At 69.4% G+C, this 56,367-nt stretch carries 52 protein-coding genes (1 of these 52 only partly in view); 26 read left to right on the forward strand and 26 right to left on the reverse strand.

The window, feature by feature from the left end; genetic code table 11:
* From FV218_RS04570 to FV218_RS04585, 4 genes are all read right to left on the reverse strand, one after another.
* Positions 1–1,114, reverse strand: a 1,114-nt coding sequence (locus FV218_RS04570) for a DUF2336 domain-containing protein (protein ID WP_147708865.1), incomplete at its 3' end; no start/stop codon positions are given.
* 158 nt (positions 1,115–1,272) lie between these two features.
* Positions 1,273–2,835, reverse strand: coding sequence for a heme biosynthesis HemY N-terminal domain-containing protein (locus FV218_RS04575; RefSeq protein WP_147708866.1), 1,563 nt, complete (start codon positions 2,833–2,835; stop codon positions 1,273–1,275).
* Between the two features lie 168 nt (positions 2,836–3,003).
* The gene (locus FV218_RS04580) at positions 3,004–4,980 is read right to left on the reverse strand and encodes a hypothetical protein (protein WP_147708867.1); all 1,977 of its coding nucleotides are present in this window, start codon (positions 4,978–4,980) and stop codon (positions 3,004–3,006) included.
* A 313-nt stretch (positions 4,981–5,293) separates the two neighbouring features.
* Entirely contained in the window at positions 5,294–6,010 is a 717-nt protein-coding gene (locus FV218_RS04585; protein WP_147708868.1) for a uroporphyrinogen-III synthase, read from the reverse strand.
* 173 nt (positions 6,011–6,183) lie between these two features.
* On the opposite strand from FV218_RS04585, the gene tsaD reads away from it, so the two are divergent.
* The 4 genes from tsaD to FV218_RS04605 are packed head-to-tail and all read left to right on the forward strand — an operon-like array spanning position 6,184 to position 9,159.
* Positions 6,184–7,227 (forward strand): tRNA (adenosine(37)-N6)-threonylcarbamoyltransferase complex transferase subunit TsaD, encoded by a 1,044-nt coding sequence (gene tsaD, locus FV218_RS04590; protein WP_147708869.1) that lies wholly within the window; start codon positions 6,184–6,186, stop codon positions 7,225–7,227.
* 11 nt (positions 7,228–7,238) lie between these two features.
* Positions 7,239–8,231 (forward strand): NAD(P)H-dependent glycerol-3-phosphate dehydrogenase, encoded by a 993-nt coding sequence (locus FV218_RS04595; RefSeq protein ID WP_147708870.1) that lies wholly within the window; start codon positions 7,239–7,241, stop codon positions 8,229–8,231.
* On the forward strand, positions 8,228–8,692 hold the full coding sequence (locus FV218_RS04600) for an opioid growth factor receptor-related protein (protein ID WP_147708871.1): 465 nt from the start codon (positions 8,228–8,230) through the stop codon (positions 8,690–8,692). The genes FV218_RS04595 and FV218_RS04600 overlap by 4 nt, the downstream gene beginning before the upstream one ends.
* Before the next feature lie 50 nt (positions 8,693–8,742).
* A complete protein-coding gene (locus FV218_RS04605) occupies positions 8,743–9,159 on the forward strand; it encodes an EVE domain-containing protein (protein ID WP_147708872.1) in 417 nt (138 codons plus the stop codon).
* 10 nt (positions 9,160–9,169) lie between these two features.
* Here the strand turns inward: FV218_RS04605 and FV218_RS04610 are convergent, their stop codons facing one another.
* Positions 9,170–9,832 carry a response regulator transcription factor gene (locus FV218_RS04610; protein WP_056086406.1) on the reverse strand — a complete coding sequence of 221 codons (663 nt, stop codon included), beginning with the start codon at positions 9,830–9,832 and terminating at the stop codon, positions 9,170–9,172.
* Positions 9,829–11,256 carry an ATP-binding protein gene (locus FV218_RS04615; RefSeq protein ID WP_147708873.1) on the reverse strand — a complete coding sequence of 476 codons (1,428 nt, stop codon included), beginning with the start codon at positions 11,254–11,256 and terminating at the stop codon, positions 9,829–9,831. Before FV218_RS04615 ends, FV218_RS04610 begins: the two co-directional genes overlap by 4 nt.
* Before the next feature lie 110 nt (positions 11,257–11,366).
* Here FV218_RS04615 and FV218_RS22630 point away from each other — a divergent pair, with 110 nt between their 5' ends.
* Together FV218_RS22630 and FV218_RS04625 are read left to right on the forward strand one after the other, a co-directional pair.
* Complete coding sequence (locus FV218_RS22630) at positions 11,367–12,338, forward strand: hypothetical protein (RefSeq protein ID WP_187272961.1); 972 nt, start codon at positions 11,367–11,369, stop codon at positions 12,336–12,338.
* Positions 12,339–12,501: 163 nt separating this feature from the next.
* Entirely contained in the window at positions 12,502–13,362 is an 861-nt protein-coding gene (locus FV218_RS04625) for a hypothetical protein (protein WP_056086400.1), read from the forward strand.
* A gap of 275 nt (positions 13,363–13,637) precedes the next feature.
* Here the strand turns inward: FV218_RS04625 and FV218_RS04630 are convergent, their stop codons facing one another.
* The gene (locus tag FV218_RS04630; protein WP_147708875.1) at positions 13,638–15,356 is read right to left on the reverse strand and encodes a DEAD/DEAH box helicase; all 1,719 of its coding nucleotides are present in this window, start codon (positions 15,354–15,356) and stop codon (positions 13,638–13,640) included.
* Between the two features lie 282 nt (positions 15,357–15,638).
* Between FV218_RS04630 and FV218_RS04635 the strand changes: the two genes are divergently transcribed.
* The gene (locus tag FV218_RS04635; RefSeq protein WP_147708876.1) at positions 15,639–16,760 is read left to right on the forward strand and encodes a calcium:proton antiporter; all 1,122 of its coding nucleotides are present in this window, start codon (positions 15,639–15,641) and stop codon (positions 16,758–16,760) included.
* A gap of 25 nt (positions 16,761–16,785) precedes the next feature.
* Positions 16,786–17,970, forward strand: a complete 1,185-nt coding sequence (locus FV218_RS04640) for an NAD(P)/FAD-dependent oxidoreductase (protein ID WP_147708877.1) — start codon at positions 16,786–16,788, stop codon at positions 17,968–17,970.
* On the opposite strand, the gene FV218_RS04645 is transcribed toward FV218_RS04640, so the two are convergent.
* The 3 genes from FV218_RS04645 to FV218_RS04655 are packed head-to-tail and all read right to left on the reverse strand — an operon-like array spanning position 17,882 to position 19,416.
* Positions 17,882–18,598 carry an FAD-binding oxidoreductase gene (locus FV218_RS04645; protein WP_147708878.1) on the reverse strand — a complete coding sequence of 239 codons (717 nt, stop codon included), beginning with the start codon at positions 18,596–18,598 and terminating at the stop codon, positions 17,882–17,884. The genes FV218_RS04640 and FV218_RS04645 overlap by 89 nt on opposite strands.
* A complete protein-coding gene (locus tag FV218_RS04650) occupies positions 18,591–19,196 on the reverse strand; it encodes a sulfite oxidase-like oxidoreductase (RefSeq protein WP_147708879.1) in 606 nt (201 codons plus the stop codon). Before FV218_RS04650 ends, FV218_RS04645 begins: the two co-directional genes overlap by 8 nt.
* A 55-nt stretch (positions 19,197–19,251) precedes the next feature.
* Entirely contained in the window at positions 19,252–19,416 is a 165-nt protein-coding gene (locus tag FV218_RS04655) for a YqaE/Pmp3 family membrane protein (protein WP_147708880.1), read from the reverse strand.
* A 131-nt stretch (positions 19,417–19,547) separates the two neighbouring features.
* Between FV218_RS04655 and FV218_RS04660 the strand changes: the two genes are divergently transcribed.
* Both FV218_RS04660 and FV218_RS04665 read left to right on the forward strand, forming a co-directional pair.
* The gene (locus tag FV218_RS04660; RefSeq protein ID WP_147708881.1) at positions 19,548–20,486 is read left to right on the forward strand and encodes a DUF2336 domain-containing protein; all 939 of its coding nucleotides are present in this window, start codon (positions 19,548–19,550) and stop codon (positions 20,484–20,486) included.
* 45 nt (positions 20,487–20,531) lie between these two features.
* Positions 20,532–21,281, forward strand: a complete 750-nt coding sequence (locus FV218_RS04665) for a hypothetical protein (protein ID WP_147708882.1) — start codon at positions 20,532–20,534, stop codon at positions 21,279–21,281.
* A gap of 47 nt (positions 21,282–21,328) precedes the next feature.
* Here FV218_RS04665 and FV218_RS04670 read toward each other — a convergent pair whose 3' ends face one another.
* The 5 genes from FV218_RS04670 to FV218_RS04690 all read right to left on the reverse strand — a co-directional run bounded on the left by FV218_RS04670 (position 21,329) and on the right by FV218_RS04690 (position 28,679).
* The gene (locus tag FV218_RS04670; protein WP_147708913.1) at positions 21,329–22,582 is read right to left on the reverse strand and encodes a DUF4167 domain-containing protein; all 1,254 of its coding nucleotides are present in this window, start codon (positions 22,580–22,582) and stop codon (positions 21,329–21,331) included.
* Positions 22,583–23,045: 463 nt separating this feature from the next.
* Entirely contained in the window at positions 23,046–23,912 is an 867-nt protein-coding gene (gene prmC / locus FV218_RS04675; RefSeq protein ID WP_147708883.1) for a peptide chain release factor N(5)-glutamine methyltransferase, read from the reverse strand.
* 17 nt (positions 23,913–23,929) lie between these two features.
* Positions 23,930–25,015, reverse strand: a complete 1,086-nt coding sequence (prfA, locus tag FV218_RS04680; protein WP_147708884.1) for a peptide chain release factor 1 — start codon at positions 25,013–25,015, stop codon at positions 23,930–23,932.
* A 95-nt stretch (positions 25,016–25,110) separates the two neighbouring features.
* Entirely contained in the window at positions 25,111–27,372 is a 2,262-nt protein-coding gene (ptsP, locus tag FV218_RS04685) for a phosphoenolpyruvate--protein phosphotransferase (protein ID WP_056086375.1), read from the reverse strand.
* Between the two features lie 71 nt (positions 27,373–27,443).
* Positions 27,444–28,679 (reverse strand): aspartate kinase, encoded by a 1,236-nt coding sequence (locus FV218_RS04690; protein WP_147708885.1) that lies wholly within the window; start codon positions 28,677–28,679, stop codon positions 27,444–27,446.
* A 201-nt stretch (positions 28,680–28,880) separates the two neighbouring features.
* Between FV218_RS04690 and ubiG the strand changes: the two genes are divergently transcribed.
* The 3 genes from ubiG to FV218_RS04705 all read left to right on the forward strand — a co-directional run bounded on the left by ubiG (position 28,881) and on the right by FV218_RS04705 (position 31,291).
* Positions 28,881–29,624, forward strand: a complete 744-nt coding sequence (ubiG, locus tag FV218_RS04695; RefSeq protein WP_147708886.1) for a bifunctional 2-polyprenyl-6-hydroxyphenol methylase/3-demethylubiquinol 3-O-methyltransferase UbiG — start codon at positions 28,881–28,883, stop codon at positions 29,622–29,624.
* Positions 29,625–29,671: 47 nt separating this feature from the next.
* A complete protein-coding gene (locus FV218_RS04700; RefSeq protein ID WP_056086367.1) occupies positions 29,672–30,244 on the forward strand; it encodes a YbhB/YbcL family Raf kinase inhibitor-like protein in 573 nt (190 codons plus the stop codon).
* Positions 30,245–30,316: 72 nt separating this feature from the next.
* Positions 30,317–31,291 (forward strand): NADPH:quinone oxidoreductase family protein, encoded by a 975-nt coding sequence (locus FV218_RS04705; RefSeq protein ID WP_147708887.1) that lies wholly within the window; start codon positions 30,317–30,319, stop codon positions 31,289–31,291.
* Positions 31,292–31,315: 24 nt separating this feature from the next.
* Here FV218_RS04705 and FV218_RS04710 read toward each other — a convergent pair whose 3' ends face one another.
* The 3 genes from FV218_RS04710 to FV218_RS04720 all read right to left on the reverse strand — a co-directional run bounded on the left by FV218_RS04710 (position 31,316) and on the right by FV218_RS04720 (position 33,699).
* Entirely contained in the window at positions 31,316–32,329 is a 1,014-nt protein-coding gene (locus tag FV218_RS04710; RefSeq protein WP_147708888.1) for an adenosine kinase, read from the reverse strand.
* Positions 32,330–32,411: 82 nt separating this feature from the next.
* Positions 32,412–32,729, reverse strand: a complete 318-nt coding sequence (locus tag FV218_RS04715) for a hypothetical protein (protein WP_147708889.1) — start codon at positions 32,727–32,729, stop codon at positions 32,412–32,414.
* Positions 32,730–32,793: 64 nt separating this feature from the next.
* Entirely contained in the window at positions 32,794–33,699 is a 906-nt protein-coding gene (locus FV218_RS04720) for a protein-methionine-sulfoxide reductase heme-binding subunit MsrQ (protein ID WP_147708890.1), read from the reverse strand.
* A gap of 195 nt (positions 33,700–33,894) precedes the next feature.
* On the opposite strand from FV218_RS04720, the gene ligA reads away from it, so the two are divergent.
* Together ligA and FV218_RS04730 are read left to right on the forward strand one after the other, a co-directional pair.
* Positions 33,895–36,357, forward strand: coding sequence for an NAD-dependent DNA ligase LigA (gene ligA / locus FV218_RS04725; protein ID WP_147708891.1), 2,463 nt, complete (start codon positions 33,895–33,897; stop codon positions 36,355–36,357).
* Positions 36,358–36,403: 46 nt separating this feature from the next.
* Positions 36,404–37,270, forward strand: a complete 867-nt coding sequence (locus FV218_RS04730; protein ID WP_147708892.1) for a 3'-5' exonuclease — start codon at positions 36,404–36,406, stop codon at positions 37,268–37,270.
* A gap of 3 nt (positions 37,271–37,273) precedes the next feature.
* On the opposite strand, the gene FV218_RS04735 is transcribed toward FV218_RS04730, so the two are convergent.
* Positions 37,274–37,795 (reverse strand): hypothetical protein, encoded by a 522-nt coding sequence (locus FV218_RS04735; RefSeq protein ID WP_147708893.1) that lies wholly within the window; start codon positions 37,793–37,795, stop codon positions 37,274–37,276.
* A 168-nt stretch (positions 37,796–37,963) separates the two neighbouring features.
* Here FV218_RS04735 and FV218_RS04740 point away from each other — a divergent pair, with 168 nt between their 5' ends.
* Entirely contained in the window at positions 37,964–39,076 is a 1,113-nt protein-coding gene (locus FV218_RS04740; protein ID WP_056086345.1) for a PA0069 family radical SAM protein, read from the forward strand.
* Here the strand turns inward: FV218_RS04740 and FV218_RS04745 are convergent.
* Genes FV218_RS04745 through FV218_RS04755 form a run of 3 tightly spaced genes read right to left on the reverse strand, consistent with a single transcriptional unit; the run spans position 39,027 to position 41,690 of the window.
* The gene (locus tag FV218_RS04745) at positions 39,027–39,722 is read right to left on the reverse strand and encodes a ribonuclease HII (protein ID WP_082475933.1); all 696 of its coding nucleotides are present in this window, start codon (positions 39,720–39,722) and stop codon (positions 39,027–39,029) included. The two genes, FV218_RS04740 and FV218_RS04745, sit on opposite strands and share 50 nt — an antisense overlap.
* Positions 39,723–39,780: 58 nt before the next feature.
* Positions 39,781–40,869 (reverse strand): glycosyltransferase family 1 protein, encoded by a 1,089-nt coding sequence (locus FV218_RS04750; protein ID WP_056086343.1) that lies wholly within the window; start codon positions 40,867–40,869, stop codon positions 39,781–39,783.
* The gene (locus FV218_RS04755) at positions 40,866–41,690 is read right to left on the reverse strand and encodes a UDP-2,3-diacylglucosamine diphosphatase (RefSeq protein WP_056090993.1); all 825 of its coding nucleotides are present in this window, start codon (positions 41,688–41,690) and stop codon (positions 40,866–40,868) included. Before FV218_RS04755 ends, FV218_RS04750 begins: the two co-directional genes overlap by 4 nt.
* Before the next feature lie 716 nt (positions 41,691–42,406).
* Here FV218_RS04755 and FV218_RS04760 point away from each other — a divergent pair.
* The 9 genes from FV218_RS04760 to FV218_RS04800 all read left to right on the forward strand — a co-directional run bounded on the left by FV218_RS04760 (position 42,407) and on the right by FV218_RS04800 (position 53,334).
* Positions 42,407–43,615, forward strand: coding sequence for an aminotransferase class V-fold PLP-dependent enzyme (locus tag FV218_RS04760; RefSeq protein ID WP_056086340.1), 1,209 nt, complete (start codon positions 42,407–42,409; stop codon positions 43,613–43,615).
* 90 nt (positions 43,616–43,705) lie between these two features.
* Entirely contained in the window at positions 43,706–44,644 is a 939-nt protein-coding gene (locus tag FV218_RS04765; protein WP_056086336.1) for a D-2-hydroxyacid dehydrogenase, read from the forward strand.
* Positions 44,645–44,764: 120 nt separating this feature from the next.
* Complete coding sequence (locus FV218_RS04770) at positions 44,765–45,625, forward strand: NADP-dependent methylenetetrahydromethanopterin/methylenetetrahydrofolate dehydrogenase (RefSeq protein WP_056086334.1); 861 nt, start codon at positions 44,765–44,767, stop codon at positions 45,623–45,625.
* A 3-nt stretch (positions 45,626–45,628) separates the two neighbouring features.
* Positions 45,629–46,255 carry a methenyltetrahydrofolate cyclohydrolase gene (fchA, locus tag FV218_RS04775; RefSeq protein WP_056086331.1) on the forward strand — a complete coding sequence of 209 codons (627 nt, stop codon included), beginning with the start codon at positions 45,629–45,631 and terminating at the stop codon, positions 46,253–46,255.
* 235 nt (positions 46,256–46,490) lie between these two features.
* Positions 46,491–47,684 (forward strand): malate--CoA ligase subunit beta, encoded by a 1,194-nt coding sequence (locus FV218_RS04780; protein ID WP_056086328.1) that lies wholly within the window; start codon positions 46,491–46,493, stop codon positions 47,682–47,684.
* A gap of 18 nt (positions 47,685–47,702) precedes the next feature.
* Complete coding sequence (gene sucD / locus FV218_RS04785) at positions 47,703–48,596, forward strand: succinate--CoA ligase subunit alpha (RefSeq protein ID WP_056086325.1); 894 nt, start codon at positions 47,703–47,705, stop codon at positions 48,594–48,596.
* Positions 48,597–48,870: 274 nt separating this feature from the next.
* A complete protein-coding gene (locus FV218_RS04790; RefSeq protein ID WP_147708894.1) occupies positions 48,871–51,630 on the forward strand; it encodes a phosphoenolpyruvate carboxylase in 2,760 nt (919 codons plus the stop codon).
* A gap of 134 nt (positions 51,631–51,764) precedes the next feature.
* Positions 51,765–52,739 (forward strand): CoA ester lyase, encoded by a 975-nt coding sequence (locus FV218_RS04795; RefSeq protein ID WP_056086317.1) that lies wholly within the window; start codon positions 51,765–51,767, stop codon positions 52,737–52,739.
* Between the two features lie 160 nt (positions 52,740–52,899).
* Entirely contained in the window at positions 52,900–53,334 is a 435-nt protein-coding gene (locus tag FV218_RS04800) for a heme-binding protein (protein WP_147708895.1), read from the forward strand.
* A gap of 108 nt (positions 53,335–53,442) precedes the next feature.
* On the opposite strand, the gene FV218_RS04805 is transcribed toward FV218_RS04800, so the two are convergent.
* Positions 53,443–54,327: a porin family protein gene (locus FV218_RS04805; protein WP_147708896.1), complete on the reverse strand. Its 885-nt coding sequence runs from the start codon at positions 54,325–54,327 to the stop codon at positions 53,443–53,445.
* A 247-nt stretch (positions 54,328–54,574) separates the two neighbouring features.
* Between FV218_RS04805 and FV218_RS04810 the strand changes: the two genes are divergently transcribed.
* Positions 54,575–54,754, forward strand: a complete 180-nt coding sequence (locus tag FV218_RS04810) for a hypothetical protein (RefSeq protein WP_056086309.1) — start codon at positions 54,575–54,577, stop codon at positions 54,752–54,754.
* On the opposite strand, the gene FV218_RS04815 is transcribed toward FV218_RS04810, so the two are convergent.
* The 3 genes from FV218_RS04815 to FV218_RS04825 form a co-directional block, all read right to left on the reverse strand.
* Complete coding sequence (locus tag FV218_RS04815; protein WP_147708897.1) at positions 54,751–55,494, reverse strand: molybdopterin-binding protein; 744 nt, start codon at positions 55,492–55,494, stop codon at positions 54,751–54,753. The two genes, FV218_RS04810 and FV218_RS04815, sit on opposite strands and share 4 nt — an antisense overlap.
* Before the next feature lie 119 nt (positions 55,495–55,613).
* Positions 55,614–55,790, reverse strand: coding sequence for a DUF3606 domain-containing protein (locus tag FV218_RS04820; RefSeq protein WP_244474855.1), 177 nt, complete (start codon positions 55,788–55,790; stop codon positions 55,614–55,616).
* Between the two features lie 127 nt (positions 55,791–55,917).
* Positions 55,918–56,367, reverse strand: partial view of an MATE family efflux transporter gene (locus FV218_RS04825; protein WP_246684988.1) — the end only. It continues 987 nt past the right edge of the window; only the last 450 of its 1,437 coding nucleotides appear in the window; the start codon falls outside the window, past its right edge; it ends in the stop codon at positions 55,918–55,920.

Consider the following 56,367-nt stretch of genomic DNA (forward strand, 5'->3'; position numbering starts at 1 on the left):
GGAGACGGACGGGAAGGGCGGTGCGCGAGGAACTCCGGTCGACGGTCGCCGGGGAGACGCGCGGACGCGCGGCGTCGGGGGCGTTGTAGGGTTGATGCGCTTTGGCATCGCCCACACGCTCGGGCAGGGCGGTGTCGAGAACGGCCGAGAGAAGGCTGCGGGCTGCGGGGCGCTGAACCTTGCGGAACAGCTTGACCAGATCGAACACCCGATCGACGGAGCGAGCGACGGTCTCGTTCAGGGTCAGGTAGACGTAGACCGCCTCTTCCTCGTGCAGGCCGGCGGCACGCAGGGCCAGGGTGAGCAGATCGTAGCGCAGGTGCGGGTCCGGCGTCGCCGCCAAAAAATCTCGGCGCAGGCCCAGCATCTCGGCCAGGGCTCCGATGAAACCGGCGATGTCGCCGCGCCCCGAGAACCCGGTGAGGACCGCACCGGCCTCGCGTGGCGGCGGCGGGCATGGCCGGAGGGCGACCGTCGCCGCAATGGCCTCGCCGATAGCATCGCGACGGGCTTCGTCGGCGAACAGGAAGAGCGGAGAAAGGTCTGCCGAAGCCACATCCGTGCGGGCGAGGAGTGCCTCGGCGAGGTCGGCCGAGCGGCGTCCGCGCCCGACGAGACGTGCGAGGGTCTCGGCCCCGAGGGAGATCTGGCCGTTGAGGGCAAGTGCCGTATCGACCTCCGCCACGGCGCGGGCGGACAGGGCGTTGACGGTCGCCCGGTCGAGGTCCGGCCGCGCGGCGATGGCGGCGCCGAGATCGGCCCCATCCGTGAGGGCGGCTTCGATCACCGACGGCGTCAGGGACGGGGCTTCGGCGACGACGGCATCGCGGACGGCGCCCCCCCGCGCAGCCAGGATCGCCAGGATGCCGGGTGGCGTTTCCGGGAAGGCGGCGAGCTTGCGCGCCACGATCTCGGCGGTCTCGTCGTCGACGATGGGGATCAGCCCGCCGGCCAAGGCCTCGAAGGCCTCGAGGGTCTTCCGGTCGCGGAACGGAGCGGACAGGAACAGGTCCGTCTGCACCCGAAGGATCACAGGTTTCAGATCGAGCGTGTCGAGGCGCGACAGTTCGATCAGGCCGGAGAGGTCCGGCGCATCGTCGAGGGATGGGTGCATGGCACTTCGATTACGCAGAACTCGCTGTCCTAGGACTTAGCGGGTTTACGTGAATCAGCCTTTAAGCCCTCTGGCACCTCAGCGTGTCGTCCTGCGCCATCCCCGCAGATCACAGGCCCTGCATCGACCCGTGATCCACCGTCTTCAATGATCTGTCCTCAGACTGCGCGGCGCGCCTTGCCGTCCGCGTTGTCTGTGGCTTTATCCACGGTCTTGGGCATCGGCAGAACCACGGGCGTCGTGGCCCCGGCCGGCATCGGGTTGGATGTGGCAGCTGCGCTCGCAGCGGTCGCGACCGGCGTCGCGCCGTTCAGCGCGATCGTGGATGGAGGTCCGGCAGGCATGGCGGCCTCCGTCGGCTTGGCCGCCTCGATGGGCAGAACCGTCTCTTCCTGCGCCTCTGGCTCGTCGGGCCTGGTCTCGGAGGGGCCTGCCAGAACCTCCGTAGGCGTCTTCCACACGAACGCGTCGAGGCGGCCCGTGATCGGGGAGATGGGCGCCCAGCGCTCGGAGGCGATGCCGTCGGCGATCCACAGGGCATCGCGGGGGGCATGCGCCGCGCGGCCGAGCCACTCGCGCGACCGGGCGGCGCCGGCACCGTGCTCGGCCTCTTCCAGGCGCGCCATGGCGAGGCAGGTCCGCACGGACGGACGATCCGCCAACAGCGGCGCCAGGGCTTCTCGGGCCTGGGCGAATTCCCGGGCCTCGTAGGCCGCCTGCGCCATGGCGAGGCGGGCCTCCGGGTGCCAGGACGAGAGTCGCGCCAGGGTCTCCGCACGGGACAGGCGGTCGCGCACGGAATCGCCGGTCCGCAGGGTCATGTAGGTCTTGGCCAGATCCGGATGCGGCCCGGCGCGCCATGCGGCCTCGACGATCTTGGCGGCCTTCCGCAGGTCACCGCGCCGCGCGAGCAGACGTCCGGCCAGCGCTGCCGCCGGCACGAGGTCCGGTGCGAGCTTGACCGCCCTGAGCACCCGCTCCGTGGCGGCTTCCGGCTCACCGGCCTCGCGCTCCTGCGCGGCGGCGGTGAGGAGCACGGCACGCTGGCGGCGGGCGACGCCCTTCTCGATGAGTCCGAGGGATGCGCGGCGCTCGACGGTCTCCGTCGCGCCGCTCCAGTCGCCATCGGCGCATTGCGCTTCGAGGACGGCCTCGTTGGCCCAGGTGACGCTCGGCGCCAGGCGGGCGGCCTCGGCCGCATAGGCACGGGCCGACGCGTCGTCCTCGCGGCGGCGCGCCTCGACGAACAGGCCACGCAGGCCGAGAACCCGCGTTTCGGGATCGTCGACCATGCGCTGGAATGCGGATTCCGCGGCTTCCCGGTCTCCCGAAATCTGGGCCGCCTGCGCCTTCAAGAGCAAGGCAAGGGGCTCCGCCCCGAGCAGGCGCTCCGCATCGTTGGCGTGGCGCCGGGCGGCCATGGGATCGCCCGAGCCCACCGCGACCATGCCGCGCGACAGGGCGGAATAGCCCTTGGCCCGGCGCCGGTCACGTGAGCCGCGCACTAAGGCCTCGGGCAAGGTGATGAGACCCCGGACGATGGCCCAGATGAAGCCCACCACGATGGCTGCGATGAGGACGCCGATCAGCGCAATGGCGAGGCTGGTCGCCACCTCGTAGCCATTCCACACGATGGTGACGGAGCCGGGATGATCGGCGACCCAGGTCGCGCCGTAGGCAGCGACGGCGAGGAGGGCCAGGAAGGCGAGAGCGCGCCACATGGGATCAGAAACTCCTGGGCGTAGCGCCGGTCGAGCCGACGGTGCCGTAATCCGGGAACGGGAGCGACGGCCGCTCCCGGGAAATCGACGACGACGAAAAGATCGTCGACGATGAGCAGGTCGAACGGCGTGCCCCGCGCAGGACGCGCCCGCTGGGATGCCGGCGTCTCAACGCGACGCACCAGCGGATGGCAACCCCTTGAACGCTTCCGAAAGCAGGGCCTGGGCCGCTTCCCCGGCCGCCGCGCGGGACTTGAGCTTGGTACCGAACTCGCCGGCTTGGGAGCGGATGTCCTCCGGGAGTGCCGCGAAAGCCTGGGCAGCCTCCGCGATGGCACCGCGGTCGAGGGCATCCTGCACCTTCGGCACTGGATCGGCGGCGGGTGCCGCCCCCTGGGCCGATGGGGCGGGAGTCTCCACCTTGCGAACCTGGACGATGGACTCGGCCATGCTCATCAGTTTCTGACTGAAGTCTCCGGTCTCGGCCACGCTTCGGACTTGCGACGCCCGGCGGGCGGCTGCGATCTTGTCCGCCACCGGGCGGAACTCGGCCGCGAGCGCCCGGGACGTCGGTGCGCCTCGCTCGGCGAACACCGCCACGGCGGTGAGACGGGCGGGGTCGCCGGGCTCATAGTTGCGCAGGGCCGAAAGCGCATCGACGTAGGGCGATCCAGTGTTCAGGGCGGTGACGATCCGGTCGGCCGCGACCACCCTCAGGGCCGCCTGCACCGTGGTGACCTCGGCGCGTTCGGACAGCGCCTTGTCGAGGCCGGCGATCCTGTCGGACTGCGCCTGGATTTGGGTCTGGACCTGACGCTCGATGCCCTTGGCCGCCTCGGCGGCCTGCGTCTTGCCGGCCTCCGCCGCCTGCTGGCTCGCCTGGGTGGCGGCCTGGACCTTCGCCTCGACGGCCTGCTGAACCTCCGTCAGCTTCTGGCCGAGGTTCTGCGTCGCCTCGGCATTGGCTTTCGCCCGGTTCTCGGCAGCGGTCTCGATCGCGGCCAGTTTGGGAGCGAGGTCGGGTTGCTCCATGGGTTTCGGTGCGGCCGCGATCTGGCTTTCCACCGTCTTGAGGCGCTCGGCGAGGGCCGTCACTTGCGCGGCGTCACCGTTACCCGGGTTCACCGCCATGCGGGCTTCACCACCCTGGTCGCGGCCGGGCTCCTCCTGAAGCGCCGAAAGGCGCTGGTCGAGGCTGTCGAGGCGGGTAACGATGTCCGGTGGCAGGACGGCTGCCTGCGACACGGAGCCGTCGCTGTTCGGGGCCGGCGCGGCGCTTGCCTTCTGAAGGGCTTCGCGCGCGGTCGACACGGCGTCCGGTACCGCCTTCAATGCGCTCTCGTTGGACGCGACACGCTGGGACAGGCGGGCAACCTCGTCCTTGGGAGCCAAAGCGGCGATTCGTTCATCGAGGGCGGCGAGACGACCGTCGTCGGGATGGCCGAGCACACCGGCGCGCTCGACGGCGAACAACAGGCCGGCACCGATGACGCCGCCGAGGAGACCAGCCGTCGCCACCGAGCCGAAGCCGGGACCACGCGCCGCCGACGCCGGGGGCGTCGGGGCGATCTTGGGTGTCGTGCCACCCGACCCCGCGGCCGATTTGGCCGCATCCCCCGTCAGACCGCCCACCGCCGACTTCGAATCGACGGATGCGAGCCCGGCGTACTTGGTCTCCTCGGACTTACTATCCGCGGACTTGCCATCCCCAGGCTTTGTCGCGACGCCCGGCATGATGCCGGCGCCCGTGGCCGACGTCTTCTGCGCCGGCGCGGGATCGGGCAGGCGCTTGGCCTTGAGGTCGATGATCGGGCCGTCCGTCGTGGATGCCGCCGGCCGCGGCGTACCCTGAGGTCCACTGGTGAAGGTCGCGGTCCTCGGGGCGTCCTTCGTGTCCGCCTTCGGCACTTCGCCGTTGCCGAGGTTGCCCTTGCCGGGGTCATTCTTGCTGGCGTTGCCCTTGCCTGGCTCGGTCTTCGGCGGATCGACTTTGCTCGCTTCGACCTTCGGCGGCTCCTTCGACGCGTCGGATGGCTTCACCGGCTCGGACGCCTTCGTGTCGGCGGGCTTCGGAGCGACGGGCTTCCCCGTCTCGATGGCTCCCAGGCCATCGGCCGATCGGGGCGCGTCGGCGGATTTCGCCACGGGTGATCCGGCGGGCTTCGCCGCTTCTCCGGGGAGGGGAGCCGACGCCGCGGAATCCGGCTTCGTGCCGGACGCAGCCGGCACGGCTCCCGGGGATGATGGTGTCGGCTTGGATGCCTCGGGCGGGCGCGCACCGGGGGCGCTGCTCGGTCGGTCGGCGTCGCTGTTGGGTGGTTTCACGGTTGTTGCTCCCTTCCCGACGCTGCCCCGTCCCCCGCACCGGTTCTCGGTGCTCTGCGGGTTCGGCGATCGCGACCCAGTTTCTTGGAAATCGTCCTAGCACCACGGCCCGCGCCGGTGCGAGGCCCTTCCGTCAGGTTCCCGTCGCCAAACCTGCCAGAAGCGTTTCCTCGTCCGGCCGTTCCGCCACGAAATGCACGTCGAGGCCCGCCGCGACCAGGGGCGCGGCCACGTCACCCGACAGGCAGTAATGCTTGAGCGCGCCGAAGGCTCCGCCGAGCTCCGCCCGGCATGCCAGACCGTAGGCTGTCTCGGCGCTGCGCCGCGAGTAATGGAGAACGGCCTCCAGTGAGCCTGGATACGCTCCGAGCGCCGTCGCGATGGCTGTCGGCAGTACTGACTCAGCCACTGCCGCGTAGGCGACCACGCTCGAGATCGGATAGCCCGCCGTCCGCAGGGATGCCGTCGGCTCCGCCTTGCCGTCGGCGCCGGCCACATGGAGAAGGAGACTTCCCGCCGGCAGGGTGGCGCGGACCAGGACGACGAGATGAGCGGCATCGCCCCCCGCCTCCGCGACCGCGCAGAGCCCGGCCCGGCGGGCGAGGGCCGCCGTCCGCGCGCCCACGGCGAAAGCCGGGACGTGTTCGAATCTCACCCGATCGGCGGCCGTCAGGGCCGCCACGGCGTTGGCGCTCGTGAGTAGCAACCCGGCGAAGGCGGCTGCGGGAAGGGCCGCGCCCGTCGGGCGAATGGTCAGGACCGGCGCCACGACGGGGGTATGGCCGAGGGCCGAGAGGCGCCGTCCCGTTCGCGCCGCGCCCGGCTCCGGCCGTGCCACCCAGATCCGCATCCCGTTCACCCCGTCCGGTCGTTGCCCTGATACCGCCGGGCCGTCTAGGATGCACCGGTCAAAACCACGTGCCGGTGGGGCCGGCCGTGATGGGCATTTTCCTCACGTGGCGCGCGCACCCTCCCGGTCGTCTCACCCTCGGATCACACGCCCCGCATGAACGTCCTCCCCAAATGAACGTCCTCGGCATCGAAACGACCTGTGACGAGACCGCCGCCGCCCTGGTCTGCCCCGGCGAGGGTGGACGCGGGCGCATCCTCTCCAACGAGGTCCTGAGTCAGATCGCCGAGCATGCGGCCTACGGCGGCGTGGTGCCGGAGATCGCCGCACGGGCGCATGTCGAGGTCCTGGACCGGCTGATCCTCCGCGCCCTCGATGGCGCCGGCCTGCGCCTCGCGGACGTCGACGGCATCGCGGTGGCGGCGGGCCCTGGCCTCATCGGTGGCGTCCTCATCGGCCTCGTGACGGCCAAGACCCTGTCGTTGGTCGCGCGAAAGCCCCTCATCGCCGTCAACCACCTCGAGGCCCATGCCCTTACGGCACGTCTCACGGATGGAATCGGGTTTCCCTACCTCCTGCTCCTCGCCTCCGGCGGCCATACCCAGCTGGTGGCGGTCAAGGGAGTGGGCGACTACGTGCGCCTCGGCACCACCATCGACGACGCCATCGGGGAAGCCTTCGACAAGGTCGCGAAGCTTTTGGGCCTCGGCTACCCGGGCGGCCCCGAGGTCGAGCGCATGGCCGAGACCGGCGACCCCGAGCGCTTCGCCCTGCCGCGCCCCATGCTCGGCCGGCGCGATGCCAACTTCTCCCTGTCCGGCCTCAAGACCGCCCTGAGGATCGAGGCGGAGAAGCTGGCGCCCCTCTCCAGCGTCGATGTGGCCGACCTCTGCGCCGGCTTCCAGGCGGCCGTGGTCGACGTCATCGTCGATCGGCTGCGGGTGGCCATGCGCGACTTCGCGACGGTCGCCGGCCATCCGACGGCGCTGGTCGCCGCCGGCGGCGTCGCGGCCAACGGCGCTATCCGCCGGGTCCTCACGACACAGGCCGGGGAAGCCGGACTCCCCTTCGTGGCGCCGCCCTTGGCGCTCTGCGGCGACAACGGCGCGATGATCGCCTGGGCCGGCATCGAGCGCCTGCGGCTCGGCCTCGTCGACGATCTCACCGCCCCGGCCCGCGCCCGCTGGCCGTTCGCTGAGCCCATCGCCGCCGCCTAAGAGGAGCCCCCATGAGCAGACCAATCGCCGTGGTCGGCGGCGGTGCCTGGGGGACGGCGCTCGCCAACGCGGCCGCCGTCGCCGGTCATCCCGTGATCCTGTGGCTGCGCGACGCCGCCGCCGCCGCCCGCCTGGAAGCGACCCGCGAGAACGCGCGCTATCTGCCCGGCGTGTCCCTCCATGCCGCCATCCGCGCCACGTCCGATGCGCGAGACCTGCGCGACGCCGGAACGGTGCTGATGGTCACCCCGGCCCAGACGCTGCGGGCGGTCCTGTCGGACCTCGCCCCGTCCTTCGATCCGGGAACGGCCATCGTGCTCTGCGCCAAGGGGATCGAGCGCGGCAGCGACGCGTTCATGAGCGCGGTCGCCGCCGACATCGTCGGATCCGACGCCCCCGTGGCCGTGCTGTCGGGGCCGAGTTTCGCGGCGGACGTCGCCCGCGGCCTGCCCACCGCCGTCACCCTGGCGGCCGCCGATGCGGGTCTCGCCGCCCGCCTCGCCACCGCCCTGTCGGGGCCGAACCTGCGCGTCTACCACACAGACGACGTCCGCGGCGTCGAGGTCGGCGGCGCTGGCAAGAACGTGCTCGCCATCGCCTCCGGCATCGTCGCAGGACGGGGTCTCGGTGAATCGGCACGGGCCGCCCTCATCGCCCGGGCGTTCGCCGAACTCATGCGCTTCGCCCGAGCCTATGGCGGTCGACCGGAGACCCTCATGGGCCTGTCGGGCCTCGGCGACCTCGTCCTTACGGCGTCGTCGCCGCAATCGCGCAACTTCGCCTTCGGCTTGGCGCTCGGCGCCGGAGCGTCGCCCGACGAGGCCGCCGGCGGCAAGCTCGCCGAGGGCGCCTACACCGCCGCCGCCCTCGTGGCCCTGGCCCGTGCCCGGGCCGTCGAAATGCCCGTCGCCGAGGCGGTCGCCGCCGTCGTGGCGGGGACGGCCAGCGTCGAGACCGTCATCGCCGCCCTCCTGGCGCGTCCGCTCAAGGGCGAGGCGGAATGAAGCCCGGACCGATCCACGCCTTCCTCGCCGGCTATGGCCAGGACGGTGCCGGGCGCCTGCTGGCGGAGGTGGTCGCGTTCGGCGATGCGCGGATCGAGGGCGTGCACGATTTCATCCAGTGGTGCTTCCCGCTTCACGAAGCGAGCCTCGCCGTGCCCGGTGCACCCGTCCTGACCCGCGCCGAGGCCGCTGCGATCCGGGCCGACGCGGCCGCCCTCGCAGGCCTGCGTGCGGTGCGCGACCGAATGATGAACTTCTACGCGCAGACCGACGGTTGGCTGCGCACCCACGACCACAATCACCTGCGCATCACCCGTATCCTGCGGGCCCTGCGCGATCTCGTGGGATTGGCCGAGGCCCGGGCCTTCCACGATCTGGTGCTCGCGCGCAACGCCGGCGCCGGCGCCCCGGTCAATCCGGACAGTCTTCGTTACTGGTCCGCCGCCCTCGCGGGGGACTGACGGCCACGCTTCTCCGATGGTAAGGCATCCGCCGTTTCCCGGAGATCCGCATGGCCCACTGGCTCTACAAGTCCGAACCCGCCACGTGGTCGTGGGATCAGCAGGTCGCCGCCGGGGCCGCCGGCACCCATTGGAACGGCGTGCGCAACCACGTCGCCAAGAAGAACCTCCAGGCCATGGAGGTCGGCGAGCTCGGTTTCTTCTACCATTCCAACGAGGGCAAGGCGGTGGTCGGCCTCGTCGAGGTGATCCGTCCGTACTATCCGGACGATTCCGACCCCACGGGCCGCTTCGGTATGGTGGACCTGCGCGCCGTGGCAGCGCTCCCCCGGCCGGTCTCCCTTGAGGCGATCAAGGCCGAGCCGCGCCTCGCCGCCATGGTCCTCGCCAACAATTCCCGCCTGTCGGTGCAACCGGTGACGGAGGAAGAATGGGCGATCGTGCGGGCGATGGGCGGGCTCGCCTGAGCCTGGCCGCTCACCCCTGCCGCTGCGCCTGCGTCACCGCCACGTGGATGAGTTCGGCGAGCGTGCGCACGCCGAGCTTCTGCCGCATCTGCGAGCAGGCGTTGGTGACGGTCTTGTAGCTCACCGACAGGTCGCTCGCGATGGCACCGTAGGACTTGCCCTGGGCCAGACGCGCCAGGATCTGCTGCTCGCGCGGCGTCAGCTGCGCCTCGGGCGTGCGGCGCGGGTCCGTCCGCAGCATGGCGACCTCCGTGGCGAGGCGGCGGTCGAGGTAGACATGGCCGGCGCGGACGCGGTCGAACGCCTCGAACAACTCGCCGGAGGCGTGGTCCTTGAGGACGTAGCCGAGGGCCCCCGCCTCGAGGGCGCGGGCCACGATGACCGGATCGTTGTGCATGCTGAACACGAGGATGCGCACCTGCGGATCGACGCCGCGCATCCGTCGGATCAGGGCGAGCCCGGCGAGCCCGCTCCCCTGAAAGGTCAGGTCGCAGATCACCATGGACGGCTTGAGGCGGTGGAAGGCGCGATAGGCCGATACGACCGTGGTCGCCTCGACGATGCGCTCGACACCGGCATCCTCCAGCACCCGGCGGCAGCCCTGGAGCACGATCGGGTGATCGTCGATGACGAGGACGGGCGCTCGCGTGAGGGTGGTGGGGATCGCATTCATGCGTCGGAGATCACGCTCGTGTCCTCGGACCGTTCGGAACCGAACGGTATCATGATCCGGACAACCGTCCCGGGCGACCCGTTGTCAAGCACCAAAGTGCCGCCGAGGGCTCCGACGCGCTCGCGCATCCCCGACAAACCAAGTCCGACCCGGTGATCGGGGGCGATTCCGCCGCCGTCGTCGCGCACGGTGATCATGAGGCGGCCCCCCGCTTCCTCATAGGCCTCCACGGTCACTTGGACCGCCCGCCCGTGCCGCACGGCGTTTGTCATGCTCTCCTGGATGGAGCGGAACACCGTCAGGTCGGTGACGTCGCCGTAGCCGGGCCCAAGTCCGTCGAATGTGCCGGTAAACCCGGTGCCCGAGTGGCGTCGGGTGAAATCCCGCAACAGCAGAACGAGGCAGTCGGGCAGGGGAACTTGCCCCAGGGCGTGCGGACGCAGGCGGTTGAGGAGGTCGCGGTTCAGGGTCTGAACCTGACCGACGATGGTGCTGATCTCCTCAGCGCGCTGGGCGAGCTTCGTCCGGTCGGGCGCGACCTCGGCCCGTGCCATGCGGATCACCGAGGCGGCGTTGGCCTCGAGGGCGAAGAGGCACGGGCCGAATTCATCGTGGAGTTCCAGGGCCGTCGCCCGGCGCTCGTCGTCCTGGGCGGAGAGGAGCTGGCGATTGAGCCGGCCGTTGGCCGCGCGGGTCTCCGACAGGGCCTGGGCCACGCTGTTGAAGCGCGCGGCGATGATGGCGAGCTCGCGGGACGCCGGGGGGGCGAGGCGCGCGGTGTAGTCCTGCCGCTCGAGCTGGGTCAGGCCGTCGGCGACCTGAGTCAGGGGTGCCAGCACCCGGCCGAACGCCACGTACAGGGCGATGAGCAGTCCGAGGCTGACGAGCAGGCTCGCCACCGACAGGGACACGGCGTAGCCCCAGACCTCGTCGATCTCGTCGCGGGGCTGGGTGGTGATCCGCGCCATGCCGATGTTCCGGCCCTGGACGACGATGGGCAGCTCGTGCCGGCGCGCCTCCGGCGCGATGAGGGCGACGAACCAGTGCGGGGAGTCGTGCTGGTCCCGGCGCAGGCGCGGGGAGGGCGCCGGCACGACGGCGCCCGACGCGTCGAGAACGGTGACGCGCACGTGACGCAGGCCCTGGACACGCAGGCGCAGGGTTTGGAGCAGGGTCTCGGGCGAGGCCGATTGCGCGAGATCGATGGTATCGGAGACGAGGAGCTCGACATTGGACAGGGCGGCCTTCATCTCGACCTCGACGGCCGAGCGCGCGTTCAGCACGATGACACCGCACGACAGCAGGGCCGCCAGGAGATCGATGGCCAGAACCAGGACGATCATCCGCGTCCGCGTCGGCAGGCGCGCCCAGAAGGTGGGGGGGGCAGTCCAGACGGATGGGTTCGAGGCGGGAGCCGTCGTCATGTTCGGAGTGCCGGGGAACGGGGCGGGACGTAAGCCGCTTGTAGCCCACTCGCCATGGGATGGAACGCGCGGAGCACGGTTCTCCCGCGTCTACGCTGGACCCGCGGACCATGGTTGATCCGCGCGACGCGATTCGCGATCACCTCGCGCGGGCCCTCGACGATCCGGCATCGCGCTGGAGCCTCGGCGGGTTCGGCGCCGTGGCAGAGTTCGACTGCGCCGCTGGCGAGCCCGTCACGTGCCTCGGACGGTTCGGGCGGTTGACCCCGCGTGGCGCCCTGATCCTCGACCCCACCGACGACCTCGTGATGGTGGCCTACGAGACCGGCTTCACGGGCGGCTGGAGCCATTGCGTCGCCCTGTGCCTTCCCGCAGCCGGGGCCCTGGTGTCGGGTGTTGAAGTGGTCAACCTGCGGGGAGCGGATACGGGCGCCGCCCGCCCCCAGGATCGCGATGCCCTGATCTTCGACCTTGGACTTGGGATGCCGCAGGGCTGGGCCGGGCTTCGGACCCGAGATCCAGACCTCGTCGCCCGCCTGTCGGCGGCGTGCGGCGTGTCGGCCTTCGCGTCCGGCAGCCCTGTAGCCCGGCTTCTCGCCGAACGGCGCGTCGATGTGGTGATGGGAACGCCGCTCGGGCGGATCGAGGTGTTCGGTGGCCCTGCTGCGCCCGCCATGGGAGGGCCGCGTGCCTTCGTCGCTCCGCGGATGTTGCGGGCGGGCCGAACCCATGCGGCCACGGCGCCAATTCCACCGGGCCTCGTCCCCTGCGCCCTTCTCCATCCGCCCCATCCGTGCCGTGATGCGGAGGGGCGGCCAATCCCATTCGATGCAGGCAATCACGCCGCGTTCCAGGCGGTGCTGTCCCGTTGGGGAGACCCTCGCCTCGTCGCCCTCAAGGAGCGGCTCGCAGCAGGCGAAGCCATGCCCCGCGGCGCCGGCCGAGCGGCGCGCGCGGTCGGCCGGGTCGTCGCGGCGCAGGTCGCATGTCAGGCTGAAAGCATCCTCGAACCCGATACCGGCAAGATGGTGCCTGGGTCGTCCCGGGACGTGGAGAAGTCGATCCGCGACACCACTCGTTAAAGCGTACGGCTTAATCCAGATACCAACCGGGTAATCTCGGGCTTCGACTGTCGATACGTTGCCGGACATCTTCATGCCCCATTGTCGGGATCAGTTCACGAACACGGCACCGCGTCAGCAGCTGAAAACGGCTGCAGGGTGCGTTCGGGATGAGTTCACGCTGATGTCGATTGCCCTCGATCCGTCCGAGATGCGCGCCCCCGGGGAAGGCCACGCCCCGGTCAAGCGGCGTATTCCCTCGGGCGTCGGCCGCCTCGCCCTGCTCACGCTCCTTGGAAGCGTCGGCCTCGTCGGCCTGTCGGCTGGAGCCTATTCGATGCTTTCGGGCCTGGCCGGTCCGCCGCCCTCCAAGGTACGCATGGGTCGGGTCTCGACCGATTGGCCCGACCTGCGCGACGGCGTGCCCGCGCTTGTCTCCAGTGTCGGTACGCCTGCGCCGATCGCGGCCCCGGCGGCCCCACCGGTGCGCGAGGCCGCCTTGGCCGATCCCGGTTCTGCCAAATCCCTCGCCGCGCCCATCGAGGTGATGACGGCCCAGCCCAGGGCGGTCGGGGCCAAGCCGGCCGAGATCAAGCCCCCGCAGGTTGTCAGCGTGGCGCCGGCCACCAAGCCCACCCGCCTGCCCGTCATCGAGAACGCCGCGACGCTGCCCAACGCACCCGCCGTCGCCCTCGTGGAGAAGGCTCGTACGGTGCCCCTCGTCGCCCCGACGCCCACCGAGACAACCCGCGCCCGTGCCACGACGGGCACTGCTTTCGCCGCCTTGCCGCCCGCCCCAGCAGAAGGCGCGTCCAAGCCGAAATCAGCCCCATCCGTGGCGCGAGCCAAGCCCGCTGCCAAGCCGGTTCCGGTCGCTGTCGAAAAGGTCGCCGCGGCTCAGCCGCCGCGGGCTGCCGAGCCGGAGGCCGAAGAGACCGAGATGTTCGGCATGAAGGTGCCGTCCCTGGCGCCCATGGGCCGCAAATTCGCCGAAGGCGTCGAAGCCCTGGGCAACGCCGTCAAGCGACTGCCCGAGCAGTTCTGAGGGCAGTTCGACCCAGGCCGAATCTGCCCGTCAGACTAGGCAAAGTGATCTGACCGAACGCTTCGGCGAACTTCATCCGGCTACCCAGCCCAGAGGTGGCGGGGCTGCGACCTCCAGGGATGCCCTCCGGGATCGCATGATTCCGAAACGCCCTCCTTCGGGGCCTCCGATCCACTCGATCCCATGAGATGACGATACATACGAGGAAGGCGCGATCCCTCGCGGGATCGCGCCTTCCTGGTGTCGTCACCTTACCCCTGCGCGGCGAGGCGCCGCTACGACTTCGCCTTGCTGCGCGGCTTCTTGCCGATTTCCCGCTCGTGGCGGGCACCGCGGGGGCTCTTGAAGCCCTTGGGGCCGCTGGCCTCCTGGTCGCTGCCGGCCCCGTCGAGGAGCGCCTCGACCTGAATTTCCGGCGATCCGTTCTTGGCGAAGGTCTGAGCGAAGCGCGAGGCCGCGCCGCCGCGCACCTCGAACTTGGTTTCCCGGTCGAAGATGCGGATGGCGCCGATCTCCTGACGGCCGATATTGCCGCGCCGGGTCAGCATCGGCAGCAGGCGGCGCGGATCGGCATTGTCGCGCCGGCCGAGGTTGAGCCGGAACCACACCGAGGGGCCTTCGGCGTCGATGCGTGCGGTATCGGCGGGATCGTAGACCGGCCGGGCCTTGCGCTCGGGGCCGGCGCCCGGATCGGTCACGTCCTCGGGCTCGGGCAGACGGGCACGGTAGATCCGGGCCAGGGCCGCGGCGAGTTCCTGCGGCGTGCGCCGGGCGAGCAGGGCCTCGCCCATGGCGACGTCTTCCTCGGCCGGGGCCTCGGTGAACAGCGGGTCCTGCCACATGCGCTCGCCGTCGAGGGCGCGGATCTCGTCCGCCGTGGGCGGGCCGGCCCATTCGGCGTTGACCTTGGCGATGGCCAGCATCTGCTCGGCGCGCCGGCGCTTGGAGGCCGGGATCAGCAGGACGGAGGTTCCCTTCCGCCCGGCGCGGCCCGTGCGGCCGGACCGGTGCTGCAGCACTTCGGCGTCGTGGGGCAGGTCGGCGTGGATCACCAGACTCACGGTGGGCAGGTCGATGCCGCGCGCAGCGACGTCGGTGGCGACACAGACCTTCGCGCGGCCATCGCGAAGCGCTTGGAGGGCGGCATTGCGCTCACCCTGGCCGAGTTCGCCCGAGAGTGCCACGGCCAGGAAGCCGCGCTCCGTCAACACGGCTTGGAGGTGGCGCACGGCGTTGCGGGTGTTGCAGAACACGATGGCGGTGGGCGCATCGGTGAACCGCAGGGTATTGACCACCACGTGCTCCAGCTCGCGCGGCACCACGCGCACGGCCCGGTAGGTGATGTCCTCGTGGCCGCGCTCCTGGCCCTTCACGGCGATGCGCAGGGCGTCGTTCTGGTAGCGCTCTGCCAGGGTCGCGATGGCCTTCGGCAGGGTCGCCGAGAACAGCAGCGTGCGTCGCTCCTTCGGGGTCACCGACAGGATGAATTCCAGATCATCCCGGAAACCGAGGTCCAGCATCTCGTCGGCCTCGTCGAGGACGACGGCGCGCAGATCCTGGGTTGCGAGGTTGCGGCGCTCGAGGTGGTCGCGCAGGCGGCCCGGCGTGCCGACGACGATGTGGGCGCCGTCGTTGAGCTGGCTGCGCTCGCGGCGCGGGTCCATGCCGCCCACACAGGAGATCACCCGCGCGCCGGTCTCGGCGTAGAGCCAGGACAGTTCGCGCTCGACCTGAAGGGCGAGCTCGCGGGTGGGCGCGATGACCAGGGCCAATGGCGCGCCGGCCGGGCCGAACCGCTCCGCGCCGTCGAGCAGGGTGTCGGCGAAGGCCAGGCCGTAGGCCACGGTCTTGCCCGAGCCCGTCTGGGCCGAGACGAGGAGGTCGCGCCCCTGCGCGGCCGCTTCGATCACCGCATTCTGGACGGGTGTGGGGTCTTCGTAGTCGCGCGCGGCCAGAGCTCGGGAGAGCGGGGCCGGCAGGGTCGGAAAGGGCACTGAGGAGCCTTGCGGGCAAACAGGCGAGAATCCGCCGGGAGTTGGCCGCGCAAAGCGCGAATCGATCCCCTCGGTGCGTGATTCCGGCCTCGATCGGTTACGGATACGGCGTCTTGTAGCGGGAACCGCGTCCGCGCGCCATCTCCGCGCACGCATGGGTGGCTTCCCGCACAGTTAAGTCTTGTCTTTCGGTCGTGCCCGTGACCCCCGTGGGCCATTCGCGGACGGCTCGACGAGATCTCGTACCTCGCGGTGCGAAGCCCGACGGTGACAGGGGGAATGATGGCGGCAGTATTGCGGCTGGTCGTGGCGTGGACGAGCGTCGCCGCGTTCTTCGTGTTCGGGCCGGCCTGGCTCGCCGACCTCGGGGCCCCGCTGTGGGCTTCGGGTCTGTTTCTGTGGCTGTTCCTCGTGATCCTGTGGGCGGCGTTCGGCGTGGTCCACGAGGCCGAGGAACTCGCCCACCGCCTCGGCGAGCCCTACGGCACCCTGGTCCTGACGCTTTCCATCGTCGTCATCGAGGTGGTGCTGGTCTCGGCGGTGATGCTGTCCTCCAAGGCGGTGCCGACGCTCGGACGCGACACGATGTTCGCTGTGTTGATGATCGTCCTCAACGGCATCGTCGGCCTCGGGTTGCTCATCGGCGGCCTGCGCCACCACCAGCAATCCTACAACCTTCAGGGTACCTCGGCCTTCCTGTCGGTGATCATCCCGCTCACGACCATTGCGCTCATCATCCCGAACTTCACCACCTCCACCATCGGCGGCACGCTCACCCCCGTGCACGCGATCTCGTTCTCGGTCTTCACGGTGGCCCTCTACGGCATCTTCCTGCTGATCCAGACCGGCCGGCACAGCAGCTTCTTCATCCACGACGGCGGTCGCGTGGCGAAGTCGAACCCTGGGACCGTGAGCCCGGAAGCGGCCTCCGATGGGGAGGGTCGCGACACCGGTGCGATCCTCCGGCACGTGGCGCTTCTCATCGCCAATATTCTGCCCATCGTGCTCCTGTCGAAGAGTCTGGCCGCCATTCTGGACCACGGGATCGAGGCCCTTGGGGCTCCTTCGGCACTGGGGGGCGTGCTCATCGCCGCCATCGTATTCACGCCGGAGGGCATCAGCGCCCTCAAGGCCGTGGCGCGCAACGAACTGCAGCGGGCGATCAACCTCTGCCTCGGAGCGGCGACCTCCACCGTCGGTCTCACGGTACCGGCGGTTCTGGCGGTCGGCCTGCTCACGGGCCAGACCGTGGTGCTCGGCCTCGCGCCGACGGAGATGACGCTCCTCGTCGTCACCCTCATCCTCAGCACCCTGACGTTCTCAGGACTGCGCACCACGGTGCTCGAAGGCGCCGTCCACCTCGTGGTGTTCTTCGTCTACCTCGTGTTGATCTTCAGCCCGTGATTCACCGACGCCCGGAAGCGACGACATGAGCGAGGTTCTGGTCATCGGAGCCGGGGTCGTCGGCCTCGCCGTTGCCCGTGCGGTCGCCCGGCGGGGCCACACCGTCGTGGTGGCGGAGGCCGCGGGTGCCATCGGTACCGGCGTCTCCGCGCGCAGTTCCGAGGTGATCCACGGCGGAATGTATTATCCGGAGGGATCGCTGCGCGCACGGCACTGTGTCGCCGGCGCGGCGATGCTCTACGCGTTCTGCGCGAGCCACGGGGTGCCGCACCGGGCCTGCGGCAAGCTCATCGTCGCCACCGACGAGACGGAACGCGCGGCCATTGCCAAGATCCATGCGCGTGGTGTCGCCAACGGTGTCGAGGGCCTCACGCTCATCGATGGGGCGGAGGCCCGCGCCCTCGAACCCAACCTCACCTGTGTCGCCGCCCTGCACGCGCCCGGCACGGGCATCATTGACAGCCACGCCTTGATGCTCGCCCTCCAGGGCGACATCGAGGATCGCGGTGGCGCCATCGCGTTCCACAGCCCCGTGGCGGGCCTCGCCAGAACCGGCGGCGCCTGGGTCGCGACCGTGAACGGGGACGAACTCGCCTTCGACGCCGTCGTGAACGCCGGCGGTCTCGGCGCGCACGGCGTTGCCGCGCGCGCCGCAGGTTATCCCTCGGAGCGCATCCCACCCAGGATCCTGGCCAAGGGCAGCTATTTCGGCTGCCTCGGCCGTCCGACGTTTTCGCGGTTGATCTATCCCGCGCCCGTCGAGGGCGGTTTGGGAATTCATCTCACCCTCGACCTTGCCGGGCGCATGCGCTTCGGCCCCGACGTCGAATGGATCGAGGCGGAGAATTACGACGTCGATCCCGGCCGCGCAGACGCGTTCGTGCGGGCGATCCGGCGCTACTGGCCCGGTCTGCCCGAGGGTGCCTTGACGCCGGATTATGCCGGCATCCGCCCGAAGCTCACGGGGGCCGGCGCGCCGGCGGCGGACTTCCTCATCGACGGACCGGCGGAGCACGGCTTGGCCGGCCTCGTCCACCTCTTCGGTATCGAGAGCCCCGGCCTGACGTCGAGCCTGTCCCTGGCCGAAGAGGTCGCCGACCGCCTGTGTCCGCGAGATCCCGTCAGCCGCCGAAGCGCTCGGTCCGAATCGTGCCGGGTGGGAGGCCTGCCTCGACGAGAAGGTCGGCCGCCGCGGATACGAACGGGTTAGCACCGCAGAGATAGGCGTGCCGCGGCCGCCCGAGGCGCGTCAGGGCCTCGCCCACGAGCGTCGCATCGATGCGCCGACCGCCCTCCCGGGTGAGGCTCAGCATGAGGTCGAAGCCCGGCTCGTCGTGGGCACGCCGGCTCAGCTCGTCGCGGGCGATGGCCTCCGCCCCGTGACGCACGGAATAGAGCAGCAGGGCCGGTACCGTGGGAGCCGCCTCGGCCCGGTGACGCAGCATCGCCAGCAGCGGCACCACACCGGAGCCGCCCCCGACGAGAAGGAGGGGCCCCCCATCCTGCGCACGCCAGACGAACCCGCCGCCGATGGGGCCACGCAGTTCGATCGTGTCACCCACCTCCGCCACGCCATCGAAGAAGCTGGACACCTCGCCCTGCGCCGACCCCTCGACCATAAGCTCAATCGTGCCGTCGTTACCCGGTGCCGAGGCGATGGAGTAGCTCCGCTGCGCCTGATAGCCGTCCGGGGCCGTCAGACGCACATCGACGTGCTGGCCGGCCAAGGCGATCCGATCGAACGCAACGGCGAGCCTGAAGCTTTTCACTCGGGCCGTCACGGGCGTGATGCCGATGATGGTCGCACTCAGCCAGGGGAGGGGGGACGGTTCAATCACCTGTGAAGCGCTGCTCGCGCCATGGGTCGCCGTACATATGGTATCCGCGCATCTCCCAGAATCCGCCCTCGTCCTTCTCGGTGAAACGCAAACCCTTCAACCACTTGGCGCTTTTCCAGAAGTAGAGGTGCGGTACGAGCAGACGGGCCGGGCCGCCATGGTCGGGGGCGATCGGTAGCCCGTCGTAATGGGTCGCCACCAAGGCGCGGCCGCCCGTGAGATCGGCGAACGGCACGTTGGTGGTGTAATCGTCATGTCCTTCGGCAAGGGCGAAGGCCGTTGGTGCCGAGATGCCGGCGTCGGCCAGAAGATCGTCGATGCCGACCCCCTCCCACGCCGTGTCGAACTTCGACCACTTCGTGACGCAGTGGATTTCTCCGCCCCAGCGGGTCCGAGGCAGGGCGCTGAAGTCCTGCCAGGTCCAGCTCTTGAGGGGACGCGAACCGACGCGCAGGGTGAAGCGCCACGTCTCGCGATCGACCCGCGGGGTCGGACCGATCTGCAGTACAGGGAAATCTTGCGTCAGGTACTGACCCGGTGGCAGGCGTTCGCGCGTCGCCTCCGATGGCGGTCGTCCAGTGAAGCCGCGTGTGCTCATGCTCACCTCGTTCGCGTTACGGTTATCGACGCACAGTCTTGTTCGATCGGCGACGTCAGCGGTCGCGAATGACGATCCAGAGGGCGTGGATCATGCCCGGGACGATGCCGAGGACGGTCAACAGGATGTTGAGCAGGAACTGCAATCCGATGCCGGCCGTCATCAGGACGGCGAGGGGGGGCAGGAAGATGGCAAGCAGGATGCGAACGAGATTCGACACGATGTCTCCGTGACGTGATGCGGCTCATGGAAGGGCGCAGAGGCAACTGTACCGCTTGTCTCCGGGTTCCAGGTGGAGGTTTTTAAACCTCTGTCTGTAGGGATGTGGCTGACGCGGCATATTCCCGGACCATGATCCAGACGCTCATCCTCGATGTCGAGCACGCCGTGTCCATCGGAACACCCGATCAGCGGGCGGCGATGCTGCGCCGGATCACGGCCCTGTTCCTGGACCATGCCGTGCGTTTGGGCGAGACCGAGGTCGAGCCCTTCGACGCGATCCTCCTCCATCTGGCTCAGAACGTCGAGGTCGCGGCCCGAGCCGTCCTCGCCGAAGAAATCTCCGAGATCGCCAATGCCCCGCGACGGGTGGTCCGCGATCTCGCCTTCGATCCGGCGATTGCCGTGGCCGGTCCTGTGCTCACACGGTCCGAACGTTTGGCCGAGGACGATCTGGTGCGGATCGCCGGCGAGGCCGGCCCCCTGCATCTCGACGCGGTCGCACGCCGGCGGACCCTGAGCCAGCGGATCACCGAAATTTTGGTGACACGTGCCACCGCCGCCGCCCTACGCCGTATTGCCGGAAACGAGAGCGCGCACCTGTCGGAGACCGGGTTCGCCGCGATGCTGGCGATCGCCCGGAAGGACGCAGTGCTCCGTGCGATCCTCGACCTGCGCCGTGCCGTGCCGGAATCCCATCGGGTCGGGAATGCCACGGCGAAGCCGGGGGCGACGGTCGACGTCGATCTCGACGAGAAAGCCGTCGTCGCCTTCATCGCGCAGGGGCGGGTGGACGACGCGCTCCTCGTTATTGCCCGCATCGCCCAGGTGCCGCCCGCCGTGGTACTGCAGGCCTACCGGCGCAGCGACACCGACCCCCTGCTCTTTCTCGTGCGCAGCGTCGATTTCGGCTGGGGCACCCTCAAGCACCTGATCCAGTCGCGGCCCGGCCGGCGCTTGCCGCCCGAGGAGATGCGCGGCGCCTTCGAGGCCTTCCAAGCCCTTTCGGTCGCCACGGCGCGCCGCTCCGTCCGCTTCAACGCGGCTCAGGGCGACACCAGGGTCGCTTGACCCTCCGGCGTGCCGGCCTCACCCCTCCCGACTCCGGAGGGTGACGTGCTGCTCGACCTGTTCCACTTCCTCACGACACCGGTGCCGTGGTCACATCGGCGGCGCGGCTACCTGCGCGAGAGCGTGCTGCTCCTCTCCCGCTCGCGCCGGTGCCGGGCGGCCTGGACTCCACACCTCGCACAGGCCCGCGCCGTGATCACGCAGGCTTGCGAGGGGCTGGCGCGGCGGCGCACCGTCGTCGTCCTCGGCTCGGGCCTCCTCGACGACGTGCCCCTCGATTGCCTGGCCGCATGCTTCGTAGACGTGCGTCTCGTCGACGCCGTCCATCCCTGGCCGACCCGGTGGATGGTCCGGACCAAACCCAATGTCACCCTGGTGACGGCCGACCTCACGGGGCCGGGCGCCGTCCTCGTCCACGCCGCCGGGCCTGAGGTCGATCTCGTGATCTCGGCCAACCTGCTGTCACAACTGCCGATCCTGCCCGTCGACGAAGCCGGGGCGACGGAGCCGGGCCTTGGACGGGACATCGTCCGGAGGCATCTCGACGAACTGACCCGTCTCTCCGCCCGGGTCTGCCTCGTCACGGATGTCGAACAGATCGAGGAGGACCGCGACGGTCGCGTCGCCGATCGCCTCGACCTTCTCCATGGTGTGCTCCTGCCGGTCCCGGACCGGATCTGGACCTGGGACCTCGCGCCGTTCGGTGAGAGCGCGCGCCATCGCCGCCTCGTCCACCGTGTTCACGGCTACGCCGATTGGTATGCCGCCGTGTCCCGCGCCGGCAGCGGTCCCTGAACGCGAAAAGCCGCCCCGGAGGGGGCGGCTTTCCAGAGGAACGAAACCTATTCGGTTCCGGACGACGAGTCGTCGGCGCCCGCGAGGCCGGGTTCCGCGCCGTCCGTTCCCTCGAAGCGGGCGCGGCGGCGGCGGCGAGGCTTCGGCGCGGCCGAGGCGTCGTCCGTCCCGGCCTGGACCGGGACCTGTGGCGCGGTTGCGTCGGTCGCCGGAGCCTGGACCGGCCGCTCGACCGGAGCGGGCCGGGGCGGCGTCATCAGGAAAGCCGGCAGGCCGGCGACATCCTCGACCGGCGCGCGCTCGCTTTCCTCGCGACGCCGGCTCCGCCGGGGCGGGGCGTCCACCGGGCGACGGGCTTCCGAAGGCTGGAAGTCCTGCCGCGGTGCTTCCTGCCGAACCGGCTCCTGGCGAACGGGCTCTTGCCGAACGGGATCTTGGCGTTGAACGTCCTGCCGATGGGTATCCTGCCGGATGGGCTCGTGTCGCGGAGACTCGTCGCGACCGATGTCCTGGGGCACGTCCCCCCCGCGATTGTTCTCGAAGCGCTGTCCGTTGTTGCGCCGTCCGTACTCCTGCCGCGGCTGATCCTGACGAGCCTGATCCTGCCGGGCCTGTTCCGGGCGATCCCGATCCTGTCGCGGCTGGTCCTGACGGCTGTAGTCCGGCCGCTGATTGTCCTGTCGCGAAGGATCTTGCCGAACAGGATCTTGCCGAGCAGAATCTTGCCGCGACGAATCTTGACGATTGTAATCCTGGCGCTGGCCATCCTGGCGCTGATTGTCGAAGCGCTGCGGCCGCTCGCTGCGGTTGTTGAAGCGGTCGCGACGGTCATTGCGGTCGTTGCGATTCTGCCGGTTGTCCGGCCCGCCATCCTGACGGGCGTTCTCGTGGCGCTGACCATCCTGCCGCCCCTCGTAGGCCGGAGGCTGATAGGCGGGCTGGGGCTGCTGGCCCGGATCGCCGTAATCGTCGTTGTAGGATTGGGCGGCATAGCCGAGGGGTGCGCCCTGATCGTCGCCGCCATCCTCGTCGCCGTCGTCATCGAAACCGTTACGGGCGTAGCCGCCGGCCTGAAGCCGGTTCTGCTCCTGCGCACCGGAGATGATGCGGAAGTAATGCTCGCCGTGCTGGAAATAATTCTCCGCCGCCACGGGATCGCCGCTTGCCTGGGCGTCGCGCGCCAGCTGAGCGTACTTGTCGGCGATATGCTGGGCCGTGCCGCGAATCTTGACGTCGGGACCGTTCGATTCGTAGGAGCGGGTCAGCGGATTAGGACCCTTGGGGCGGTTGCGACCGCGCACCCGTCTGTTCTGGTTTGGTCTCATCGGTCTCGATTGACCCTCGTTGATACGGGAGCGTCTGGTGAGGCGGTCCGGGACCCGGCGGTTTTGAGCCAAGGTCGGGCCGAGCCATGGTGACCCGGTGATGGCTGCCGCGGGATCCGGTTTGTCAGGTCAGCGATCGGGACTCGCCGTGCTTGCCGTCTGTCCCGGTCCACCGAGGCTCGCGCTCGCGTTCAGGCGCTCTTCGGTTTTCAGGCTCGAAGTGACCAAGCTCCTGCGCGTCGTCTCGTTGCGCGCTAGCCTGATCGTGGGGAGATCGCCGAGAAACGTCGCGGACAAGAAGCCGGCACCATCTCTGCCACGACCCGTCTCAACAGGTCATTTTCGATCTGCCAAGGAGCGTATCCGGTTGCCGATGCGGCAACAAGTGTTTTTTCGCGCTACCGCCGGTTGTTCGCTGCGCTTTCTTCAGGGAACCGATTCAGGATTCGTTGAAGCCGACCACGCGGGCATGGCCGGAGAGGTCGTGCGTGACGCGTGCCTCTGCGAAGCCGAGATTTCGGCCGATGGCGAGGACCGCGTCCGCCTGATCGTGTCCGACCTCGAACAGGAGGCTTCCACCCGTCGCGAGGCCCACGGGCCCCGCCGCGATCTCGGCCAGGATGCGCCGGTAGGCATCGAGACCGTCCAGGCCGCCGTCCAGGGCCGCACTCGGGTCGTGCAGGCGCACCTCGTCGGCGAGCGTCGCGATGGCGGCGGCGGGGATGTAGGGCGGGTTGGAGACGATGAGATCGAACCCGCCGGCGAGTCCAGCGCACCAATCGGCGTTGACGAACGCTGCCCGGTCGCCGACCCCGTTCGCGCTGGCATTCGCGCGCGCCTGGATCAGGGCTTCGACTGAACGGTCGAGGCCGACACCGAAGGCGCCGGGCCGTTCGGTGAGCAGTGCCACGAGGATGCAGCCCGAGCCGGTACCAAGGTCGAGGATACGCAGGGGCCGCGCCCGGTCGGAATGGCGCTTCAAGGCCGCTTCCACCACGGTCTCGGTATCGGCGCGCGGCACCAGGGTGTCCGGGGCGAGACCGAAGGTCAGACCCCAGAACTCCCAGCTGCCGACGATCCGCGCCACGGGCTCCCCTGCGAGGCGACGCGCCAAGGCCCGGGACAGGGACGCGGCACCGACTGCGCCGATGGGCTCGGTTCCGCGGAGGATCAGTTCCGTCCCGGTGAGGCCGAGGACGTCGAGGACGAGGAAGCGTGCGTCGTTGTCGCCGATGCCCGCATCGGCGAGACACCGGGTGACGTTTCGGAGGGCATCCGCGCGGGTCGTCCCTGCGACGAAGGTCATCGGGGCGGGGCGCCGTGTCAGGCCATCCCCTCGGCCGCCAGGAGTTCGGCCTGATGTTCGGTCACGAGGGCATCGATCAGCTCGTCGAGGGCCACGCCCGCCAGCACCTCTTCGAGCTTGTACAGGGTCAGGTTTATGCGGTGATCGGTTACCCGCGCCTGCGGGAAATTATAGGTGCGGATGCGCTCCGAGCGGTCGCCGGAGCCGACCTGCGACTTGCGGTCGGCGGCGCGCACGGCGTCCTTGGCCGTGCGCTCGGCGTCGTAGAGCTTCGAGCGCAGCAGCTGCATCGCCCGCGCCCGGTTCTTGTGCTGCGACCGCTCCTCCTGGACGAAGATCACGATGCCGGAGGGCATGTGGGTGATGCGGATGGCCGATTCCGTCTTGTTGACGTGCTGACCGCCCGCCCCCTGCGACCGCATGGTGTCGATCTTCAGGTCGGCATCGTTGATGACGATATCGACCTCTTCCGCCTCCGGCAGCACCGCCACGGTGGCGGCGGAGGTGTGGATGCGCCCCTGCGTCTCCGTGTCCGGCACGCGCTGGACCCGGTGGGCACCGCTCTCGAACTTCAGGCGGGCGAACACGCCCTTGCCCTTCACCTCGGCGATGACCTCGCGGTAGCCGCCCACGGTGCCCTCGCTCTCGGAGATCACCTCGACCTTCCAGCCCTTGGCGTCGGCGTAGCGGCCGTACATGCGGAACAGGTCGCCGGCGAACAGGGCCGCTTCGTCGCCGCCGGTGCCGGCGCGGATTTCTAGAATGGCGGATTTCTCGTCGGCCGAATCCTTCGGCAGCAGGATGAGCTGCAGGGCGCGGTGCGCCGCCTCAAGCCCGGCCTCGGCCTCCGGCTTCTCGTCGGCGGCGAGCCCCCGCATCTCGGAATCGCTGCCCGGTTCGTCCATGAGCGCCTGGATGTCGGCGAGATTGGACGCCGCCGCCCGGTAGGCATGAATCGCCGCGACCACGCCCTCGAGCTCGGACAATTCGCGGGACAGTTGGACGAAGGTCTCGGAATCGGCCGAGCCCGCGCTCAGGGTCGCGGTGACGATGTCGTGGCGCGTCAGGATGGCGTCGAGACGGTCGGAGGGAATAGGGGTCATCGCCCGTGGGGTACTCTCACCAGTGATTCGGGTTTGGCGGCGTCGCCGCTGCTGCAAGCGGGCGAGCCCGCCAGGCAGGCCAGTGTTTCGGCCCGCTAGATAGGTACGCCGTGCGCCTTGGCGAAGGCGGTGAGCGCGGGCCGCAGGGTTTCACCGTCGCCCGCGCGCGCCATCTCGGCGTCGATGAGAGCCGCGATCGCCGAGGCGTCGAGGCCCAGCACCATCGCCTTCACCGGACCGATGGCGGCCGGCGACATCGACAGGTGCCGGAAGCCCAGACCGATGAGGGCCATGGCTTCCAGGGGCTTGCCGCCGATCTCTCCGCAGACCGTGGCCGGGCATCCGGCGGCGGCCGCGCGTTCGGCGATGAGCCGGAAGGCGCGAAGCGCCGGGACGCTCAGGGTGTCGAAGCGGTTTGCAACCCGGCGATTCTCGCGGTCGACGGCGAACAGGAACTGCATGAGGTCGTTCGAGCCCACCGACAGGAAGTCGGCGGCGCGCGCGATCTCATCGATCTGGAACAGAAGCGAGGGCACCTCGACCATCACGCCGAGACGGCAATCGCTCGGCAGCGGGTGGCCATGGCGGCGCAGATGCGCCTTCTCGCGCTCGACGATGGCCTTGGCGCGGGTGAACTCGTCCACCGTCGCCACCATGGGGAACATGATCTTGAGGGGGCGTCCGGCCGCCGCGCGGAGCAGCGCACGCAACTGCACCCGCAGGAGGGCCGGCCGATCGAGGCCGATGCGGATCGCACGCCAGCCGAGCGCCGGGTTCTCCTCCTCGAGGGCCGGCATGTAGGGCAGAATCTTGTCGCCGCCGATATCGAGGGTGCGCACCGTCACCGGCAGGTCGCCCGTGGCCGCGAAGACCGCTTCGTACAGCGTCTGCTGCTCGGCCGCCGAGGGCATGCGCTGGGCGACCATGAACTGGAGCTCGGTGCGGAACAGGCCGATGCCGTCGGCGCCCGTCTCCGCCAGGTGGGTGAGGTCGATCAGGAGACCGGCATTGAGCTGGAGGCCGATGGCGACCCCGTCGCGTGTCACCGCGGGCAGGTCGCGCAGGGCGCGGTACTGCTCCTGCCGCTTGGCGCGCACGCGCACCATCTCGCCGTAGGCCGCCTCGATCTCGGGTCCGGGACGGACCTGGATCTCGCCCGTGGCGCCGTCGACGATGATCGCGTCGCCAGCGTCGCACAAAGCCGTGGCGTTGGTGATTTCACCGACCGCCGGGATGCCGAGGGCGCGGGCCACGATGGCAATGTGGCTCGTCGGGCCGCCTTCCTCCAGCACGACGCCGCGCAAAGCCGTGCGGTCGTAGTCGAGGAGGGCCGCCGGCCCCATGGAGCGCGCGACGAGGATGGCGTTCTCGGGCAGCACCCGGTCGCCGTTGCCCTCGTGGCCGATGAGGGTGCGCAACAGGCGGTTCGCGAGGTCGTCGAGGTCGTGCAGGCGGTCGCGCAGGTAGGGGTCGCTCTGACGCATCATCCGCGCGCGGTTGTCCGACTGGACGCGCTCGACGGCGGCCTCGGCCGTCAGGCCGGACTGCACGGCCTCGCGCATCCGCCGCAGCCAGCCCTTGTCGTGGGCGAACATCCGCACGGTCTCGAGGACCTCGCGCGATTCGCCGGTGCCGATGCTGTCGCCGCGCTCCACGAGGTCGTCGATGGCCGAGCGGACTTCGCCGATGGCGAGTTCGAGGCGCTCGACCTCGCGATCGACATTCTCAGCGATGAGTTGCTTCACCACGATGCGCGGCTCGTGCAGCACCACGTGCCCGAGGCCGATGCCGTCGGCCAGCGCCACGCCGCGCTGACTCACGGCGCGGCGTGCCACGGGTCCGGTACCGGGCGCGAGCGCCTGGAGTTCGCCCGAGGCGATCATCTCGGCGAGCACCATGGCGGTGGTCTGGAGTGCCTCGATCTCTTCCTCGGAATAGACCCGGTAGGTCTTGTTCTGCACGACGAGCACGCCGAGGGTGTTGCCAGCGCGCAGCAGCGGCACGCCGAGGAAGGCGTGGTAGGCTTCCTCTCCCGTCTCCGGGCGATAGGAGAACGACGGGTGCGACTGGGCGTCGGAGAGCGACAGGGGCTCCGCGGTCTTGGCGATGAGGCCGACGAGGCCTTCGTCCGAGCGCATGCGCGTCAGATGGACCGCCTCGCGGTTGAGGCCCTCGGTCGCGAACAGCTCGAGGGTGCTGTCGTCGCTCAGGACATAGACCGAGCAGACCTCCGCAATGACGTTGGCGGCGATCAGTGTGACGATCCGGTCGAGGCGTGCCTGTGGGCTGACCGGCTCCGCCATCGCTTCGCGGAGGCGGCGCAGCAGCAGGCGCGGGCCTCCGGGCGCAGCGGGCATGGTCTCCTCGATCCGGCTTCGGCTACAGCGGCGTCACGCGCAAGATTCGTGCGCGTGACGATCGCACCTGTTCAGGCTTGGTCGAGGCCGTATAGCGAGTGGAGCGTGCGCACGGCAAGCTCCGTATAGGCGGAGTCGATCAACACGGAGAACTTGATCTCCGACGTGGTGATCGCACGAATGTTGATGCCCTTCTCGGCCAGCGCCCGGAACGCCTTCGCGGCGACGCCCGCATGGCTCCGCATGCCGACGCCGATGGCCGAGACTTTCACCACGTCCGTGGCTCCCTCGATCTGGGCGAACTCGATGACACCGCTCTGCGCATCAAGGATTTTTCGCGCGCGGTCGTAATCGGCGGAGGGGACCGTGAAAGTCATGTCCGTGGTCGACTGGTCGCCCGACACGGTCTGGATGATCATGTCGACGTTGATGTTGGCGTCCGCCAGCGGGCCGAAGATCGCGGCCGCGATGCCGGGGCTGTCCTTGACCTGACGCAGGGTGATCTGCGCCTCGTCCTTCGAGAAGGCGATCCCGGTGATGATCTGCTGTTCCATGGTCTCGTCCTCGTCGCAGATGAGGGTTCCGGGGCGGGCGTTGTCCGGCGGGTCGAAGCTCGAACGCACGGTCGTCGGCACCCGGTGCACCATGGCGAGTTCGACGGAGCGGACCTGGAGCACCTTGGCGCCCAGGGACGCCATCTCCAGCATCTCCTCGAAAGTCACCCGCTCCATCCGCCTGGCCTTCTGAACCACGCGCGGGTCGGTGGTGTAGACGCCGTCGACGTCCGTGTAGATGTCGCAGCGCTCCGCGCCGATGGCGGCCGCGATCGCCACCGCGCTGGTGTCGGAGCCGCCCCGGCCGAGGGTGGTTACCCGGCCCGTCGCCTCGTGCATGCCCTGGAAGCCGGCGATAACCGCGACCTCGCCGCGCTTGAACCCGGCATCGAGGCGTGCGCCGTCGATCCCCTCGATGCGGGCCGAGCCGTGAGCGTCGGAGGTGAGGATCGGGATCTGCCAGCCCTGCCAGGACCGGGCGTTGAGACCGGCCTTGCGCAGGGCGATGGCCAGCAGGCCGGCGGTGACGAGTTCGCCCGAAGCCACGACGGCATCGTACTCGGCTTCGTCGTAGATCGGATTCGCATCCTTGACCCAGGCGACGAGCTCGTTGGTCTTGCCCGACATGGCCGAGACCACCACGGCGACGTCGTAGCCGGCGGCAACCTCACGGGCGACGTGGGCCGCCACGTTGCGGATGCGCTCGACATTTGCGACGGACGTGCCGCCGAATTTCATCACCAAACGGGGCATGCAGCGTCCGCGCTGATTCTCGGGGAAAGGGACCGTGGTTCGGGCGGGCCGATGATCGCCCGCGTCGCTCCGCAGCTGTACCCGACAGGGCTTCGGCGGGTACAAGGGCAACCCGAGCGTGTCAACAATCGGGGCCATGGGGCCGCGACCCATCCCAGTACTGTTCTTCCCACGCCGTTCCCGCCCATTCAGACGGACCCGATGACCGGACCCACCTCTTCCTCCATCGACCGTGACGAGGTCGCCCGCTTCGAGGCCATCGCGGCGACGTGGTGGGACCCCGCCGGCCCCATGCGGGTGCTGCACCGCTTCAACCCCGTGCGGCTGGCCTATATCCGCGACGCCGCCTGCCGGCATTTCAAACGGGACCCGAAGGCGTCGCTCCCGTTGGAGGGCCTCACGATCGTCGATGTCGGCTGCGGCGGCGGCGTCCTGTCCGAGCCCCTGGCGCGCCTCGGTGCTCGCGTGACGGGCCTCGATCCGGCCCCCACCAACGTCGAGGTCGCGCAGGCGCACGCGGACGCCGCAGGCGTGAGCGTCGACTACCGGGTACGCACCATCGAGGGCGTGGTGGCGGCGGGCGAGCGCTTCGACATCGTGCTCGCCATGGAGGTGGTGGAGCACGTGGTCGACATGCCGGCCTTCGTCGCCACCGCCTGCGCGGCGGTGAAGCCCGATGGGCTCCTGTTCTCGGCCACGATCAACCGGACCCTGCGCTCCTACGCGCTGGCCATCGTCGGCGCCGAATACGTCCTCGGCTGGCTCCCCAGGGGCACCCACGACTGGGACAAGTTCGTGAAGCCCCGGGAACTCATTGGCGCCGTCGAGGCCGGCGGCCTCTCGGTCACCGATACCACCGGCGTGGTGTTCAATCCGCTGGACGGCTCGTGGCGGCCGAGCCGCGACACGGCGGTGAACTACATGATCGCGGCACGCCGCGCCTGAACTCCCGGCGGTGTCCCGCCGTTGACCGGGCGCAACCGGAGGCCGCCATGCTCGAGAAGATCCCCCACGCCGTCGGCGAGGCCCTGTCCGGCCTCAAGGCCGGCCTTCAGGCCACCACCTATCACGCCGAATTCGCCGAGACGCCCGCCACCGTGCGGCTGACGAGCCCGGCCTTCGCCGACGGCGCGGCGATTCCGGCCCGCTTCACGCAGGACGGCGAGAGGACCTCGCCGCCGCTTACCTGGGACAGCCTGCCCCTCGGCACGGCGCGGGTCGTGCTCCTCGTCGAGGATGCGGGCAGCCCGACGCCGCGTCCCCTGGTCCACCTCATCGCATGGAACCTGATGCCGGAGGCCGGCTCCCTGGCCGAAGGGGCCTTGCCGAGCCCCGGGGGGGCGCACCAATCCCAGGATCTCGGCAAGAACAGCTTCCTGCAGGATCAGTGGTTGCCGCCCGACCCGCCCACGGGCCATGGGCCGCACGACTACCTGTTCCAGATCTACGCCCTCGATACCGCGCTCGCCCTCGACGCCTCGCCGGGCCGGAGTGCCGTGATCGAGGCCATGCACGGCCACGTGCTGGCCAAGGGCAGCCTGACGGGGACCTACGCCCGGACCTGAATCGACTTTAGGTGTTGCGCCGGTCAGCGCGCCCGGTGCATGGCCGCTTCAAAACCGGGATGGAGCTATTGGATGAAGGCCCTGCTGTGCACCCGCCTCGGCGAGCCCGATGACCTGTCCCTGGCGGAGATCGCCGACCCGGTGCCGGGACCCGGTGAGGCCGTGGTGCGCATCACCCTGGCGGCCCTCAACTTCTTCGATACCCTCATCATTGCCGGCCGCTATCAGGTGAAGCCGGATCTGCCGTTCTCACCCGGCGGTGAGGCCAGTGGCGTGGTCGAGGCACTCGGGCCGGACACGGCGGGCTTTTCCGTGGGCGAACGGGTCATCGTTCATCAGAAGTTCGGCACGGTCCGGGAGCGGATCGCCGTCGCGACCCATCATCTCACACCCATCCCCGATGGCGTCTCCGACGAGCAGGCCGCCGGCCTCACCATCACCTACGGCACGTCGCTCCACGCCCTGCGCGACCGGGCCAAGCTCCAGCCCGGCGAGACCCTGGCGGTGCTGGGCGCCTCGGGCGGCGTAGGCCTCGCGGCGGTGGAGCTCGGCGCCATCATGGGTGCGCACGTCATCGCCTGCGCGTCCTCGCCCGACAAGCTCGCCGTCGCCCGCGCGCACGGGGCGACGCAGGGCGTCGATTATGGGGCCGACAACCTGCGCGAGGCCCTGCGGACCCTGACCGAGGGACGGGGCGTCGACGTGATCTACGATCCCATCGGCGGCGACTACGCCGAGCCGGCCCTGCGGTCGCTCGGCTGGAAGGGCCGCTACCTCGTCATCGGATTTGCCGCCGGAGACATCCCCCGCATCCCGCTGAACCTCGCCCTCCTGAAGGGCATCGACATCCAGGGGGTGCATTGGGGCGTCTTCGTCGAGCGTGAGCCCGAGGTGCACGCGGGGAACCAGCGACAGCTCCTGGCCTGGGTCGCGGAAGGACGTCTTACCGCCAAGGTTCACGGGGTCTATCCCCTCGCCGAATACGCCGAGGCGCTGGGCATCCTCAAGCGGCGCGAGGCTGTGGGGAAAGTGCTCCTACGGCTGTGAGCGCCTTCCCCGCGAGGTTCGTGTTCAGAGCAGGCCCTGAGCCCTCGCCAGGGCCACGAGGTCGTGCTGGGGCCGGGCGCCGATGTGCTGGATCACCTCCGCTGCCGCCAGGGCGCCGAGGCGGGCGCTCGCCGCGTTGTCGAGGCCGCGCGCATGGCCGGCGAGGAAGCCCGCCGCGAACAGGTCGCCGGCACCCGTGGTGTCCACGAGCTCGTGCACCGGGGACGCCTCGACGCTGCGGATCTCGCCGCCCTTGACCACCATGGCTCCGTCGGCCGAGCGGGTGACGAGGCCGAGGAGGTGCTTGCCGCGCGCGTCGCGCTCGTCCCGCAGGGCCTTGAGGGCGACCTCGGCATCGTCGGTCTCGTAGAGGCTCTGCAGCTCGCCGATGTTGGCGAACAGGATGTCGATGCTGCCGTCGCGGATGAGCCCCAGGAATTCGTCGCGATAACGGCCGACGCAGAACGCGTCCGACAGGGTGAGCGCCACGGCGTTGCCGGCGGCGTGGGCGATCTGCACGGCCTTGCGGAAGGCGTCTTTGGCGGCCGGCGGGTCCCACAGGTAACCTTCGAGGTAGGTCACGCGGGCGCTTCGCACGGTGGCCTCGTCGACATCGGCCGGGGACAGGCTCTGGCAGGCGCCCAGATACGTGTTCATGGTGCGCTCGCCGTCGGGCGTCACCAGGATGAAGCAGCGCGCCGTCGCCGGGCCATCGGTGGCGGCCGGGACGGTGAAGCGTACGCCCGTGGCCTTGAGATCGTGGGCGTAGAGACCGCCGAGTTCATCGTCGCGGACCTTGCCGATGAAGCCGGTTTTCGTCCCGAGCAACGCGGCCCCGACGGCGGTGTTGGCCCCCGAGCCACCCGACACGATGGTGGCCGGTCCCATGGCATCGTACAGGGTCTCGGCCCGAGCCTCGTCGATGAGCTGCATCGCCCCCTTCGGCACGCCCTGCGCGGCGAGGAAGTCCTCGTCGGCACGGGCGATGAGGTCGACGATGGCGTTGCCGAGGACGAGGAGGTCGAGGGATTCGGGCATCTAACCGTCCAGTCTGGCTGGGGATGAGGATGCGCCGGGCTGTGGCATCGCCCCCGCCGGGGGTCAAGCGACGGGCGGTCTCCTACTGGAGTGCCTTCACCTCGCACTGCGCGTAGTCCGAAGCCGCCTTCACGTAGGCGTTCAAACCCTTCACGTAGGCCTCCGCAAGAGGGCGATAGACCGCGATCTGGGCGTTGTAGGCCTTGATGGCGTCGTTGTAGCTGTAGGCCTCCCAGCCGGGGCAGCCGCCCTTGGCCTCGAGGCAGGGCGGTTTCTCGGGGAAGGCGGGCTTGGCCGGCCGGGCGCTCGCCGGCGGCGGTTCGGCGCGGGGGCACTCGGCGCCGACCGCGCCCCCCGCGAGGAGGCAGGCAAGGCCCGCCGCCAGAATCGTCTTCGACATCGCATCCTCTCGAGCCACTCCCGAAAATCTCATGCGGGAGGCCGGGCGCCGCCGCAAGCCGGGTTCAGCGCGCCGCCATGGCCTGCCTCGACCTGGGCTGAGCCGGCCGGGTCTTCGGATCGGTTCGGGTGTTCGAGCGATCCCACGCGAGGCGCGCGGCGTTCACCGCCGGCAGGATCAGCCCGAGGGCGAGGACCCGCCAGGCCGGGCGGATCATGCTGGGAAAGGCAAGGTTGGCCTGCAGCACCCGCTCCGCCGGGATGCCGCTTGCGAAGCCGTACCACGCCGCCTCGAGACCGGCGGTGACGAGGGCGACGGCGACGGCAAGCCCGAGCAGGGTCAGGGGATTGATCGGCCAGCGCAGGCGCTGCAGGGCCCGCCAGCCCATGAGCAGCAGGAAGCCGCCGGTCCAGAACACCGGGTCGGAGACGTCGATCTTGGCCTGGAGGAAGTAGTGGACGAGGCCCAGCACCGCGATGGTGTAGACCGCCTTGTGCAGGCGCGGCCAGGCCTTGCCGAGGCGCCGGATCATCCCGTCCGTCGAGGTCACGCCGAGCACCACGAGACCGAGGAGCGCGACGAATCCGATGGTGAGGTAGAACCGGGTGACGATCTCGGACACCACCTTCCCCAGCACGAAGTTCTGATCGACGACGTAGAGCGCGAGGTGGATCAGCGCGTAGGCCAGCACCGTCAGTCCCAGCATCCGCCGGACCAGGATGAGCTTCGGGAAGTTCGCGATCCGCCTCAGGGGCGTCACGGCGAGCGATAGCAGGAGAAAGCGCACGGCCCATTCGCCGGTGCCGTGCAGGAGCGCGGTGATCGGCTTGGCACCCAGCGCGTCCCCCGCGTAGGCGCCGGCGAGCCAGAGGCCGGGCGCCAGGGCGAACAGGAAGACGCTGAGCTTGAGGCCGGAAAGGCGGCCGGCGCGGTCGCGCCAGGGCGCGGAGAAGGCGGGCAGGGCTGGCATGATACTTCCGGATACGGCGGTCGGGCGACGCCGCCTCTGCCGTATCTACGTGGCGAGGCGGGCCGAAGTTACGGCAGGCGACGTGCGGTCGCACACGAGCCGGTTCGCCGACCGGGGCATCCGGGGACGATGCGGCGCCCGGCGCCGTGCTGTATGCCGGACGGAAAGACCGGTCCCCGTCGCAAAGCAGCCCGCATGCCCGCATCGAAGCCGTCCACCGACTCCCTCGACAGTCTCACGGCCGAGCGTGCCCGGGCCGAACACGCGGCGCTCTCCGAAAGGATCGCCGAGGCCGACCGGCTCTATCATCAGGAGGACGCGCCCGAGATCTCGGACGGCGAGTACGACGCCCTGCGCCGCCGCCTGGAGGATATCGAGGCTCAATTTCCCGACCTCGCCGGTACGGGTGCGGCGAGCGCGTCGGTCGGCGCCAAACCCTCCGAAAAATTCGTCAAGGTCCGGCACGCCGTACCGATGCTGTCCCTGGGCAATGCCTTCGCGGACGAGGAGGTGGAGGAGTTCGTCGCCCGCGTGCGCCGGTTCCTGAACTGGCCGGAGGCGGAGCCGCTGGCCTTCACCGCCGAGCCGAAGATCGACGGACTGTCCCTGTCCCTGCGTTACGAGGGGGGGCGCCTCGTCACGGCCGCGACCCGGGGCGACGGCGAGACCGGCGAAGACGTCACCCGCAACGCTCGCACGGTGGACGACATCCCCGAAACCCTAACCGGCGACGACGTGCCCGAGGTGTGCGAGGTGCGCGGCGAGGTCTACCTGTCGCACGCGGATTTCGCAGCCATCAATGCGCGCCAGGAGACCGCCGGCAAGGCCCTCTTCGCCAACCCGCGCAACGCGGCGGCCGGATCGCTGCGCCAGCTCGATCCCGAGATCACCCGTTCGCGGCCACTTAAGTTCTTCGCCTACGCCTGGGGCGAGTTTTCGCATGTTCCCGAGGCGACCCAGCACGGGATGATGGAGGCGTTTCGCCGCTGGGGTTTTCCAGTCAACGCACTCACCATCCGCTGCACCGAGGCGGCCGAGATGATCGCGCATTACCGGCGCATCGAGGCCGAGCGGGCGAATCTCGGCTACGACATCGACGGCGTCGTCTACAAGGTCGACGACCTCGCCCTGCAGCGGCGGCTCGGCTTCGTCTCGCGCTCGCCGCGCTGGGCGCTGGCACACAAGTTCGCCGCCCAGAAGGCCCTGACGGTGGTGGAGGGGATCGAGATCAATGTCGGCCGCACGGGCTCGCTCAATCCCCTGGCGAAGCTCCGTCCCGTGACGGTGGGCGGCGTCGTGGTCTCGAACGCCACGCTCCACAACGAGGGCTACGTGCAGGGCGTCGGCGGCGACGGTGAGCCGATCCGCGACGGCCGCGACATCCGCATCGGCGACACGGTGGTGGTGCAGCGGGCCGGCGACGTGATCCCGAAGGTCATGGACGTGGTGCTCGACAAGCGCCCAATGGACGCGAAGCCGTTCGTCTTCCCCAATCATTGCCCCGCCTGCGGCAGCCGGGCGCTGCGCGAGATCAACCCGCGCACGGGCAAGCCCGACGCCGTTCGGCGTTGCACCGGCGGGCTGATCTGTCCGGCGCAGGGGGTCGAGCGCCTGAAGCACTTCGTCTCGCGCAACGGCTTCGATCTCGAAGGCTTCGGGCAGACCTACATCGAGGTCCTGTTCGAGGCCGGGGTGATCAAGCAGCCGGCCGACCTGTTCCGCCTCGATTTCGACGAGCTGAAATCCGCCATCGTCGCCCGCCGCGAGGCCCTGTCCGCCGAGCGCCGGGCCGAGGGCGTGCCGGCACCGAAGAAGCCGACGAAGAAGAAGGGCGAGGAAGAGGACAAGGCGATCCACAACCTGATCTCCGCCGTCGAGGACCGCCGCCGCCTGCCCCTCAACCGTTTCCTGTTCGCCCTGGGGATTCCCGATATCGGCGAATCGACGGCGAAAGCCCTGGCCAAGCGCTTTCCGGACATGGCCGCCCTCATGGCCGGGGTCGCCGCCGCTGCCGGGGCCAAGGCCGGGCCGGACTGGATCGAACTTTCGTCCCTCTCGCGCATCGGCCCGACGACCCGCGATCGCCTGCTGGAGGTCGGCTTCCCGCGCGAGATCCCCGAAGCGGAGGAAGGCGAAGCAGCGGCCGAGCCCACCGAGGCGCCCGGCCGCATACGCCTGTCGGCGCCGCAGCGCGCGAGCCTGCTCGCCCATTACGGTGATGCCGATGCGGCCGCCGCCGGGATCGCGCGGGCCGCGTCCCAGCGCCCCGGCGATGCCTACCGTCACTTCGCCGACGACGGCGAGATCGGGCCGGTCGCCACGGATTCGCTGATCGCGTTCTTCAACGAGCCCCACAACGACGCGGCCGTGCGGGCACTTCTCGATGCGGTCACCACGGAGCCCCTGGCCGTGCCCATGGCCGCGACGGCGTTCGCCGGCAAGACCGTGGTGTTCACCGGTTCCCTGGAGCGCATGACCCGCTCCGAGGCCAAGGCCACGGCCGAGCGGCTCGGGGCCAAAGTCTCGGGTTCGGTTTCGGCCAAGACCGATCTCGTTGTGGCTGGCCCGGGCGCCGGATCGAAGCTCAAGGACGCCGAGAAGCACGGCGTCGAAGTCGTGAGCGAGGAGGCTTGGCTCGCCCTCGTGGCCAGTGCTTGAGGTGAATCCTCGCCGGGGGTAGTTGAGGCGGGCCGTGCGGAGACCCATGCAGAAGATCATCGCCCTCGACTTCGAGACCGCCAACGAGCGGCGCGACAGTGCCTGCGCCGTCGGTTTGGCCTGGATCGCGGACGGCGCCGTGGTGCGTCGGGAATCGCGGCTGATCCGGCCGCCGGAGCTGCGGTTCTCGCCGGGCAACATCCGGGTCCACGGCATCGTGCCGGCGGATGTGCGGACGCAGCCGACGTTTCCGGAGGTGATGGCCGAGTTCCTGCCGGACCTCGCGAGCGGCCTGGTGCTCGCCCACAATGCCGGCTTCGACATGGGGGTCCTGCGCGCGTCACTCTCCGCCTACGGCCTGCGCCCGCCGGCCTTCTCCTATCTCTGCACCCTCCAGATCGCCCGCCGGGTGTTTCCGGCGGAGGAAGGCTGCGGACTCGGCAAGGTTGCGGCGCGCCTCGGCATCCGCTTCGAGCACCATGACGCCGGCGAGGATGCCTATGCGTGCGCCGAGATCGCCCTGGCGGCCGTGCGCCGGACGGGGGCGCCCGATGTCTTCGGCTTGTCCCGCGCCATCCGTCTGCCGGTCACGACGGTGCCGGAGGGACCGGACCGTGCCATGCCGCCGCGCGCCGTTCCAGGGGGGGTGCCGGACCGTACCGGCTCGGCGGCGCGACGGGTGCAGGCGCTCAGTTTTGCCGTGAAGGGCCGGCGCGGCGACCGCTACGCCGTCACCCTGGAGGACCGGGCGACGGGTCTGCGCCTGCGCTGCACCTGCATGGCGGGGCGCTACGGCACCAACTGCCGTCACGTCGCGGCCCTGCTCGACGGCGACATCACCGATCTGTTGTCCGGCAACCACGATGACGTCGAGCGCCTGCGCCTGCGGATGCAAGCGGCCGCCGAGTCCTGACGTTCAGGACCGCTCGAGGCGGGCCGTCAGCCGGCGCACCGCCACCCGCCGGACGAAGCGCGGGCCGGCGAGCAGGCGTTCGCGGCGGACGAGGTCGCCCGGACGGGGCGCGCCGACGCCGATGACGCCCTCGCCCCGGGCGGCGAGGCGGGCCGGCAAACCCGTATGCGGGCGGCGCAGGCGGGCCAGGGTCACGTCGGGCCGGGCGGTCCCGATGAAGCGGTCGAGGATGCGGATCCAGCCCTCGGCCGGCACGTCGCCGGCCTCCAGGCACAGGACCCATTCGCGCCTTGCTGCCTTCGCGCCGGCCGACCACGCCGACCCGCCGCGCGGGTGCAGGACCAGCTTGGCACCCGTGGCCTCCGCGACGGTGTCGATGGCCGCGCTGTGGCTCGACGCGACGATGACCGCATCGCCGACGAGCCCGGCGGCGACGCCGGCCACGAGGGCGCCGAGGGTGTCGGCGAGCCGGTCGACCGCCTCGGGATCGGTCGGCCGCGCCACATGGATCAGAGCGGAGATCATGCCCGCGCATACCGTATTTTCGCGCCGACTGAAGCCGTCGGCGGGGCCGGTTTGCTGACGGAAGCGCGCAGGCCGGGACCCAAACCGGTCTTTGCCTGGATTATGTGCAGCCCCTCCGAGCTGTGTTCATGGTATGTTCCTTCCCTGACGTGACGGAGGACTGGCAGGGTGCGGGGATCGGCGGGTCAAGGGGCATCGGACGCCGCGCGCCGCCTTGCCGGCACGACGCGTCCGGGCGAGGCGCGGCGCGGGCGCGGTGCCACGGCCAATCCGGATGGGCGGTTCGAGGCGACGCGGCGCGAAAGCTTCGACGACGGCTGGGAGACCGAGGCCCCGGTCCCGTTGCGGACGGTGGTGACGGCCGAGCACGCCCGCACGATCATCAGCCGCAACACCTCCCCCGACATTTCCTTCGACCGCTCGATCAACCCCTATCGCGGCTGCGAGCACGGCTGCGTCTATTGTTTCGCCCGGCCCAATCACGCCTATGTCGGCCTTTCGCCCGGCCTCGATTTCGAGACGCGGCTGTTTCACAAGCCGGAGGCGGCCAAACTCCTGACGGCCGAATTGTCGGCGCCGGGCTACCGGCCTGCCACCATCGCGCTGGGAACGGCGACGGACCCGTACCAGCCCATCGAGCGCGAGCATCGCCTCACCCGGAGCGTCCTCGAAGTGCTCGCGCGGTTCCGGCACCCCGTGGGAATCGTCACCAAGTCGAACCTCGTGGTGCGCGACCTCGATCTTCTCACCGACCTCGCCCGGGACGATCTCGTGAAGGTCGCCGTTTCGGTCACCACCCTCGATCCCGACCTCGCCCGCCGCCTGGAGCCGCGCGCGCCGCATCCGAAGAAGCGCCTCGAGGCCATCGAGCGCCTGAGTGCGGCGGGAATTCCCGTCATGGTCATCGCCGCCCCGGTGATCCCGTCGCTGAACGACCATGAGATCGAGGCGATCCTGACCGCCGCCCGCGAGCGCGGCGCGCGGGAAGCGAACCACGTGCTGCTGCGCCTGCCCCTGGAACTCGACGCCCTCGTGGACGACTGGTTCGCCGAGCATTATCCGGGGCGCCGCGCGCACGTGATGTCCCTGGTGCGCCAAGCCCGCGGCGGGCGTGCCTACGATGCGGAGTACGGCCGCCGCATGGTCGGGGCCGGGCCCTACGCCGACCTCATCGTCCGCCGCATGCGCCTCGCCCGGCGTCGCCTCGGCTACCCCGAGGAGCGCTTGAAGCTCAGGACCGACCTGTTCGCCCGGCCGACGGCGCAGCTGTCGCTGTTCTGAGGGCGGACTCGGGCCCGTGGATGCGGGCCTCCGGCGCGTGGGCGCGGGTTTCGGGTGCGTAGGCGCGGGTGAAGCTGCAGCGGTGATGCGCCGAGCGTCCGAGGGTCGCCAAGCCGGCGAGGTGGGTCTTGGTGCCGTAGCCGACGTTGCTGTCCCAGCCATAGGCCGGGTGGCGCCGGGCGAGCGATCGCATCACCGCGTCCCGCACGGTCTTGGCGACGATGGAGGCGGCGGCGATCTGCGGCACGATGCGGTCGCCGCCGATGACGGGACGGCAGAGGGCGAGGCCGGGGATCGCGTCGCGGCCATCGACCAGCACCGGGGCATCGAGGCCGAGGCGGCGGACGGCGCGCGCCATGGCGTCGAGGGTGGCGCCGCGCACGTTGATCCGATCGACGAGGGCCCGCGACCCGGCCGCCAGGGCTACCCGGGCATGGGCGCGGATGAGGGGGGTCAGACGCTCGCGCTCCGCCCGCTTCAGGCGCTTCGAATCGTCGAGCGCCGCCAGGATCTCCCCCGGAATCGCCCGGGGGTCGAACCACACCGCCGCGACGACCACGGGTCCGCACAGCGCCCCGCGCCCGACCTCGTCGCACCCGATCACGGCCGGATAATTGTTCGCCTGAGCGGCATCGAACGGAAGCATACGGGGGACACGCGGCGTCGGGGCTGGGGGCGGACCCTGCCAGTCCGGCCCGGCCGAGTCACCACGCCGGGGCGCTGCGTCCCGTGTTCACACCGAGACGATCGCCGCGGGGGCCGGGGCGCGTGCGGGGGCCGGGCGTGCCATGGGCCTCGGCGATGTTGCCGTAGAATTGCCGCGCGCTCTCGGCCCAGGTGTAGCGCAGGGCCTGCGCCCGGCACCGGTCGCGCGGGACGTTCAGGGCCGCGAGGGCCGCCCTGCGGAGATCGTGGTCAAGCACCCCCGCATCCGTGCCGCCGATGACGTCGAGGGGACCGGTGACCGGATAGGCCGCCACGGGCACGCCGCAGGCGAGCGCCTCCAGGAGGACGATGCCGAACGTGTCGGTGAGACTCGGGAACACGAAGACATCGGCGGCGGCATAGACCGCCGCCAGGGCCGCCCCCGTGCGGGTGCCGAGGAAATGTGCGTCGGGGGCGAGGGAAGCGAGGCGCGCCCGGTCCGGCCCGTCGCCCACCACCACCTTTGAGCCGGGCAGGTCGAGGCTGAGGAAGGCGGCGATGTTCTTCTCGACGGCCAGGCGCCCGACGAACAGGAAGACCGGCCTGGGCAGGCCGGCGAGGGGATCGACGTCGCCGGATTTGGGTTGGAAAACGTCGGTATCGACGCCGCGCGTCCACCGCATGAGGTTGGTGAAGCCGCGCGCCGAAAGGTCCCGCTCCAAGGACGGCGTGCTGACCATGGTCCCGTTGGCCGCCCCGTGGAACCGGCGCAGCCAGGCGTAGCTCCAGGATTCCGGCACCGGCGCGCGGGCGGCGAGGTATTCGGGGAAGCGGGTGTGGTAGCTCGTGGTGAACGGCCGGCGATGGCTCAGGCAGTAGCGGCGGGTGGCGTAGCCGACGGTGCCCTCCGTGGCGATGTGGACGTGCGTGGGGCGTAGACCTTCCCAGCGCCGGGCCACCGCCCCGCGCGTCGCGCAGGACAGGCGGATCTCGGGGTAGCCCGGCAGGGGCACCGAGGCGAAGTCCTTGTGGGTAAGGAACACCGTGTCGATCCCGAGGCCCACGCCGGCGGCCGCCATGTGCTCCAGGGAGCGCACGACGCCGTTGACCTGCGGGTGCCAGGCATCCGTGGCGATGAGGAGCCTCACGCGACCGCCCGCGCGCCGTCGGGCCGCCGTCCGGCGAGGGCGTCGTCCCGGGCATCCCGGGCGCGCACGATGCTCGGATAATGCAGCACCTCCATGGTGCCGTCGTAGTGTTCGACGATGGCGGTACAGGATTCCACCCAGTCGCCGGTGTTGAGGTAGGTGAGACCGCCGATGGTCCGGTTGGCGGCGTGATGGATATGGCCGCAGATCACCCCGTCGGCCCCGACGCGCTTGGCTTCCGCCGCGAGCAATTCCTCGAACTTGCCGATGAAGTTGACGGCGTTCTTCACCCGCAGCTTGGCCCAGGCCGAGAGCGACCAGTAGGCGAGCCCGAGGCGCCGGCGCAGGGTGTTGAGGTGGGTGTTGACGAAGAGGGCCGCCGTGTAGGCGCCGTCGCCGAGATAGGCGAGCCAGCGGGCGTGGCGCACCACCATGTCGAACTGATCGCCGTGGATCACGAGGTAGCGCTTGCCGTCCGCCGCCACGTGGAGGCGCTGGTCGGCGACCTCGATGCCCCCGAAGGTCATGCCGATGTAGTCGCGCAGGAACTCGTCGTGATTGCCCGGCACGTAGATCAGGGTCGACCCCTTGCGCACCTTGCGCAGGAGTTTCTGGACCACGTCGTTGTGGCTCTGCGGCCAGTACCAGCCGGACTTGAGCTGCCAGCCATCGACGATGTCGCCGACGAGGTAGATTTCGTCGGCATCGTAATCGCGCAGAAATTCGAGCAGCAACGCCGCCTGGCAACCCTTGGTCCCGAGGTGCATGTCCGACAGGAACAGGGTTCGGACGCGGATGGTCTTCTCCGAATCTTCGCCCATGGTGGTCTCCGAACGCATCTGCATCGGACCGAGCCAAACCGGATTCCCGTATCACTTTGATGACGCCGGCCGGCCGCCGGGAAGCGTCGTCGCGCCGTGCGGCACCGCATCGCGAGCCTTGCGCGGCTATAAAATTATTTGACGTTTCGCGAAGTTTTTCGGGTTTTCCTTCCTGCGCGAAGGAAGGCATAGTCGCCTCCAAGGTGCCCCACCGGACCGCGCGGGAAATCGCGCGTCCGGAGCCCTGCGAGGTGAAGAAGGGCAGCGACATACGGGGCAGCATGGCGCCTGCACGGCCTGGGGCGGCGCGGTTCTTCGAGCGCGCCCCGGCCTGGAGAACGGCTTGAGATCGTCGGACCCGTCCACGGACGTCCGCGCGCTTCGATGCGTCCGCGCATCGCGGCGTGGGTCTCGAACGCCCTGCAGCCCATCGACAGCACGGCGCCTCGCTCCCGATGGGATCGGGGTTTCCGCCGTAGGGCGAGGCCGTCGAATTCCCTCGGGCAATATTGCCTGAGGGCAAGTGGAGCGGGCCGGGTATCCGGCCGATCCGCAAGCGCGTAGGAGCCTGCCCACCCGAGAGGGCGGCCCGACCGGGCCGACGTCTCGTCATCGATCCCACCCGGAAGGGCGGCCCCATGGGGCAGACCTTCCGCCACTGAACCATCGCGTCGCACGTGTCGCGCGCACTTACTTTGAGAACCGGAGACATCATCATGGCGGCAACGAAACGGCCGGGTCGCAACCACCTCTTCGTTCCTGGCCCGACGAACATCCCCGATCGCGTCCTGCGATCGATGGTGGTGCAGTCCGAGGACCATCGCTCGGTGGACTTCCCCGCCCTGACCAAGCCCCTGTTCGAGGACACCAAGGCGGTGTTCGGCTCGACCAAGGGCACGATCTTCCTGTTCCCGGCCTCCGGCACGGGCATCTGGGAATCGGCGCTCACCAACACCCTGGCCCGCGGCGACAAGGTGCTGACCTCGCGCTTCGGCCAGTTCAGCCTGCTCTGGGTCGACATGGCCGAGCGCCTCGGCCTCGACGTCATCGTGCAGGACGAGGAGTGGGGCACGGGCGCAGACCCGGAGAAGATCGGCGAGGCCCTGCGCGCCGACAAGAACCACGAGATCAAGGCCGTCATGGTCGTCCATAACGAGACCGCCACCGGCGTCACCTCGGATATCGGCGCCGTGCGCAAGGCCATCGACGCCGCCGGCCACCCGGCCCTGCTGTTCGTCGACGGCGTGTCGTCGGTGGGCTCGCTCCCCTACAAGATGGACGAGTGGGGCGTCGATTGCGCCATCGCCGGCTCCCAGAAGGGCCTGATGCTGCCCGCCGGCCTCGGCGTGATCTGCGTCAGCGAGAAGGCCCTCAAGGCCGCCGAGGCGTCCGCCGGCAAGAACGACCGTCTCGCCCACGTCTACTTCGACTGGGCCGACCACCAGAAGCAGAACCCGGCCGGCTACTTCCCCTACACCCCGTCGCTGCCGCTGCTCTACGGCCTGCGCGAGGCGCTCGCCTGCCTCAACGAGGAAGGCCTCGAGAACGTCTACCACCGCCACCACGTCCTCGGCGAGGCGACCCGCCAGGCCGTGGCGGCCTGGGGTCTCAAGACCTGCGCCAAGGAGCCCAAGTGGAACTCCGACACGGTCACCACCATCGTGGTGCCCGAGGGGATCGACGGCGCGGCGATCATCAAGCACGCCTACGTCCGCTACAACCTCGCCCTCGGCGCCGGCCTGAACAAGCTCGCCGGCAAGGTGTTCCGCATCGGCCACGTCGGCGACCTCAACGAGCTGTCGCTGCTGGGCGCCATCGCGGGTGCCGAGATGGCCATGCTCGACCACGGCGTGAAGGTCACGCCCGGCTCGGGTGTCGCCGCCGCGTCGAGCTACCTGCGCGAGAATCCCCTGGCCAAGGCCTGACCTGACGACCGCCGGGGCGATCCTTCGCCCCGGCGACCCCATCGACCACCGTGCTGCCGGCGGTTCGGCCGGATCGACCTGAGGGATTCCATGACGAAGACAATCGTGTTCCTCGACCGCGAGTCCCTCGACGCCGAGGTCCGGGAGTTCAATTTTCCGCACGACTACGTCGAGTACGATTCGACCTGGACGCCCGAGGAGATCGTCGAGCGCCTGAAGGGCGCCGAGATCGCCCTCATCAATAAGGTGCCCATGCGCGCCGACGTGTTGAAGCAGCTCCCCGACCTCAAGCTCATCGCCGTGGCCGCCACCGGCACGGACGTGGTCGACAAGGCAGCCGCCAAGGAACTCGGCATCACCGTCGTCAACATCCGCAACTACGCCTTCAACACCGTGCCCGAGCACGTGATCGGCCTGATCTTCGCCCTGCGCCGGGCCATCGTGCCCTACGCCAATTCCGTGCGCCGGGGCGATTGGGCGAAATCCACCCAGTTCTGCTACTTCGACTACCCGATCCACGACATCGCCGGCTCGACGCTGGGCATCGTCGGCTACGGGGCGCTAGGCAAGTCCATCGCCAAGCGGGCGGAAGCGCTCGGCATGAAGGTCATCGCCTACGACGTGTTCCCCCAGGAGGGACTGGTCGACTTCGAGACCATCCTGACCCAGTCCGACGTCATCACCCTGCACGCGCCGCTGACGCCCGAGACCCGCAACATGATCGGCCGCGCCGAGCTGGCGAAGATGAAGAAGCACGCGCTTCTCATCAACACCGCGCGCGGCGGCCTCGTCGACGAGGAGGCCCTGGCCGAGGCGCTCCAGAACGGCACCATCGGGGGTGCGGGCTTCGACGTGGTCGTGACCGAGCCGCCGAAGAACGGCAACATCCTGTGCGAGCTCGACCTGCCCAACCTCATCGTCACGCCGCACGTGGCCTGGGCAAGCAAGGAGGCCATGCAGATCCTGGCCGACCAGCTCGTGGACAACGTCGAGGCCTTCGTCGCGGGCAAGCCGCAGAACGTGGTGTGACGGGCTTTCCCTCGCCGCACAGGGGAGGGATCGCGTCACGCCCCGCAGCGAGGCTGCGACCGGGAACTCAAAAATAAACGCCAGCCGCGCCAAGCGTGGAAACGACAGGGATCAAGAACAATGAAAAAACTGCTGTTCCAATTCGACACCGACGCCGTGCCGAGCGTGTTCGACGTGGTGGTGGGCTACGACGGCGGCGCCGACCACATCACCGGCTACGGCAACGTGACGCCCGAGAACGTCGGCGCCCTGGTGGATGGCACGATCTACACCCGCGGCGGCTCCGAGAAGAAGTCCACGGCGATCTTCGTCGGCGGCGGCAGCATGGCGGCCGGCGAGGCGGTGCTGAGCGCGGTGAAGAAGCGCTTCTTCGGCCCGTTCCGCGTCTCGGTGATGCTCGATTCCAACGGCTCCAACACCACCGCCGCCGCCGGCGTCGCCCTGGTGCAGAAGGCCGCCGGCTCGCTCCAGGGCAAGAAGGCCGTGGTGCTGGCCGGCACCGGCCCCGTCGGCATGCGCTCGGCCGCCCTCCTCGCCCAGGAAGGCGCCACCGTGATCCTGTGCGGCCGCTCCCTCGACAAGGCCCAGGCCGCCGCCGACCAGATCAACAAGCGCTTCAAGGTCGAGATCTCGGCCGCCGCGACGCCGGACGCCGCCTCCCGCGCCGCCATCGTCAAGGGCCAGAACCTCGTGTTCTCTGCCGGCGCCATCGGCATCGAGCTCCTGTCGGAAGCCGACTGGAAGGACGAGGCCAGCATCGAGTTCGTCGCCGATTACAACGCCCAGCCCCCCCTCGGCTTCGGCGGCATCGACGCCATGGACAAGGGCAAGGACCGCCACGGCAAGAAGGTGTTCGGCGCGCTCGGCATCGGCGGCCTGAAGCTGAAGCTCCACCGCGCCTGCGTCGGCCAGCTCTTCGACAGCACCGAGCAGGTGCTCGACGCCGAGGAGATCTACGCCCTCGCCAAGAAGATGGCCTGAGTTATGGCCGCCGACGCGACCATCCAGACCTTCCTCGACGGGCTCGCCAGCTCGGCCCCGACCCCCGGTGGCGGCGGCGCCGCCGCCATCCACGGCGCCATGGGGGCGGCGCTGCTCAGCATGGTGTGCAACCTCACCATCGGGAAGAAGAAGTACGTCGAGGTCGAGGGCGAGCTGAAGGAGATCCTTTCGCAATCCGAGGCGCTCCGGGCCGAGCTCACCGGCATGATCGCCGACGACGTCGCGGCCTTCGACGCGGTGATGGGCGCCTACGGGCTTCCCAAGACCACGGACGAGGAAAAGGCTGCCCGGGCGGAGAAGATCCAGGCGGCCCTCAAGGTCGCCACGGACGTGCCCCTCGAATGCTGCCGGGCCTGCCGCAAGGTCATCGACCTCGCCCAGCCCGTCGCCGACAAGGGCAACCTCAACGTCATCTCCGATGCCGGTGTCGCGGTGCTCTCCGCCCATGCGGGTCTGCGCAGCGCCGCGCTGAATGTCTACGTCAACGCCAAGGGCCTGGACGACCGCGCCTTCGCCGACGCGCGTCTCGCCGAGCTCGAGACCCTGCTCGGCTCGGCCGGTCCGCTCAACGAGTCGATCTACGAGATCGTCAAGGCCAAGGTGAACTGATGTTTTGCGATGCGGGACGGCTCTCGTTCCGCATCGCAAACAAGACCGGCGGGAAAGTCCTCGTTCGCAGCCTAACGCCAAGGTCAGCTGCCGAATCGGGTTGAATACGAAAAGCATTCCGACTGCCTTCAAGGCAGACTCAACGAGAATGTAAAAAAATATAAACGGCAGAGCCCTTTTCGCGAAGTGAAATTTACGAGAAGGTTCGCCCAAGGAAACGTCGAGGAGATCGCACATGGACGTTCACGAGTACCAAGCCAAGGAGTTGCTCGCGGGCTTCGGCGTGGCGGTTCCCAAGGGCGCGGTGGCCTTCAGCCCCGATCAGGCGGTCTACGCCGCCACCGAGCTCGGCGGCTCGTTCTGGGCCGTGAAGGCGCAGATCCACGCCGGCGCCCGCGGCAAGGCCGGCGGGATCAAGCTGTGCCGGACCTACAACGAGGTCCGCGACGCCGCCAAGGACCTGCTCGGCAAGCGCCTCGTCACCCTGCAGACCGGCCCCGAGGGCAAGCCGGTACAGCGGGTCTACGTCGAGACCGCCGATCCGTTCGAGCGTGAACTCTACCTCGGCTACGTGCTGGACCGGAAGGCCGAGCGCGTGCGCGTCATCGCCTCCCAGCGCGGCGGCATGGACATCGAGGAAATCGCCGCCAACGAGCCCGAGGCCCTGATCCAGGTGGTGGTCGAGCCGGCGGTGGGCCTGCAGCAGTTCCAGGCCCGCGAGATCGCGTTCCAGCTCGGACTGAACATCCGCCAGGTCTCGGCCGCCGTGAAAACGATCATGAACGCCTACCGGGCGTTCCGCGATTGCGACGGCACCATGCTGGAGATCAACCCGCTGGTGGTCACCAAGGACGACCGCGTCCTGGCCCTCGATGCCAAGATGTCGTTCGACGACAACGCCATGTTCCGCCGGCGCAACATCGCCGACATGCACGATCCCTCGCAGGGTGATCCGCGCGAGGCCCAGGCCGCCGAGCACAACCTGTCCTACATCGGTCTCGAGGGCGAGATCGGCTGCATCGTCAACGGCGCCGGTCTGGCCATGGCCACCATGGACATGATCAAGCACGCGGGCGGCGAGCCGGCCAACTTCCTCGATGTCGGCGGCGGCGCTTCGCCCGACCGTGTCGCGACGGCGTTCCGGCTGGTGCTGTCCGACCGCAACGTCAAGGCGATCCTCGTCAACATCTTCGCCGGCATCAACCGCTGCGACTGGGTCGCCCAGGGCGTGATTCAGGCGGCCAAGGAAGTGAAGATCGACGTGCCGCTCATCGTCCGGCTCGCCGGCACGAACGTCGAGGCGGGCCAGAAGATCCTGGCCGAGAGCGGCCTCGACCTCATCACCGCCAACAGCCTGTCCGACGCCGCCGCCAAGGCCGTCGAGGCCTGTGCCGCCGCCAAGTCCGCCACGGCCACGCGCGCCAACTGAGAACGGGGAGGATACGTCATGAGCATTCTGATCGACGAGAAGACCCCGATCATCATTCAGGGCATCACGGGCGACAAGGGCACGTTCCACGCGCGTGAGATGATGGAGTACGGCTCCAACGTCGTCGGCGGCGTCACCCCCGGCAAGGGCGGCAAGACCCATCTCGGCGTGCCGGTGTTCAACACCGTCAAGGAAGCGGTGGAGGCCACGGGTGCCACCACCTCCATCACCTTCGTCGCCCCGCCCTTCGCGGCCGACGCCATCATGGAAGGCGCCGATGCGGGCCTCGCCCTGATCTGCTCGATCACCGACGGCATCCCGGCCCAGGACATGATGCGGGTGAAGCGGTATCTCCGCCGCTACCCCAAGGACAAGCGCACCATGGTGGTGGGCCCGAACTGCGCCGGCATCATCTCGCCCGGCAAGTCGATGCTCGGTATCATGCCCGGCCACATCTACCTCAAGGGCAATGTCGGCGTGATCTCGCGTTCGGGCACCCTCGGATACGAGGCCGCCGCGCAGATGAAGGAAGAGGGCATCGGCATCACCACCTCGGTGGGTATCGGCGGCGACCCTATCAACGGCTCGTCCTTCCTCGATCACCTCGCCCTGTTCGAGCAGGACCCCGAGACCAAGGCCGTGCTCATGATCGGCGAGATCGGTGGCCCGCAAGAAGCGGAAGCTTCCGCCTGGATCAAGGAGAACATGACGAAGCCCGTCATCGGCTTCGTCGCTGGTCTCACTGCTCCGAAGGGCCGCCGCATGGGGCATGCCGGCGCCATCATCTCGGCCACGGGCGACAGCGCCGCCGAGAAGGCCGAGATCATGCGTTCGTATGGTCTGACCGTGGCCCCGAGCCCCGGCGAGTTCGGCTCGACGGTGGCGCAGGTGATGCGCAAGCTGGCGGCGTGAGCGCATGAACCCTCCCCCCTCTGCGGGGGAGGGTGCCCACGCAGTGGGCGGGGGGTGGACCTCTCCGGACCGGGCGCAGCCCCTCGTCCGACCCGCTTCGCGGGCCACCTTCTCCCGCAGAGGGGAGAAGGCCCCCGCGCCGGTGGTCATGCCCGAGAAAATCCGACCCTTGATCGTTCCGGCGGCGGTCCCATGCTACCGGGGCGGCCGCCCTCCCGTTGACCGCCTCCGTCGCGGTCGATCGGCACAGATTCCTTTCGAGGTGGCCTTGTCCATGACGGATACCCTTCACGCTCCGGTCGCAGCCATCGACCATACCTTCGCGCCGCCGGTCATCACCGGCACGTCGTCGAAGGAAGCCCTCGACATTCTGTTCCGCGCCCTCGTCGAGGTGGCGCGCCGGCACGAGCCCGAGTTGGAAGAGGTGCTGCATGGCCGCGCCAACATCTCGGCGTTCTCGCCCGAGCTCCTTGCCCGTGCCCTTCAGGTGCAGGGCATCTGGTTCCAGCTGCTCTCCATCGCCGAGCAGAACGCCGCCATGCGCCGGCGCCGGCAGGTGGAGCGCACCAAGGGCCGCGAGGCCCTGAGCGGCAGCTTCAGCGCCGTCCTGGCCGAGGCCGCCCAGAGCGGCATCAAGGCGCCGGAGATCCACGCGCTGCTGAAGGATCTGCGCATCCGGCCGACCATCACGGCGCACCCCACCGAGGGCAAGCGCGTCACCGTGCTGGAAAAATTCCGCCGCATCTACCTCGTGCTGCGCGAGCTGGAGCTGCCGCGCTGGACCGAGCGCGAGCGCAACGGCCTGATGAACGAGCTGCGCGACCAGATCGAACTCGTGTGGATGACGGGCGAGCTCCATCTGGAGAAGGCCACCGTCGAGCGCGAGGTCGCCTGGGGCCTGCACTTCTTCGACGAGACCCTGTTCGAGATGCTGCCCGAAGTGCTGTATTCACTCGAGGAAAGTCTCGCCCAGTACTACCCCGACGAGAAGTTCGAGGTGCCGCCGTTCTTCCAGTTCGGCTCGTGGATCGGCGGCGACCGCGACGGCAACCCCTACGTGACCTCGTCGGTCACCCGCGCCACCCTGCAGCGCAACGCGCTGGCGTCCCTCCGGCGCTATCGCGAAGGCGTCACCGCCCTCGGCCGCACCCTTTCGCTCACCGAGCGCTCCCTACCGGTGCCGGCGACGTTCAAGGCCGAACTCGCGCAGCTCTTGGCCGAGAGCGGCGACGGCCGCGCCATCGCCAGCCGCAATCCCGGCGAGGCCTACCGCCAGTTCCTCACCTGCATCCTGCGCAAGCTCGAGGCCACCATCCGGCGCAACGAGGGCCAGCGCTCCACCGGTCCGGATTATCCGAGCGCCGACAATCTGATCAACGATCTGCGCACCCTGGAGCAGGGGCTGGCCGATGCGAAATGTCCGTCGCTCGCCACCGACCTCGTGCGCCCCGTCCGCCGCATGGTCGAGATCTTCCGCTTCTCCACCGTCCGCCTCGATCTGCGCGAGAACACTACGCGCACGACCAAGACGCTGCATGCCCTCTGGGCCGAGGCCAACGGCCAGAACAAGACGCCGCCCGACCTCGATGCGCCCGAGTGGAAGAAGTGGCTGCTGGACGAACTCGCGAAACCCCGCAAGGGCGAGCGCTCGTTCGAGAACCTGCCCGACGATGCCCGGGAGACCCTGGAGACCTTCGCCCTGGTGGGCGAGATGCGCGAGCAGCTCGACCGCGAGGCCTTCGGCTCGTTCGTCCTGTCGATGACCCGCTCGGTGCAGGACATCCTCGGCGCCTACCTGCTGGCCAAGGAGGCCGGCAACTTCCTCGACGCCACCGGCACCGAGATCTGCTGCCTGCCCATCGTGCCCCTGTTCGAGACCATCGACGACCTGCGCGCGGCGCCGGCCATCATGAAGGAGCTGTTCTCCATCCCCGTGGTGCGCCGGTCGACCCGGTGGCAGGGCGGCGTGCAGGAGGTGATGATCGGCTACTCGGATTCGAACAAGGACGGCGGCTTCGTCGCCTCGAACTGGGAGCTCTACAAGGCGCAGGGCAAGCTGACCGACCTCGGCAAGGCCTCGGGCGTGCCCATCGCGTTCTTCCACGGGCGCGGCGGCTCCGTCAGCCGGGGCGGGGCGCCCACGGCGCGGGCCATCGCGGCGCAGCCGCCGGGCTCGATCAACGGGCGTTACCGCACCACGGAGCAGGGCGAGGTCGTCTCGTTCAAGTACGCCAACCGGGGCACCGCCGCCTATCAGATGGAATTGCTCGCCTCCTCGGTGTTCGAGCATGCCCTGAAGTCGGAGCGGGAAGCCGCCAAGATTCCCCGCAACGAGTTCGACGATTGCCTGGAGGCCCTGTCCGGGGCCTCGCGCGCGGCCTACGTCAACCTGATCCAGCATCCGGACTTGGTCACCTATTTCGGCGCGGCCAGCCCGCTGGACGAGATCGCGCTCCTCAACATCGGTTCGCGCCCGGCCCGGCGCTTCGGCGCACGCTCGCTGTCCGACCTGCGGGCGATCCCCTGGGTGTTCGCCTGGTCGCAGAACCGCCACGTCATCACCGGCTGGTACGGCGTCGGCTCGGGGTTGAAGAGCTTCCTCGACGTGCGCGGGGCGCAGGGCGAGGCGCAGCTGAAGCGGCTCTTCGCCGAATCGAAGGCCTTCCGCCTGATTCTCGACGAGGTCGAGAAGACCCTGCTCATGGTCGATCTCGAGATCGCCCGCGACTACGCCGGCCTCGTTCACGACGAGGGCGCGCGCAACAGCATCTTCCCGCTGATCGAGGCCGAGTACGCCCTGACCCGGGAGATGTGTCTGCGGGTCAGCGGCGATTCCGAACTCGCCGCGCGCTTCCCCCTGTTCCGCGACCGCCTCAACGGGCGCCTGCCGACCATCAATCAGGTCAGCCGCGAGCAGGTGGAACTGCTGCGCCGCTTCCGCGCGGAGGAGGACGAGGACAAGCGCGAGGCGGTCAAATCCGCCCTGCTGCTGTCCATCAACTGCATCGCCGTCGGCTTCGGCGCGACGGGCTGAGAGATTTCATCAGGATCCCGGAGGCCGGCCACGGCCCTCGGACCGCGCGCGAGCGCACACCCCTCCGTCTGGTGCCCCGCGTCCGAGCGTTGCATCATCGGCCAGAACACCAACCCCACAGGAAGGAAACACCCATGAGCTTCACCCTGATCCAGCAGGCGACGCCGCGCCTCCACCGCTCGGAACTCGCCGTTCCCGGCTCCAACCCGACCTTCATGGAGAAGTCGGCCAGCTCGAAGGCCGACGTGATCTTCCTCGACCTCGAGGACGCCGTGGCGCCCGACGACAAGGAGCAGGCCCGCAAGAACATCATCCAGGCGCTCAATGAGATCGACTGGGGCACCAAGACCATGATGATCCGCATCAACGGTCTCGACACCCACTACATGTACCGCGACGTGGTCGACATCGTGGAGGCCTGTCCGCGCCTCGACATGATCCTCATCCCCAAGGTCGGCGTCGCGGCGGACGTCTACGCCATCGACGTGCTGACGACGCAGATCGAGCAGGCTAAGAAGCGCGAGAAGAAGATTGGCTTCGAGGTGCTCATCGAGACGGCCCTCGGCATGGCCAATGTCGAGGCCATCGCCCAGTCCTCGCCGCGCCTGGAGGCCATGTCGTTCGGTGTCGCCGACTACGCCGCTTCGACCCGCGCCCGCGCCCAGGTCATTGGCGGGGTGAATCCCGACTTCTCCGTGCTCACCGACAAGGACGAGGCCGGGAACCGCCAGACCCATTGGCAGGACCCGTGGCTGTTCGCCCAGAACCGTATGCTCGTCGCCTGCCGCGCCTACGGCCTGCGCCCCATCGACGGCCCGTTCGGCGACTTCTCCGATCCCGATGGCTACGTCTCGGCGGCCAAGCGCTGCGCGGCCCTCGGCTTCGAGGGCAAGTGGGCGATCCACCCGAGCCAGATCGACCTCGCCAACGACGTCTTCACCCCGTCCGAGGCCGAAGTCACCAAGGCGCGCCGCATCCTCGTCGCCATGGAAGAGGCCGCCAAAGCCGGCCGCGGCGCCGTCTCCCTCGACGGTCGCCTCATCGACATCGCCTCGATCCGCATGGCCGAGGCGCTGATCGAGAAGGCCAACGCCATGGCGTCGAACTGATCCCATTCGGCTCGCGAAAGTCGAGAGACAGGACGGCCGCCCGGAGGGGCGGCCGTTTTGCCATCCGGCACGGAATGCCGCAGCATTCGCCGGCGGCGCCCGCGGACGCATCGCCGACGCGGGTCCGCGTCACGAACGACGAGAACGGAGAGAAACCACCATGCACGTGACCATCGAAGACGCCCACAAGGCCATCGAAGCGGCCCGCGCCAAGGCCGTCGAACTCGACACCCAGATGTGCATCGCCGTCGTCGATTCCGGCGGAAACCTGAAGGCTTTCTACCGGATGGACGGGGCCTGGGTCGGCTCCATCGACATCGCGCAGAAGAAGGCCAAGACCTCGGTGTTCTTCGGCATGATGACCGGGCAGATCGGGGCGCTGTCGCAGCCGGGCGGCCCGCTCTACGGCATCGAGCATTCCAACGACGGGTTGATCACCTTCCCGGGTGGCATCCCCATCGTCGACAAGGACGGCGAGATGTCCGGCGCCATCGGCGTCAGCGGCTCGACGGTCGAGAATGACCACGCCGTGGCGCTCGCGGGTGCCAGCACCATCGGGGCGACGGAGCTGCCGGCCCACCCCTGGCGGACCTGACCGTCCGGTCCCATTCGGTCCCTGACAGCAAGAAAGCCCCGCTCGTGAGAGCGGGGCTTTCTTTTGCGTCGAGTTCGGCGGTCCGGAAGGACCGCCGAACAATGGGGCTCAGAGGCCGCCGAACTTGTAGTTGAAGCCGGCCTTGACGATGCTGCCCTCGGTGTTGAAGCGCGAGGTGTACGAGCCGGTGGCGGCGGTGAGGCCGGTGGTGTTCACCGTGATGTTGCGGCTGCCGAGGTCGTAGCGCAGGTACTCGGCCTTCAGGGTCACGGCGCTGGCGCCGAGGAGACCACCGAGGAAGTTGAAGCGGTTGAGGAAGCTGTCCGTGGGGATCGCGTACTCGATGCCGCCGCCGTAGACGTAGCCCGTCTCCATGCCGTTGAACTTGCCGGCATAGGCCAGGGTGCCGGCCGGGTTCAGGAAGCCGGCGCTGTAGTTGACGTTGCCGTAGGCGAAGCCGCCGGTCCCGTAGACGAGGAACCGGTCGAAGGCGTAGCCGAGGCGGCCCGTGACGGTGCCGAGGTAGTCGAGGCGCTGGCGCAGGTTGCTCGGATCGGCGGCGACGTTCACGCCGGGGATGACCGGGCCGAAGTAGCTGTAGCTCTTGCTGATGTCGGTCCAGGTCACCTCAGTGGCGGCGCCGACGACGAAGCCCGAGCCCGGGGTGAACTGGTAGTTGTAACCGATGCCGCCACCGACGTTGCCGATGCCGTCCTGCTCGGAGCGGAAGTTGCCGGCGCGACGGCCCTGGGCGACGTTGAGCTGGGTGTTGGTGATGCCACCGAGGCCATTGTTGTTGCCGGTGGTGCGGATCGTCTGACGGTCGCTGAAGGCGTAGGAGCTGTGCGTGCCGAGGTAGAAGCCCGTCCAGGTGAACACCGGCACGGCGGTGAAGACGGGCGGCGGCGCAGCGCGGCGCGGCAGGTCGGCGGCGGAAGCGCTCGACACGGCGAGGATTGCAGCGGTGCCGGCCAGGAGGAGCTTGGCGAACATGGGAATGGGTTCTCGACGAAGGGCTGAAGGCTGCGCCGAGCTTAATGTGGGGGCAGACGGTCACGCTATGCCCGCAGCGCAACACCTACGGTTGGAATGCGGTCGGACCCTCGGAATCGCTGCTCAAGCCTGTTTCCCCGATCACGAAACCGCTATCGACGGGACCGCCCTATCGCACCGCGACAACGCCCGGTTAAGCACGCCGGGCTATCAGGAGGCGGACACCCGGAGCGTGACAGGAGCGACGATGACACGGGACAAACTCGCCGCCGAACTGAAGCGTATCGTGACCGAGCAAGTCAGCGACATCGAGCGCGCGGTCAAGGATGGTCACAAGACCATCGCCCTCAACGAGATCGCCGCCCTCAATCGCCATCTGAAGGCCCTGGCGACGGCCGTGAAGGCCAAGCCGGCCCTGCGCGCCTAAGCGGTCTCGCCGTCGCGGAGGCGTCTCACCAGGGCTTCGACGTCGGCCCGCGCCGCGTCGAGGGCCTGCGCATCCTTGCCCCGCACGACGATTCGGTTGGCGAAACCCGTCTGGGTCATCGACGGATAGGAGCCGATGGACACGCCCGGATGGGTCTTGGCCAGCTCCGAGAGATCGCCCGCATAGGTCCCCTCGGGGAGGTTCCCGGCCTCGATGGTGTGGGAGACAACGCGAACGCCCGTCTCGAGGGTCGGACCGATGGCGTCGAGCATCGCCTGCATGATCGTCGGCACGCCGGCCATGACGAAGACGTTGCCGAGGCGGAAGCCCGGCGCCTTCGAAACCGGGTTGGCGATGAGATCCGCGCCGGCGGGAATGCGGGCCATGCGCAGGCGCGCTTCGTTGAGATCCTCCGGCTTGTGCCGCTCCAGCAGCATCGCCTTGGCGCGCGGATCGACGTCAATGGACACCCCGAAGGCGGCGGCCACACTGTCGGCGGTGATGTCGTCGTGGGTCGGACCGATGCCGCCGGTGGTGAAGAGGTAGGTGTGGCCGGTACGAAGGGCGTTGACGGCCGCGACGATCCGATCCTGCTCGTCGGGGACGATTCGAACCTCGCGCAGGTCGATCCCGACGGCCGTGCAGTAATCGGCGATGGTGCCGATGTTCCTGTCCTTGGTCCGGCCGGACAGAATCTCGTCGCCGATGACGAGGATGGCGGCGGTGATGGGAGCGGTCATGGCGGTCCGGATGCGCGGATGGGCGGTACCGGATCGACCTAGGGCAGGGGAGGGCGAAGCACCACTCACGACAAAGGGGACGCCGTCGCCGGCGTCCCCTCGATCCCGTGCGCGACGGCCTACTTGTGGAAGTAGCTCGTGAGGGTCGAGATGCGCGAACCGACGATGTGCACCGCCTTGCGCAGACGGTCCTCGGACACGCCGAGACGGGCGGCCATGCTGGAGCGGGCGTGGGTGTCGTAGACGTCGAGGTGGGTCTTCTGGGCGGACTTGGCGGAGATCTGGTCGGCGATCATGGTCAAACCCTCGGGAAGGAAAAGCCGGCTCCGGTCTCTCGGAGATTGCAGTCTGAACGTGGGCCGAAGGGTTTTGTTTCCAGGACGTGACGGCGCGGCTCGGGTTTTTCCACAGGGGGACCGGACTTCAGACGAGGACGCCGGATTGGGCCGGCCCGGCGGCCAGGGACGCGTCCGTCGTCGTCCGCATCGCCTCCGGTTCCGGTGCCGGGAGGGCGGCGGCACGGGCCTCCAAGGTCGAGACCGTGCGCAGGGCGAGGACGATGCCGGCGAGGCCGAAGAGGATCGCGCCGAGGCCGACCCCGGCGATGACCCCTTTGGGACCGTAGAGATGCGCGCCGAGCAGGGCCGGCGGCACGGTGCCGACGGTGGCCCGGCCCCAGTTCAAGACCGTCGAGTAGAACGGGAAGCCGAGATTGTTGAACGAGGCGTTCGAGAGGAACAGCAGCCCGGTGAAGAACCACACCCCGCCGCTGACGAGGCAGAAGAACCCGAACAGGTCGGCGGCCACCCCCTGGAGCTCGAACAGCCGCGTCAGCGGCTCGCGGGCGAGGACGAGGGCGATCCAGACCACGAC

This window comes from Methylobacterium sp. WL69 (assembly GCF_008039485.1).
In the GTDB taxonomy this organism is placed as follows: Bacteria; Pseudomonadota; Alphaproteobacteria; order Rhizobiales; family Beijerinckiaceae; genus Methylobacterium.

Excerpts from the sequence above, each read along its gene's own strand:
- FV218_RS04575 (WP_147708866.1), bottom strand. The coding sequence starts at position 2,835 with ATGTGGCGCGCTCTCGCCTTCCTGGCCCTCCTCGCCGTCGCTGCCTAC.
- FV218_RS04585 (WP_147708868.1), bottom strand. The coding sequence starts at position 6,010 with ATGCGGATCTGGGTGGCACGGCCGGAGCCGGGCGCGGCGCGAACGGGA.
- tsaD (WP_147708869.1), top strand. The coding sequence starts at position 6,184 with ATGAACGTCCTCGGCATCGAAACGACCTGTGACGAGACCGCCGCCGCC.
- FV218_RS04595 (WP_147708870.1), top strand. The coding sequence starts at position 7,239 with ATGAGCAGACCAATCGCCGTGGTCGGCGGCGGTGCCTGGGGGACGGCG.
- FV218_RS04600 (WP_147708871.1), top strand. The coding sequence starts at position 8,228 with ATGAAGCCCGGACCGATCCACGCCTTCCTCGCCGGCTATGGCCAGGAC.
- FV218_RS04605 (WP_147708872.1), top strand. The coding sequence starts at position 8,743 with ATGGCCCACTGGCTCTACAAGTCCGAACCCGCCACGTGGTCGTGGGAT.
- FV218_RS04610 (WP_056086406.1), bottom strand. The coding sequence starts at position 9,832 with ATGAATGCGATCCCCACCACCCTCACGCGAGCGCCCGTCCTCGTCATC.
- FV218_RS04615 (WP_147708873.1), bottom strand. The coding sequence starts at position 11,256 with ATGACGACGGCTCCCGCCTCGAACCCATCCGTCTGGACTGCCCCCCCC.
- FV218_RS22630 (WP_187272961.1), top strand. The coding sequence starts at position 11,367 with ATGGTTGATCCGCGCGACGCGATTCGCGATCACCTCGCGCGGGCCCTC.
- FV218_RS04625 (WP_056086400.1), top strand. The coding sequence starts at position 12,502 with ATGTCGATTGCCCTCGATCCGTCCGAGATGCGCGCCCCCGGGGAAGGC.
- FV218_RS04635 (WP_147708876.1), top strand. The coding sequence starts at position 15,639 with ATGGCGGCAGTATTGCGGCTGGTCGTGGCGTGGACGAGCGTCGCCGCG.
- FV218_RS04640 (WP_147708877.1), top strand. The coding sequence starts at position 16,786 with ATGAGCGAGGTTCTGGTCATCGGAGCCGGGGTCGTCGGCCTCGCCGTT.
- FV218_RS04650 (WP_147708879.1), bottom strand. The coding sequence starts at position 19,196 with ATGAGCACACGCGGCTTCACTGGACGACCGCCATCGGAGGCGACGCGC.
- FV218_RS04660 (WP_147708881.1), top strand. The coding sequence starts at position 19,548 with ATGATCCAGACGCTCATCCTCGATGTCGAGCACGCCGTGTCCATCGGA.
- prmC (WP_147708883.1), bottom strand. The coding sequence starts at position 23,912 with ATGACCTTCGTCGCAGGGACGACCCGCGCGGATGCCCTCCGAAACGTC.
- prfA (WP_147708884.1), bottom strand. The coding sequence starts at position 25,015 with ATGACCCCTATTCCCTCCGACCGTCTCGACGCCATCCTGACGCGCCAC.
- ptsP (WP_056086375.1), bottom strand. The coding sequence starts at position 27,372 with ATGCCCGCTGCGCCCGGAGGCCCGCGCCTGCTGCTGCGCCGCCTCCGC.
- FV218_RS04690 (WP_147708885.1), bottom strand. The coding sequence starts at position 28,679 with ATGCCCCGTTTGGTGATGAAATTCGGCGGCACGTCCGTCGCAAATGTC.
- ubiG (WP_147708886.1), top strand. The coding sequence starts at position 28,881 with ATGACCGGACCCACCTCTTCCTCCATCGACCGTGACGAGGTCGCCCGC.
- FV218_RS04700 (WP_056086367.1), top strand. The coding sequence starts at position 29,672 with ATGCTCGAGAAGATCCCCCACGCCGTCGGCGAGGCCCTGTCCGGCCTC.
- FV218_RS04705 (WP_147708887.1), top strand. The coding sequence starts at position 30,317 with ATGAAGGCCCTGCTGTGCACCCGCCTCGGCGAGCCCGATGACCTGTCC.
- FV218_RS04710 (WP_147708888.1), bottom strand. The coding sequence starts at position 32,329 with ATGCCCGAATCCCTCGACCTCCTCGTCCTCGGCAACGCCATCGTCGAC.
- FV218_RS04715 (WP_147708889.1), bottom strand. The coding sequence starts at position 32,729 with ATGTCGAAGACGATTCTGGCGGCGGGCCTTGCCTGCCTCCTCGCGGGG.
- FV218_RS04720 (WP_147708890.1), bottom strand. The coding sequence starts at position 33,699 with ATGCCAGCCCTGCCCGCCTTCTCCGCGCCCTGGCGCGACCGCGCCGGC.
- ligA (WP_147708891.1), top strand. The coding sequence starts at position 33,895 with ATGCCCGCATCGAAGCCGTCCACCGACTCCCTCGACAGTCTCACGGCC.
- FV218_RS04730 (WP_147708892.1), top strand. The coding sequence starts at position 36,404 with ATGCAGAAGATCATCGCCCTCGACTTCGAGACCGCCAACGAGCGGCGC.
- FV218_RS04735 (WP_147708893.1), bottom strand. The coding sequence starts at position 37,795 with ATGATCTCCGCTCTGATCCATGTGGCGCGGCCGACCGATCCCGAGGCG.
- FV218_RS04745 (WP_082475933.1), bottom strand. The coding sequence starts at position 39,722 with ATGCTTCCGTTCGATGCCGCTCAGGCGAACAATTATCCGGCCGTGATC.
- FV218_RS04755 (WP_056090993.1), bottom strand. The coding sequence starts at position 41,690 with ATGGGCGAAGATTCGGAGAAGACCATCCGCGTCCGAACCCTGTTCCTG.
- FV218_RS04760 (WP_056086340.1), top strand. The coding sequence starts at position 42,407 with ATGGCGGCAACGAAACGGCCGGGTCGCAACCACCTCTTCGTTCCTGGC.
- FV218_RS04765 (WP_056086336.1), top strand. The coding sequence starts at position 43,706 with ATGACGAAGACAATCGTGTTCCTCGACCGCGAGTCCCTCGACGCCGAG.
- FV218_RS04770 (WP_056086334.1), top strand. The coding sequence starts at position 44,765 with ATGAAAAAACTGCTGTTCCAATTCGACACCGACGCCGTGCCGAGCGTG.
- fchA (WP_056086331.1), top strand. The coding sequence starts at position 45,629 with ATGGCCGCCGACGCGACCATCCAGACCTTCCTCGACGGGCTCGCCAGC.
- FV218_RS04780 (WP_056086328.1), top strand. The coding sequence starts at position 46,491 with ATGGACGTTCACGAGTACCAAGCCAAGGAGTTGCTCGCGGGCTTCGGC.
- sucD (WP_056086325.1), top strand. The coding sequence starts at position 47,703 with ATGAGCATTCTGATCGACGAGAAGACCCCGATCATCATTCAGGGCATC.
- FV218_RS04790 (WP_147708894.1), top strand. The coding sequence starts at position 48,871 with ATGACGGATACCCTTCACGCTCCGGTCGCAGCCATCGACCATACCTTC.
- FV218_RS04795 (WP_056086317.1), top strand. The coding sequence starts at position 51,765 with ATGAGCTTCACCCTGATCCAGCAGGCGACGCCGCGCCTCCACCGCTCG.
- FV218_RS04800 (WP_147708895.1), top strand. The coding sequence starts at position 52,900 with ATGCACGTGACCATCGAAGACGCCCACAAGGCCATCGAAGCGGCCCGC.
- FV218_RS04805 (WP_147708896.1), bottom strand. The coding sequence starts at position 54,327 with ATGTTCGCCAAGCTCCTCCTGGCCGGCACCGCTGCAATCCTCGCCGTG.
- FV218_RS04810 (WP_056086309.1), top strand. The coding sequence starts at position 54,575 with ATGACACGGGACAAACTCGCCGCCGAACTGAAGCGTATCGTGACCGAG.
- FV218_RS04815 (WP_147708897.1), bottom strand. The coding sequence starts at position 55,494 with ATGACCGCTCCCATCACCGCCGCCATCCTCGTCATCGGCGACGAGATT.
- FV218_RS04820 (WP_244474855.1), bottom strand. The coding sequence starts at position 55,790 with ATGATCGCCGACCAGATCTCCGCCAAGTCCGCCCAGAAGACCCACCTC.